This window comes from Cryobacterium sp. 10S3 (genome assembly GCF_034344045.1).
GTDB lineage: Bacteria > Actinomycetota > Actinomycetes > Actinomycetales > Microbacteriaceae > Cryobacterium > Cryobacterium glucosi.
The window spans coordinates 688,043-745,713 of the sequence record NZ_CP133773.1; the positions used below are offsets into that span (position 1 = coordinate 688,043).

Here is a 57,671-nt window from a genome sequence, read left to right on the forward strand (position 1 = left end):
GCAGGGCCTTTCCGACCTGTCGATCTCGCGCTCGAGCTTCGACTGGGGCATCAAGGTGCCGTGGGACGACAGCCACGTCGTCTACGTCTGGTTCGACGCGCTGCTCAACTACATCACCGCCGCCGGTTACGGGCAGGACGACGAGCGGTTCAGCAGGCTCTGGCCGGCCACGCACATCGTCGGCAAGGACATCCTCCGGTTCCACGCCGTGATCTGGCCCGCCATGCTGATGGCCGCCGGGCTCCCGGTGCCGCGCCGGGTCTTCGGCCACGGCTGGTTGCTCGTCGGCGGCGAGAAGATGAGCAAGTCCAAGCTCACCGGCATCGCCCCGAGCCAGATCACCGACACCTTCGGCTCCGACGCGTTCCGCTACTACTTCATGCGCGCCATCAGCTTCGGACAGGACGGCTCGTTCTCCTGGGAGGACCTCTCCGCCCGGTACCAGTCCGAGCTCGCCAACGGCTTCGGCAACCTCGCCTCCCGCGTCATCGCCATGGTCGTGCGCTACTGCGATGGCGAGATCCCGGTCACGACGGCCTTCACCGAGGCGGACGCGGCCATCCGGGCCACCGAGATCCGGGTGACGGATGCCGCGGGCGAGGCCATCTCCCGCCTCGCGATCCACGAGGCGATCGCATCCGTCTGGGAACTCGTCGACGAGCTCAACGGCTACATCACGACCCAGGAACCGTGGGGCCTCGCCAAGGACCCCGCCGACCGCGACCGGCTCGACGCCGTGCTGTTCACCGCCGTGCGCGGCCTCGGCACCCTCGCCGTGCTGCTCTCCCCGGTCGTCCCCGAGGCGTGCGCCAAGCTCTGGTCCGCCCTCGGCGGCGAGGGCCTCGTCACCGACCAGCGCATCGACCGCGCGTGGGAGTGGACCGGAGGCACCCACGTCTCCCCGCTCGAGGCGCTCTTCCCGCGCATCGAGGCGACGGTTGGCTAACGAACCCGTCCGCCAGCGTGAGCAGACCGCCGGCCGCGACCTGAGCTACCCGGCCCCGCCGGAGCCGCTCCCCGTGCCGGTGTACGACAACCACACCCATCTCGAGATCAGCGACGGCGAGCATCCGCTCAGCCTCGCCGAACAGCTCGACCGGGCCGTGAGCGTGGGCGTGCAGGGCGTGATCCAGGTCGGCGGCGACCGGGAGACCTCCCGCTGGTCGGCCGAGGCCGCCGCGAGCGAGCCACGCATGCTCGCGGCCGTCGCGATCCACCCGAACGAGGCACCGGACTACGAGCAGGCCGGCACGCTCGACGACGCCCTCGCCGAGATCAGCGAACTCGCCGGGCGCCCGCGGGTCGTCGCGATCGGCGAGACCGGTCTCGACTTCTTCCGCACCGGGCCGGAGGGGCTCGCCGCCCAGTACCGCAGCTTCGAGGCGCACATCGAGATCGCGAAGCAGAACGGCCTCGCCCTGCAGATCCACGACCGCAACGCGCACGCCGAGGTCATCGCGACCCTGCTGCGGGTCGGCGCCCCCGAGCGCACGGTCTTCCACTGCTTCTCCGGGGACGCCGAGATGGCCGCGATCTGCGCCGAACACGGCTGGTACCTCTCCTTCGCCGGCAACGTCACGTTCAAGAATGCCGGCACGCTCCGCGCGGCCCTCGCCGCTGCTCCCCGCGAGCTGCTGCTCGTCGAGACGGACGCCCCCTTCCTCACCCCCGCACCCTTCCGCGGCCGCCCGAACGCGCCGTACCTGCTGCCGCACACCCTGCGCGCGATGGCCAACCACCTCGAAACGGATGTCGCCATGCTGGCCGCCCAGATCTCCACCACCACCGAACACGTCTACGGGCGCTGGGACGCCGAACCCGTCGTGCCGGCGCCGTCCGCGCCGACCGTCAGCCTCGGGGGTCTCCAGTGAGCGACGCCGAGAACACTCCGGTGACCCCGGCCACGGATGCCGCCCTGCCCGTCGAGCCCGCGGCATCCGCCGCGCCCACACCGCGCTCACTGCTCGGCCCCGCCGAGATCCGCGACCTCGCCGAGATGCTCGGCGTGAACCCGACCAAGAAGCTCGGCCAGAACTTCGTGATCGACGGCAACACCGTCCGCCGCATCGTCAAGGTCGCCGCGATCACCCCAGAGGACACCGTCGTCGAGGTCGGACCCGGCCTCGGCTCGCTCACCCTCGGCCTGCTCGAGACCGGTGCGCGCGTCGTCGCCGTCGAGATCGACGACCGCCTCGCCGAGCAGCTCCCGCTCACCGTCGAGCTGATGCACCCGGACGCGCCGCTCGTCGTGCTCCGCGCCGACGCGCTCAAGATCACTGACCTGCCGGGGGAGCCGACCCGGCTCGTCGCCAACCTGCCGTACAACGTCTCGGTGCCGGTGCTGCTGCACATGCTCGAGCACTTCCCGTCGATCCGCGCCGGCGTCGTGATGGTGCAGGCCGAGGTCGGCGAACGGCTCGCCGCGCCCCCCGGCTCGAAGGTCTACGGCAGCCCGAGCGTCAAGGCCGCCTGGTACGGGGCCTTCCGCACCGCGGGCAAGGTCAGCCGCCAGGTGTTCTGGCCGGTGCCGAACGTCGACTCGATCCTGATCGCGTTCCAGCGCCGCGAGAGCCCGCTCGAGAGCGAGGACCTGCGCCTCGCGACGTTCGCGCTCGTCGACGGCGCCTTCCAGCAGCGCCGCAAGATGCTCCGCCAGTCGCTCTCGACCGTGCTCGGTGACTCGGCAACGGCGACCGCGATCCTCGAAGCTGCCGGCATCGACCCCACCGAGCGCGGCGAACAGCTCACCGTCGACGCCTTCCTCGCCATCGCCAGGTCCTGGACCGCCGCCGACCCGTCCTGACCCCGCGCACGAGGGGGCTGTGCGGCTGAGCTAGGTTAGAACCATGACCAACGCGGCCACATCTCATGTTGTGCACGCGCGGGCGCCGGGCAAGATCAACGTCTTCCTGAAGGTCGGTGCCGTGCTCGAAGACGGCTACCACGAAGTCGCGACCGCCTACCAGGCCGTGTCGCTCAGCGAAGACGTGCGCGCCTATCCCGCCGACGACTTCTCCTGCGAATTCACCGGCTCGATCGACACCTCCGGCCTTGCGACCGACGGCAGCAACCTCGCGATCCGGGCCGCTCGCGCCCTTGCCCGCCGGTCCGGCTATCGTGGCGGCGTTCATCTCAAACTTGAGAAGAACGTGCCGATCGCCGGGGGAATGGGCGGCGGATCGGCCGACGCCGCCGCAACCCTGCTCGCGTGCGACGCCCTCTGGGGCACCGAGGCGACCCGCGAGGAACTGCTCGCCATCGCCGCGACTCTCGGCGCCGACGTCCCCTTCGCGTTCACGGGCGGCACCGCCGTCGGCACCGGCCGCGGCGACCAGTTGAGCCCCGCGCTCGCCAAGGGCCAGTTCCACTGGGTGCTCGCCCTGGCCGACTTCGGCATGTCCACCCCCGGCGTGTACCAGGAACTCGACCGCCACCGTGAGCGCCATGCCCAGGACATCTTCCCGGCGCAGGCGCAGCCGACGGTCGACGCCAACGTGCTCCAGGCCCTGCGCGCCGGCGATGCCCGGATGCTCGCCGAGTCCCTGCACAACGACCTCCAGGCCCCGGCGCTGCACCTCGCCCCCGGCCTCGGCAAGGTCATCGAGCTCGGCGAGGAGAACGGCGCCCTCGCCGGCATCGTCTCCGGGTCCGGCCCAACGGTCGCGTTCCTCGTGGCGGATGCCGACAGCGCGCTCGAGCTCCAGGTCGCGCTGAGCGCCTCCCGCCTGCACGTGGTGCGGGCGACGGGCCCGGTCCACGGCGCCCGTCTCGTCCACGACTGAGCCGCGGCATCCGCCTGCCCCGACCCGCGCGCCGGGCTCCCAGCCGCGCACGGTAAAGTTGTAAGCTATGGCACATTTGCTCGGGGCCGAGTCCCTGCACCTTGAATACCCCACCCGCGTCATCTTCGACTCCGTCACCGTCGGACTCAACGAGGGCGACCGCATCGGAGTCGTGGGGCGCAACGGTGACGGCAAGTCCACCCTGCTGAGCCTCCTCGCCGGACGCATCGAACCCGACTCCGGCCGCGTCACCCGCCGCCGCGGCGTCACGATCGGCGTGCTCGACCAGTCCGACGCCCTCGCCTCAGGCCAGACCGTCGGCCACACCGTCGTCGGCACCATGGACGAGCACCTCTGGGCCGGGGACGCCAAGGTCCGCGACGTCATCGGCGGACTCGTGCGCGACATCCCCTGGGACGCCCTTGTCGACGACCTTTCCGGTGGCCAGCGCCGCCGGGTCGCCCTCGCCGCCGTGCTGATCGGCGACCACGACGTGATCTTCCTCGATGAGCCCACCAACCACCTCGATGTCGAGGGCATCACCTGGCTCGCCGGGCACCTGCGCAACCGCTGGGCGACGAACTCCGGCGGCCTCGTGGTCGTGACCCACGACCGGTGGTTCCTCGACGAGGTCTGCAACCAGACCTGGGAGGTGCACGACCGTCTGATCGAACCCTTCGAGGGCGGCTACGCCGCGTACATCCTGCAGCGCGTCGAGCGCGACCGGATGAGCGCCGCGACAGAGTCGAAGCGCCAGAACCTGATGAAGAAGGAGCTCGCCTGGCTCCGCCGCGGCGCCCCCGCCCGCACCGCCAAGCCCAAGTTCCGCATCGACGCGGCCAACGAGCTCATCGAGAACGAGCCGCCGCCCCGCGACACCGTCACGATGCAGTCGATGGCGATGCAGCGCCTCGGCAAGGACGTCGTCGACCTCATCGACGTCTCGGTGGACTTCGAGGACAAGCACGTGCTGAAGGACATCACCTGGCGGATCGCCCCCGGGGAACGCACCGGCATCATGGGCGTCAACGGCGCGGGCAAGTCCACGCTGCTGAACCTCGTCGCCGGTACCCTCCAGCCGACGAGCGGCCACGTCAAGCGCGGCAAGACCATCAAGGTCGCCGTGCTCACCCAGCAGCTCTTCGAGCTCGAGGGCATCCAGAACGACCGGGTCAGCGAGGTCATCGGCCGCCAGAAGACGAGCTACATCGCCGGAGGCAAGGAGATCACCCCCGGCCAGATGCTCGAGCGGATGGGCTTCATGAGCGCCCAGCTCGTCACCCAGGTCAAGGACCTCTCCGGTGGCCAGAAGCGCCGCCTGCAGCTGCTGCTGATCGTGCTCGACGAGCCGAACGTGCTCATCCTCGACGAGCCCACCAACGACCTGGACACCGACATGCTCGCGGCCATGGAGGACCTGCTCGACTCCTTCCCCGGCACCCTGCTCGTCGTCTCGCACGACCGGTACCTGATCGAACGCGTCACCGACAACCAGTACGCGGTCACCGAGGGCGGCTTCCGCCACCTGCCCGGCGGCGTCGACCAGTACCTCGAGATGCGCAAGCAGCAGATCAACGACTCCGACAAGCCCGCAGAGGCGAACGCCTCGAACACCTCCGGCGGCAAGCCGGCCAGGAACCTGGCCATCGGCGGCGCAGAGCTCCGCAACGCGCAGAAGGAGCTCGCCTCCATCGAGCGCAAGGTCGCCAAGCAGAAGTCCCGGATCGTGGTGTTGAACCAGAACATGGTCAGCCACGACCAGAACGACTACGCAGGCCTCGGCGAGCTCGGCACCGAGCTGCAGGGTCTCGAATCCTCCATCTCGAGCTTCGAAACTCGCTGGCTCGAACTTTCGACGCTGATCGAGGGTTAAAACCGCGGATGCTGTGACCGCGTGTTACGCAGCGGCGTGCGCGGCGCAGCATCCTTTGTTAACCTGAAGGTGTGCCTCGCGATGCAGCGGCACAGACTCCCACCCCTTCGTGCCGTGGCTTTGCTGTGCCGTCGATTGCCGGGGCCCGTCCACGAGACAGCACTCGCGGCTCTCACCCGCAGCACACCCAAGGGGATTCACCACGTGAAAAAGTCAACTCTGTCCAAGCGCTTGCTCGCGGCTCTCGCGACCGTCCCGCTCCTCGCCCTGCTCGCCGGGTGCGCCGGCGGCACGGCGGATGCCGGCAGCGACAAGACCGTCAAGATCGGCGTCGTCGGCGCGAGCGACCCGTACTGGGCCGTCTACACGAAGGCCGCCGCCGATGCGGGAATCAAGGTCGAGATCGTCGACTTCTCCGCATACGACCAGCCGAACCCCGCGCTGACCGCCGGTGAGATCGACCTCAACCAGTTCCAGCACCTCGTCTACCTCGCGCAGTACAACACGGCGAGCAACGCGGACCTCACCCCGATCGGTTCGACGGCGATCTACCCGCTCGGCCTGTACTCGACGAAGTACAAGAAGGTCAGCGAGATCCAGAAGGGCGACACCATCGCGGTGCCGAACGACGCGAGCAACCTGGCCCGCGCGCTCCTCGTGCTGCAGTCGGCCAAGCTCATCACGCTGAAGGACGGCGGCTCGATCTTCTCGACCCTCGACGACATCGACACGTCGGCCTCCAAGGTCACCGTCACCGCGCTCGAGGCCTCCCTCACCGCGACTTCGCTTCCTGACGTCGCCGGCGCGATCATCAACAACGACTTCGTCGAGAAGGCCGGACTGAAGTTCACCGACGCCCTCGCCAAGGATGACCCGGCCGACCCGACCGCCATCCCCTACGTCAACGTGTTCGTCGCCCGCGCCGCGGACAAGGACAACGCGACCTACCAGAAGCTCGTCCAGATCTATCAGGACACCCAGGCCGTGCAGGACGGCGTGCTCGCCGTCTCCGGCGGCTCCGGTGTTCTCGTGAAGACCCCGGTCGCCGACCTGGTCTCCTCGCTCGCCACGGTCGTCGCGGACACCAAGGCCAACAAGAAGTAGTCGCCCCCGGTTGCCCGGATGCCCGCTTCGCACTCGCGAGGCGGGCATCCGGTGTGAAACCAGAGAATTCCAGGAGAGTTGAATGCCGATCGTCGAATTGCGCGGTGTCAGCAAGATCTACCCACCCCACGAAAAGGGCGGCAGCGACGTCGTCGCGATCGACGACGTCAGCCTGGCCGTCGAGGCCGGCGACGTCTACGGGATCATCGGCTACTCGGGAGCCGGCAAGAGCACCCTCGTGCGCCTCGTGAACGCGCTCGAACGGTCAACGTCCGGAGAGATCCTGATCAACGGACGGGACATCGCCGGCCTGGCAGAGCGCGAACTGCGCAGCGTGCGTCTCGGCATCGGCATGATCTTCCAGCAGTTCAACCTGCTCGGCTCGCGCAGCGTCGCGGCCAACGTGTCCTATCCGCTCGAGGTGGCGCACCGGCCCAAGGCCGAACGCGCCAAGCGGGTCGCCGAGATGCTCGACTTCGTCGGCCTCGCCGACAAGGCCCGCGCGTACCCCGACCAGCTCTCCGGCGGCCAGAAGCAGCGCGTCGGCATCGCCCGCGCCCTCGCGAGCCAGCCCGCCATCCTCCTCGCCGACGAGGCCACGAGCGCCCTCGACCCCGAGACGACCCACGAAGTGCTCGACCTGCTGACCCGGGTCAACCGGGAATTCGGTGTGACGATCATCGTGATCACGCACGAGATGGACGTGATCCAGACGATCGCGAGCAAGGTCGCGGTGATGGACCAGGGCCGGGTCATCGAACGCGGTGACGTGTTCGATGTGTTCTCGAACCCGCAGCAGCCGGCATCCGCCCGGTTCGTCTCGACCGTCGTCAAGGGCATCCCGAGCGCCGACGAGCTCGCCGTGCTGCGCAGACGCCACCCCGGGCGGATCGTGTCCCTCGCCTTCCGCGACAACACGGTCGACCAGGCCCGTGTCTTCGGCGAACTGGCTCGCGCCGGCGTCGCATTCGAGGTCGTCTTCGGCGGCATCAACGAAGTGCAGGGCCGCTCCTTCGGGCATCTCACCCTCGCGCTCAGCGACGCCACGGCGGCGGATGCCCGCACAGCGTCTGCCGGCAGCGCGGACGACCGCATCGATGCGGTCCTCGATCGGATCAGAACACTCACGACCGTCACGGAGGTGCGCTGATGGAATCCCTCATCGAACTGCTGCCCCAGCTCTGGAAGGCCGCAGGGGAGACGCTCTACATCGTCGGCCTCACCCTGTTCTTCGGGGGCCTCGGCGGCCTGATCGTCGGCCTCGGCCTGTACCTGACCCGCGGCGGCAGCCTGCTCGCCAACAAACCCGTGTTCGTGGTGCTGAACCTGCTGGTCAACTTCGTGCGGCCCATCCCGTTCATCATCTTCCTCGCCGCCGCGCAGCCGCTCGCCCGGCTCGTGGTCGGAACCGGAATCGGCAATAACGCGATCATCTTCACGATCTCGCTCGCGGCATCCTTCGCGATGGGCCGTATCGTCGAGCAGAACCTGCTCACCGTGACGCCCGGCGTGATCGAGGCCGCCCGCAGCGTGGGCGCCGGAACGGCCCGGATCATCTTCACCGTGCTCCTGCCCGAGGCGCTCGGTCCGCTGATCCTCGGCTACACGTTCATCTTCGTCGCGCTCGTCGACATGTCGGCGGTCGCCGGCTACGTCGGTGGCGGCGGCCTCGGTAACTTCGCCCTGCTCTACGGGTACCGCCAGTTCAACCCGATCGTGACCTGGGCTGCCGTGCTGCTGATCATCGTGCTCGTCCAGTTGGTGCAGTACCTCGGGAACACGCTGGCGCGAAAGGCGTTCCGCCGCTAGGCGTTCTCGAAACTGTTGCCGGGCCGGACAGCTTCCGTTCACCCCCCGGCAAGGTGACACTCCCGGGCCGGACACCTGAGGCCAGCACAGTATTGCCGGGGCTGGCCCACCCGAGCCGGCACACAGTCTCGACTGCACCCGTCGCTGTTTGGTTCAGGCCGTTGGAGTCGCTGTGTCGCCCCGCCCAAGTGTGGTCTTCTCGGCCTTCCGTTCCAACGCGGACCCGCGCCTGCAGGGCTGGGTCGCCTTCCGGAAGAGCGTTCAGTCCGGTGCCCACGGCGGCGACGTCGCCCGCGTCAGCGGACTCGCACGCGCCGGCGAACTCGCCCGCGCGGGAGAACTCGCCCGCACCGGAACGACCGACCGGGTGGCCGAGGGCCGGGATCGCTCCCGTGGCCTCGCCACCGTCGCCGACTCCGGCCACTCCGGCATCTGGCGGCTGCTCGCCTCGAACAGCCGCGAGCTCGGCCGCAGCTCCTCGGTCTACGGCTCCTTCGCCGGCGCGCGGGCGCACGTCCTCGAACTCAAGGACCAGTGCGACGCGATGGTCGCGACCGTCGTCACCGGGCCGTCGGCAGGCACCCATGGCTGGGTGGTCACCATCGGCGAACGCATCGTGATGACAGCGGGACGCTGGTACGGCGCCGCCTCCGCGAGCCGGGAAGCCGCCGCCGGCACGATCGAAGCCTTCCGCGTCGCGCTCGTCGCCGAAGACGCCCGCCACGCGACCGAGGCCGGCCGCCGGGGCAGCCGGGTGCTCAGCGAGGCCGAACGGGCCCAGGCGTGGTGAACGGCACACGGCTCCGCGGCCTGCGCGGCTGGATCGGTGCCGCAGCGACCGCCGGGCTGCTCTGCTGGGTCGTCTTCGGCTGGCTCGTACCCGGCTTCACCGCACCGGAGGGCATCCGGGCGAGCGTGGCGGCCGTGGCCGCCGACGCTGTTCCCTCCGTTCCCACGGCAGCGGATGCCGCAGCGACCGTGACCGTGACGCCGGCGACTCCCGCTCCGGCGGCCGACCAGTCCGCCGCCGGCGCCGGCTCGTCCCTCGCGTCGACAGGCGAAACCGCGCTGCTCACCGGGAACGCTGCGCTCGTGGACGCGGACTGGGCTGCCCGCGTGGCCGCGGCCACCGGCATCCCGCGGCGGGCCATGCTCGGCTATGCGGGTGCCTCGCTCGCCCTCGCCGCCGAACAGCCCGGTTGCCGACTCGGCTGGAGCACCCTCGCCGGCCTCGGCAACATCGAGTCCGGGCACGGCACCCACGCGGGCTCGGCGCTCGGTACCGACGGTACCGCCCGGCCCGGCATCTTCGGTCCGGCCCTCGACGGCTCTGATTTCGCAGCGATGAGCGACACCGACGGCGGCGCCTGGGACGGCAGTGCGGCGTGGGACCGTGCAGTCGGCCCGCTGCAGTTCATCCCCGCGACCTGGCAGCGCTGGGGCGCCGACGGCAACCGGGACGGTGTCGACGACCCGCAGCAGATCGACGACGCCGCCCTCGCAGCCGGGCGCTACCTGTGCAACTACGGCGACCTCGCGCTGCCCGACCGCTGGCGCGCGGCCGTCTTCGCGTACAACCACGTCGACTCCTATGTCACCGCCGTCGCCGGTTACGCGAACACCTACGCCGCCCGGGCGAAGTAGCCCCCTGTGACAGGCGCGATCGATCCCGCCGAGACGACGGATGCCTCCGGTGCACCGGCAGGCCGGCGCACGGTCGGCGCTGGCGAGGGGCTGATCTCGGGCCGCTACCGGCTCGGCGAACTCCTCGGGACGGGCGGGTCGGCATCCGTCTTCTCCGCCGTGGACACGCAGGCAGGGGAGGGCGCAGTCAGAGAGATCGCCCTCAAGATCCTGCACCCGCACCTGTCCCGCTCCGACCGGGCCAGGGAAGCGTTCTTTGCGGAGGCCAGGGCCGCGGCCGTGTTGCGGCACCCGAACATCGTCGCGGTGCTCGGCGTCGGCGTGCACCACACCGGTCACGGCCCGGGGATCGGCGCCGGGACCGAGCCCCGCACCGGCACAGGCACCGGTGCGAACGCCGAGGAGCCGCAGGCCTGGATCGCGCTCGACCGCGCGCCGGGGATCAGCCTCGCCGAATACGTCGAGCATCGCGGGGCGCTGCCCGTCAGGCAGGCGCTCACCGTCGCGTCCGCGGTGCTGCGCGCCCTCGAGGCCGCGCACGACATCGGCCTGGTCCACCGCGACGTCTCCCCGGCCAACATCATGGTCGACCCGGACCCGGCCGGTCACGTCGGTATCGACGGAGTGCGCCTGCTCGACTTCGGCCTCGCGGATGCCGCCGGTCGCCCTGCCCTCGGCACCGACGTCCTCCGCAGCGCACCCGATGCGACAACGCAGGAAATCCCGGTCGTGCAGAGCGTGCTCGGGAGCGTGAACTACATGTCGCCGGAGCAGGCGCGGGGCGACGCCGTCGACGAACGCGGCGACGTGTACCAGCTCGGCGGGGTGTTGTACTTCGCGCTCACCGCACGGGCGCCGTTCGTCCGGGATTCCGTCGCCGCGGTGATGCGCGCCCACGTGCAGTCTCCGCCGCCGGTGCCGTCGGTGCAGCACTCCGGCATCCCGCGGAGTGTCGACCGGCTCGTCGTCAAGGCGCTCCTCAAAGACCCGGACGCCCGGTTCCCCTCCGCCGCGGCGATGGGCGCGGCCGTCGACGCGGCCCTGGACCGCATCGGGGCCGGGGGAGTGCCGGGTCGCGCCGCGGCCCCGCCAGAGGGGGCCCTGCCCGGCGGCGGTCGCGTCTTGCCCGCGGACGACACCACGGGACTGTTCCGGCCGGGCGACCTCGCGGAGCTCGCTGAGCGCACGATGGTGCTCGGTGCGGTACCGGTCCCGGTCCCGGATCCTGTGCCTGTTCCGCACCCGATCCCGACCGCCCATCCCGCCCCGGCCACGATCGTGCACGCGACCGGAAACGCACGCGCGGGAACGGCATCCGCCGCGGTCGTCGTCCCGCCGGACAACCCGGCCTGGGTGCGGAGCGGCCGCAGCCGCCGTCGCGGCGGCGGGCTCTGGGCCGTCTCGATGATCCTCGTGATCGGGGGAGCATTCGCCTGGGTCCTCGCTGCCGGCGGCGCGGCGCCGACGTCGGTGGCCGTCACGAGCAGCACGCCCGCGCCCGCGAGCGCCACCCCCGAGCCGATGATCACCGCCCACGCCACGGCGGCGCCGAAGACCATCCGGGTGCCGGAGGTCTCCGTGATGACCCTCGACGGGGCACGGGCCGCGCTCGCCGCCCTCGGGCTCCGCCTCGGCGCGCTCACCCTCCAGGACTCGGGGCGCCCCCTCGACACGGTGCTCGGCGTCAGCCCGGCGGCCGGTACCTTCCTGGACCCCGGAGACCCGGTCGACCTCACCGTGGCGTCCGGCTCGAACACGGTGCCGGACACCGTCGGTCTCAGCAAGGCGGAGGCGATCGCCGCCCTCGAAAACGCGGGATTCCTGGTCCTCACCGACTCGAGGCCCGACGCCGCCGCGACGCCGGGAACCGTGATCGCGGTCGCCCCGTCCGGTCAGAAGACCCTGCGTCTCGGCACCTCCATCACCCTCACCCTGGCCACGGCGCCCGAGCCGTCTGCCGCCCCCACAGCTACGTCGACGCCCCCGCCGGGCCCGACACAGACCCCCGCTCCGACGCAGGCGCCCACGGGCTGACGGCTCCCGAATCGACCGCCACAACTCTCCACGCGGCGTCCACATCTCGGTTGAGAAATCGACGCCAATCGTTCACCAACCGCCCCGAACATATGTTTCGGACGCGTTACCCCCACCCGTGCGTTCACCCCCTCCCGAGTCTTTTCCAAGGACAGCCATGCCGATTTCGAGCCTCGTCTCGCCGCCCCTGGGCGACTCGCCCCTGGGCGACGCCTTCGGGACAGACCCGGCCGTTTTCGACCCGTCGAACCCCGACTCCCGGCCGCGGCGCTCCCTGGTCTCCCGCCCGTCGATCTCCGACTCGGTGTTCCGCTCGGTCGCGTTCAGCGCGGGCACGATCACCGTGCTGATCATGCTCGCGGTCGGTGTCTTCCTCTCGCTGCGCGCCGGCGACGCCCTCGGGGTCGCTGGGTTCAACTTCCTCTTCGAGCAGGACTGGTCGCCGGAAACGAAGAAGTTCGGCATCGCATCCGTTCTCTTCGGCACCATCACGATCGCCGTCATCGCAATGTGCGTCGCGGTGCCCCTCGCCCTCGGCACGGCGCTCCTCATCTCCGAGGTCGCCCAGGGGCGGCTCAAGTCCACGCTCGTCACCCTCGTCGACCTGATGGCCGCCGTTCCCAGCGTGGTGTTCGGCCTCTGGGGCGTGTTCTTCCTCCAGGCGAACGTCATCCCGGTCGCCACCTGGATCTCCACCTACTTCGGCTGGATCCCGTTCTTCAGCGTGACGGATGCGACGGGCCAGGCCCTCACCGAGGCGAGCGCCTTCACCTCCTCGGCCTTCATCGCCGGAATCGTGGTGGGCCTCATGGTCGTGCCCACCCAGACCTCGGTGATGCGCGAAGCCTTCTCCCAGGCGCCGATCGGTGAACGTGAGGCGGCCTTCGCCCTCGGGTCGACCCGATGGGGAATGATCACGTCCGTGGTGCTCCCGTTCGGCCGCGGCGGCATCATCGGCGGCACCATGCTCGGCCTCGGCCGGGCCCTCGGCGAGACCATCGCCGTCTACATGATCATCTCCCCGATCTTCACGATCAACTGGGAGGTGCTCAAGACCGGCACGAACTCGGTGTCCGCGCTCATCGCGCTCCGGTACGGCGAGTCGAGCTCCTTCGGCCTCTCCGCACTGATGGCCGCCGGCCTCGTGCTCTTCCTGATCACCCTCGTGATCAACTTCACGGCCTCGTCGATCGTGGCGCGGTCCCGCTCCGGGGCGGAGAGCGACTGATGACCAGCGCACACAGCACCCAGGCGACGGATCCCGCGGCATCCGCCGGCCCCTCGACCCTCGTGATGACCGAGACCGCCGTCGAGCTCGAGGCCGAGCTCGAACTCCAGGCCGCAGCAGTCCGGCACACCACGAACATCCCCTCCTCGGTCGGCATCGAGATCGGCCCGCGCCGCCGGATGCGCGCCGCCAGGGTCGACGACCAGTTCAACATCCTCGGCGCGGCAGCGGCCGGCGTGGCCGTCGCCGTTCTGCTGTTCGGCTGGTTCGGCCCGCTCTCCGGCTATGTCGGTTTCGTGATCGTCGCGTTCATCGCTTTCATCGGCTTCTACGCCCTGCTCGTCAGCCTGAAGAGCGACTGGCAGGAGGTCAAGGACCGGGTCATGTCGGTTGTCCTTTCGAGCGCCGGCGTGCTGCTCTTCGGCGCCCTCGTCTTCGTCGTCGCGTACACCCTCGTGCGCGGCCAGGAAGCCCTCCCGCACCTCAACTTCTTCACCGACAGCATGGAGCTCGCCGGCCCGCTCGACGGCCTCGAACTCGGCGGAATCTTCCACGCCATCCTCGGTACCCTGATGCAGATCACGATGGCGCTCATCGTCACCGTTCCGCTCGGCATCCTCACGGCCCTGTTCCTCAACGAAGTCGGCGGAAAGTTCGCCCGCTTCGTGCGCACCATCTCGGACGCGATGACCGCGCTGCCCTCGATCGTCGCCGGCCTCTTCGTGTACTCGGCGATCATCGTGCTGATCACCCACCAGCGCAGCGGGTTCGCCGCCTCGATGGCCATCACGGTGATGATGCTCCCGATCGTGATCCGCGCCTCCGACATCGTCCTCCGTCTCGTCGCGGGAAACCTTCGCGAAGCCGCGTACGCGCTCGGGTCCACGCGCTGGCGCACGGTCTGGCATGTCGTGCTGCCGACCGCCCGCCCCGGGCTCGCGACCGCCGTCATCCTCGGCACCGCCCGCGGAATCGGCGAGACCAGCCCCGTGCTGCTCACGTCCGGCGTCACCGCCGTCGTCAACCTCAACCCCTTCGAGGGACCGATGATCTCGTTGCCGCTGCAGGTCTTCGACTTCGTCAAGTCGCCGGAACCGAACATGATCGCCCGTGGCTTCGGGGCGGCGGCCGTGCTGATCCTCCTCGTGCTCACCCTGTTCGCGATCGCCCGCCTCATCGGCGGCAAGGGGCCGGGCGACCTGTCCCGCGCCCAGCAGCAGCGGGTCGTCGCGGCCTCCGGGCGCGACCTCAAGCGGATCACCATTGCCGCCGACCGCCGCATCCTCCTCGAGGCGAACACGTCGGGGGCCTGGCCGCCGCCGACGGCACCACCGAACCACCACAGCAGCCCAGCGCCGACGATCGACCTCAGCACAAAGGAGCCGTCCTCGTGACGCCGCAGCCCCGTTGGATCCGTGCGATCCGCGCCCTCTTCGCCCTCGCCGTCGTGGTGATTCTCGGTCTGTCCGGAACGCTGTCTGCCCAGGCCGTTTCCTACGACCCCATCACAGGAACCGGCTCGACCTGGTCCCAGAACGCCCTCGACCAGTGGCGCAAGAACGTGGCCTCGAACTACGGCATGACCGTCAACTATTCCGGTGTCGGCTCCTCCGCGGGCCGCCGGGACTTCGTGGCCGGAAACGTCGACTTCGCCGTCAGCGAGATCCCGTTCCAGACCGCTCCCGAAGACGGTTCAGCGCCCGAGGTTCCGAGTCGCGGCTACGCATACATGCCGATCGTCGCCGGTGGCACCTCGTTCATGTACAACCTCAAGATCAACGGTGCCCGCGTCTCCAACCTGCGCCTGAGTGGCGAGGTCGTCACCAAGATCTTCACCGGCGTCATCACCAAGTGGAACGACCCGGCGATCCAGACGGACAACCCCGGACTGAAGATGCCGGACAAGGGCATCGTCCCTGTCGTGCGGTCGGACGGCTCGGGCTCGACCGCCCAGTTCAGCCTCTGGATGTCCAAGCAGTACAACTCCCTCTGGGGGCAGTTCTGCGTCAAGGTCGGCAAACCGGCCTCCTGCGGCCTCACCTCGCAGTACCCGACCTACGGCAACGCGAAGGCCCAGAGCGGTTCGGCGGGCGTCGCCGGGTATGTCGCCCAGGACTATGGCGAAGGCGCCATCACGTACGTCGAGTATTCCTACGCGCTCAAGGCCGGCTTCCCGGTCGCCAAGGTCCTGAACACCGCCGGATACTACGTCGAGCCGACCGCGAACTCCGTCGCCGTTGCCCTGCTGCAGGCAAAGATCAAGACGGATGTCCCGGTCTCGCGCCCCGACTACCTCACCCAGATCCTCGACGGCGTCTACAACAACCCCGACCCGCGCACGTACCCGCTGTCGAGCTACTCCTACATGATCGTGCCGACCGAGGTCGGCGGTGTCTTCACCGCGAAGAAGGGCCTCACCCTCGGCGCGTTCGCGAACTACATGCTCTGCGAGGGCCAGCAGCAAGCGGCGGCCCTGGGCTACTCGCCGCTCCCGATGAACCTTGTGCTCGCCGGGTTCGACCAGATCAAACGAGTGCCGGGAGCGGATGTCTCGGGCGTCGACATCAACAACTGCAACAACCCGACCTTCAAGGCCGGCGACTCCCCATCGAGCAACCTGCTCGCGACCAACGCACTCAAGCCCGCCGACTGTGACAAGGTCGGCACGAGCCAGTGTGTCACCGGAACAGCAGGGGCGCCCGATGACACGGCGACGACCGGAACCGGTACCGGCGGCTCCGCAGCCACGGCCGACACGGCCGCGGCGGCAGCGGCCGCCGCAGGAGCAGGGGCCGGAGCAGCGGCGACGACGGCAAACGCCGGGGCAGCGGGCACGGGCGATGCCGCGGCCGCGGTCTACGACGAGAACGGTGCTCTCGTCTCCGGCGGCACCGGTGGCACGGCCTCGACCGGAGTGGCCGGGTCCGCGGTGGCGTCGCCCTTCACCCTCGCCGACAACGGCTGGGGTGCGCAGCAGTCGATCATGCTGTTCGCCGGCGTGTTGCTCATCGGCTCTGCCGTGCTGCCCCCGGTGCTCTGGCGCCGGCTCAAGCCACGCGGTCCGAAGGTGGGCACCAAGTGAAGCGCCTGATCCTGTCCACGGACTCGATGTGGACCCGCGCCGGCGCAAGCGGCATCGTCGTGGGCGTTGTCGTCGGCATCGGAGTGTCCATGCTGGCCTCCATTACCCCGCCCGCAGCATCCGCGGACACCTCGAGCGCCGTCACGGTGGCCGCCAAGGGCTATGACCTCGACATCTCGACGGCACCGTTCCCCGACCTCAAGGTGACAGTCTCTCAGACGAAGGACCTCGTCTCGCAGGGAATCGTCGTCAACTGGACCGGCTCGGGCGCGAAGTCGGTCCGGCCTGACGCCAGCTCGGGCGGCCAGAACTTCCTGCAGATCGCGCAGTGCTGGGGTGAGGACCCGCTGAACCCCGGGCATCCCGACCGCACCACCTGCCAGTACGGCGGTTTTCCCGGCAAGGCCGCGTCCACGCGCGACACCTCGGTTTCTGACGAATTCGTCAACGCCAAGGACACCCAATACACATCGCCCTCGAACGGCTTCACGATCCCGGCGGTCACGGCGATCCCGTACCGTGCCTCGACGGGCGGAACGATCTCGTCCGTCTTCAAGAATGGCGCCGGCGTCCTCACCCATTACATCCTCGATCCCCTGACAGGGCTTGTTCAGACCGCGAACGGCACGCCGGCTGCCACTGGCGTGACCCTGCCCTCCCCGATCGTGGGCGTCGACCTCGCCACGAACGAGTTCTACACGCAGTACACGACCAACGAGGTGCCGTGGGTGGGGTCGAGTGACACTGGCGCCGGCTCCGTCAAGTTCGAGGTCCAGACCGCGATGCAGTCTCCCGGCCTCGGCTGCGGTATGCCGGTCACGGCCACGGACGGCACGGTCACGGGCAAGTCCTGCTGGCTCGTCGTCATCCCGCGCGGCACCAACGACGTCGGCGAGTCGTACATCACCAAGTCCGGCCTGTTCTGGGACGCCTGGCAGCACAGTGTGGCCGTCAAGCTCGACTTCAAGCCGATCGGTCTGCGCTGCTCCATCGGCTCGGCCGAGAAGCAACTCTCCGGAAGCGAACTCGCCTCGGCGGCCGTCGCGTCCTGGCAGCCCAACCTCTGCACCGGCTCGACCGGATCCTCCTTCGTGCTCAGCACCGGCAACGAGGAAGACTCTCTCCTCTCCGCAAGCCAGAAGACCCCGAGTCCTCTCGCCCTGACATCGCGTGCCCTACAGACGACGAAGGCGGATCCCGTGCAGTACGCGCCGATCGCACTCTCCGGACTCGCCGTGTCCTTCTCGATCGACCGGAGGGTGAAACCCGTCGGCGCCGTGCCTCAGGAATACAAGGACAAGAACACCGAGTCCTTCACCTCGATGAACCTCACCCCGCGCCTGATCGCGAAGCTGTTGACGAACTCATATCTGGACTCCTTGCCGACGGGGGCCCCCGCTACCTCCAAATCGCTCGCGTTCTTCGTCGATAACCCCGAGAAGGTAAACCACAACGCGAGGAACCTGACCGTTGACCCCGACTTCCTCGCCGTGAACGACGCGGAATGGCAGTACCAGGACCTGACGGGTCCGTCCCTCGGCGACATGCTCCTGCCCTCGGGGCGCTCCGACGAGGCCCTACAGCTGTGGCGCTACGTGCTCTCAGATCCGGATGCCGTGGCTTTCCTCAACGGCGAAGCCGACAAGTGGGGCATGAAGGTCAACCCCTGGTACGCAACAAAGGACGCCGTCAACTCCTCCGGCACAAAAATGACCGTGCCCCGCACCAACTTCCCCAAGGCTGACCCAATCGCACGGGTGGCCACGGCCGACGGCCAGACCGAAGTCAACCTCGTCACCTGGCGCCCGTACGCGAGCGACTTCGAGAACGGCGCCTACCTCACCCTGCGCGGTGACGGCCAGGAGCTCGGCGACTGGAGCCCGAACACGGTTCCGCCGAAATGGGGCAAGAGCGTTCGCAACCTCGTCGGCACCCAGCGGGTGCTCGGACTCACGACAACGGCGGCAGCAGCCCGGTACCAGACGGTGACGGCGTCACTGCGAAACTCGGCGGGCACTTTCGTTGCCGCGAACTCCGCATCCCTGCTGGCCGCGGCCGCGGCGATGACCCCGACCACCGAGAACGCGGCCGTGCTCGAATACAACCCCACGAGCGCGAGCGCCAGGGCGGCGGCGTCGGCCTACCCGATGACCATGCCGGTCTACGCGGCGCTCAACCCACTGCAGACGGATGCCTCCGCCCGCGCCATTTACGCCAACATGATCCGCTACGCCGTTGCCGCCGGTCAGGTTCCCGGCAGTGCGATCGGCCAGCTCCCCGAGGGGTACGCGTCGATTCCGGCCAGCTGGGTCGCCCAGGCCCTCGCAGCCGCGACAGCCATCGAAAAGGGCATCAGCCCGATCGTCTCGGCGACTCCGACACCCACTCCCTCACCGACCGTCGCGGCCACTGCCGCCGCCCCTGCGGCGGCCTACGTCAACCCGAACGCAGGCAGTGGAACGGCAGCGGTCGCGGCCGTCGCCGCCGCCGTCGCCGGGACCGCGACCGCGACCGACCCTGCGGCGACCGGCGCGTCGGCCGGACCCCTCGTCGGCAAGCCGACGCCTTCCGATCCGGTCATCGGCCCCATTCCGGCAGCCATCCCTGTCGGATTCCTCTCCGGGCTGCTCGCAGCCGGTGGAGTCCCCCTGATTTCGCGTGTCCGGAGACGATCCTGATGCGCGCACAGCTTGACGTCCAGATTCCGGGTTTCGGCTTGGGACCAGACATCAGGAAAGACGTTCCCGCCCGGGTTCGTCTCATGCAGTACACCCGAAAGGCATCATCACAGTGATTTCGAAGAAGGCAATTGCGCTCTGCGCGACCGTCGGCGTCGCCCTCACCGGTTTCGCCATCGCGACGCCGGCCAACGCCGAGCCCGTTTCCAACAGCTACGTCGCCGTCGGCTCGGACACCCTGGAAGACGTGGTCAGCGCCCTGGCCAACGGATCCTCGCTCTCCGGATCTTCGGTTCGCTCGACGACCGCAGGTGGCGCGACCATCGGATCGTTCGACGCGACCGGCACGGCCTACATCACCACGAAATCCTCAGGCGTGCGCTTTGGACGCCCGAACGGGTCGGGTGACGGTCGCACGGCGCTCCTCCGCTCCATCGATGGCGCGGCATACACGTCTGGTACGGTCGGCGCGCCTGCCGCTGTCGTGATCAGCGGTCAGGTTGACATCGCGCGTTCCTCGGGCTCCGGCACCGTCGACGCCGCCGGAAGCCTGATCCAGGTTCCCTTCGGCCGTGACGCCATCGCCTACGCCTACGACAATGGCTCTACCGCGACCGGCATCGACACGATCGACACCGCGACCATGACGAGCCTCTACACCTGCAGCGTCACCACCCTCGGCGGCGTCACGGTCACCCCGATCATCCCGCAGGCCGGTTCCGGCACCCGCAAGGACTTCATGTCCAAGATCGGCGTCACCGACGCCACTCTCGGTTCCTGTGTCCAGACCGGCCAGGAGCACGACGCGTCCAACCTCGGCATCAACCAGATCATGCCGATGTCGGTCTCACGCTGGGTCGCCATGAACACCGGTGCCAGCTACCCCAAGAAGAAGGACACCACGGTTCTCGGCTCGCTCGTTGCCGGCACCACCCCCGTCACCGGCACCGGCACCTCGATGGTCCCGAACGCCACTTACTATGCTGACTCCGTCTGGGGTCGCGACACCTACCTGGTCGTGCAGTACGCCCGCGTCGACCCGACCAACGCCTCTTACGACGCCACACTGGCCGGCCTGCTTGACCCGACCAAGAGCACCAGCCTGACCAACTCGCAGACCTCCCTCGCCTCCAAGGCCGGTTCGCTGAAGAAGAAGTTCGGCATCCTGGCCCCCTCCACCACCACTGCTGTCCGTATCTCCAAGTAGCCCGACCTACTTCCAGAAAAGGTAATTGAATCTCATGAAGCTCAACAACAAGCTCCGCTTCGCCGCCGTCGGCGTCGTCTCCCTCGCCCTCGTTGCCGGCGCCTCCATGGTCGCCTCGGCCACCACCCAGACCAACGGCTCCGCAGCACCCCTCTACCTCTACGACGGCAACGGCATTCCGCTTGTCGACGGCGCCAGCCTGGGGTGGGGCGATGACATGATCGGTTCCTCGGTCAACAACGACCCCAGCGGAGAGTTCGCCTGCCCCGTCGGCACCACCGGAATCTTCGCGTTCCTCTCGGCCCCCGGCACCGAGACGGTCCCTGGCACCTGGAAGGCATACGCCCCCCTCGGCTTCAACGGTGCCACCCTCAACGTGCTGAACCCGTTCATCACCCCGGTTTCGCTGTACAACGGCGCCCAGGGCGCCGCTAAGGCCGCCGGTGGAAACTACAGCCTCGGCATTGCCTGCACCAACCTGAACGGTGTTGCGGTCACCTCCGCGTTCTTCCGTTCGATCTCGGTCACGCCGGTGACCGGTGCCTTCACGGCCTCCGCCACGACCGACGTCGTCACGACGCCGACCGCCACCCCGACCCCGACCCCGACCGCCCCGGCCGGCACGACCGGTACCGTCGCTCTCGCGCCGACCACCGCGAACGCCACCAACGGTGCGCTCGCCCTCACGGTTCCGGCCGGCGCCGCGGCGACGTTCTCCGCTCCGTCGCTCGTGAACAACAAGTCGACCACGGTCGGTACCCTCGGTGCCGTCACGGTCAACGACGGCCGCGTCGTCTCCCGCAACGGCTGGGACCTGTCCGCGAACGTTGCGAACTTCGTCAACTCCACTGACGCGACCAGCACCATTAGCAAGATCCAGCTCGGCCTTGCCCCGTCGGTCACCGTTGCCGGCACCTCCGCGACCGGCGTCACCGCCGCCGCAGCCCAGGTCGCCGGTTCGGCGTCCTACCCGGCCGCCTTCGCCTCCGGCGCGGCAGCCAACACGGTCGGCGACAGCGTTCTCAACGCCGGCCTGACCTTCGTCGCACCGCAGGAGAAGGCGGCCGGCACCTACACGTCGACGCTGACCCTCACGGTCGTCTCGAAGTAGTAGCGCTACCCGAGTAGAGGGGGAGGGGCGGCGCCCGCGCCGTCCCTCCCTTTCCACCGCGCCACCCCGCATTCCGCTCCACCCCCAAGATTTCGGATCCGCCCGCAGAAAAGAGAACGCCGATCGTGATTCCCCGCCACTCCCTCTCCCGCAGCGTCGCCCTCGGTGCCGCCGGAGTGCTGGTAACCCTCGGACTGACCCTGACCCTCGGAGTCGCGGGTGCCTGGGCCGCGGACGGTTCCGACGGCATCGCCGGGGCCCCGTCGTCCAACGGCGGCGTGGACCAGGACCGATCGCGTTTCACCTACCAGGTCGATCCGGGCCAGGTCATCAACGACGAATACCTCGTCGAGAACACCGGTACGACCACGCAGGCCGTCACCGTCTACGCCACCGACGCGTACAACGCCGAGGACGGCACGTTCGCCCTCCTCGAAGGCAGTGAAGCCCCCAAGGATGCCGGCAGCTGGGTCACCTTCGAGAACGGTACCGGCCGTGTCTCGGTCACCCTGGAACCGGGCGCCCAGCAGGTGCTCCCGTTCACAATGAAGACCCCGGCCGATGCGAAGCCCGGCGACCACGCCGGCGGCATCGTCGTCTCGGCCCTCTCCCCGGCCGGGCAGGTCTCGGTCGACCGGCGCGTCGCCATCCGCCTGTATGTGCGCGTCAAGGGTCTCCTGCAGCCGGCGCTGACGATCAGCAGCATTGAATCCGCCTATGAGGGCAGCATCAACCCCTTCGCCGGCGACACGAAGATCCGCGTGAGCCTCACCAACACCGGCAACGTGTCCCTCGGGGCCAATACGGTCTCCCAGGTCAAGGGCATCTTCGGCATCCCACTGTCCGGGCTGACCGACCAGGAGATCTCGGAGATGCTTCCGGGAAGTTCCCGCACCGTGACGCTGACCGTCTCCGGCGTCGGCGCCTGGGTCTACCTCAACCCGCATGTCTCCCTCGTCGGCACGATCGACCCCGACGCACTCAACCCAGGAGCCCTGCCGACCGCGGAACGCGATTCGAGCCTCGTCGTGGTGCCGTGGGCCTTCCTGATCCTCCTTCTCGTCGCGGCCGTGACCTGGCTCATCGTGAGGCTCAGCCGCAAGCGCGACTCGGCCCGGGCTGCGGCGTGGATCGAATACACCGAGGCGGAAGCGCGCCGCAAGGCTCGCGAAGAGGCCCTCGTGGGCGCCAGCGCGGACGGCGCCGCCGCGCACAACCCGACACCGTAACCACTGCACTTCCGCACGCCTTGCTCCACTGCCCTGCAGTTTCACCCAGGCACCGCAGCTCCACCGCACCAGGATCCATCGGGGAAACACATGTTCCAACTGCCCATCCGTTCGACTCTCATAACCGGCGCACTGGTCGCCCTGCTGGCTCTGGTCGGGACGGTCTCCATCTCGTCCGTGGCGCAGGCCGATGACAGTGGGGTGGTTGCGCTCACGGTGAGTGTGGCCGACAAGCTTCCGAACGGGCCCGTCGAGATCCACTGTGTGCTCCCGGTCGGCTCGCGGGTCGATTCGGCGCCGGTGTTCGTCACCGTCCACGGGCTCAAGCCGTTTTCGCACGTCGAGGTCTGGGTGCACTCCACTCCGTTCCTGCTGATCAGCGGAAACGCCGACGCTGCCGGTGACTTCGCAGGCAGCGGCACCCTTCCCCCCGACCTCGAGGCCGGAGGACACACCATCGAGGTGATCGGCACCACGGCCGCGGACGACCCGTTCAGCCAGGTGGCGGCATCCTTCGCCGTGACGGACGCCGGAACAATCGGATCTGCAACGACGAGCGACACCAACGGCGTGCTCAGCCTCGTCGTGCCCGCCGCTGCCGTCGCCGCGTTCAATGCCCCGGTCCTGGTCTCGAACCGGTCGACGACCACCGGTGTCCTGGGCAGCTTCGCGGTCAGCGACTCTCGGGTGCTCACCCAGGAAGGCTGGATCCTGTCGGCCGATGTCGCCGACTTCGTGAACGCCGCGGACGGCAGCGTGATCGGTGCTTCCCAGCTCGGGCTCGCGCCGCAGCTGGTCAGCACCGACGCCACCGGGGTGAGCCTCGTCACCGCCCAGACCGCGGGTTCGGCGACGTATCCGATGAACCTCGCCGTGGCCGCCCCGGCCCAGACCGTGGGCACGACCGTGCTCAACGCCGGCCTCACTTTCGTCGCGCCGCCCGAGAAGTCAGTCGGCACCTACCGGTCCACCCTCTCCCTCACCCTCGTTTCCCAGTAGCCGGCCGGTCGCCGACTCTATCCTGTCGCGCTCGTACGGCACGGAATGAGCGAGGCTCGGTTTCCTGCTGTGTTTGCCTCTTGTTTGCCCGCCCGTCAGCTCGCCGAAACCTCGAATGGACTAACTTGACTGTGCTCACATCCGCTCACGCGCGCCTGATTCTGGTCGTGGCCCTCATCGCGTTCGCGCCGGTGGCGGGCCTGGCCGGACGCGCCATGAGTGCACAGGCGGCGACGGATGACCCGAACGGTGTGGGCATCAGCGTGGGTGTCGTCGGGCCGTCGAGCCGGGCGACGACAACCCCGGCCGTCACGAACCCGGTGAAACCCGTGGCCGTGCCCGCGGTGACCCAAACGACGATCAAGGACACCGCCGCCGCGGCCTCGGCGCTCGGCGCGAACCCGACCAAGATCGCGGGCGTCTTCTACGTGAGCGGCCTCACGACGCGCATCGATTCTGAGGCCGGGCCGGGCGGCGGCACCATGGTTCTCGACTTCACGATGCGCAACATCACGGATGCCCCGATCACCTCGAGCCTGCGCTTCTGGCTCGACAACGCGGTCGACCTCCCCGTCGCCATCGTCGACAAGGTCAGTATCGACAGCCTCGCCCCCAATGAGACCCGCACCGTCTCGGCCACCATTCGGGACGTCGGCCAGTGGGCCTGGTTCAAGGGTCACGTCACCATGACGCCTCCCGCGGACATCGGCGGCACGGCGCTCTCGCCCGTCACCCGGGACTCGTTCAGCATCATCCCGCCCTACTTCGCCCTGATCGCGCTCGCGATCGCCGGCACGCTGACCCTGATCCTCCGCTTCGTGCTCCTCGTACCGCGGCCCACCCCCAAACTCGCGGAAGAGGTGGCGTCATGACGACAGCCAGGCTGCCCCGTCGTCCCCAACGCCCCACGGTGCCGAAGGTGCCGAGAATGCCGCGAGGCTGGGTCCCGCCGGTTTCGCCCGGCGTTTCCGAGATGCAGGCGGTCCACCCCCTCGCGGGACAGTCCGCGGGACCCCGGGACTGGTCACCGCCCGGCCCGGGCACTCTGGGCGGTGGTGGCGGACTCCCCGGCACACCGCCGGAGCGCGGCCGCCAGGGCAAGCCGCCGAAACCACCGAAGATCCCGACGCCGCCGCGGCGTAGCCCGCCGCCCCCTCGGCCGCCGGTCGTGCTCACCCAGCGCGACCAGGTCATCCGCTCGACCCTGGCGATTCTCGCCATCCTCATCTTCGGGTTCCTCGCCAACCTGACTGTGCTCGGCCAGCTGCAGCACATCGTGTCCCAGCAGCAGCTCACGAACACCTTCCGGTACGAGCTCGCCCAGGGAACGGCCCCGGTCAGCGAGGGCACCGTCGACAAGGTGCTGCTCACCTCCGGCACACCCGTGGCCGTGCTCGACATCCCCTCGATCGACGTGCACGAGATCGTCGTCGAGGGCACAGACTCCGGCACCCTGCGCGCCGGCCCCGGCCATCGCCGCGACACGCCGCTACCCGGCCAGTCCGGCATCAGCGTGCTCATGGGCCGCGCCGCCGCCTACGGTGGTCCGTTCGCCCGGCTGCAGGAACTGCGCCCCGGCCAGCAGTTCACCGTGATCACCGGCCAGGGCGAGCAGACGTTCTCGGTGCTCGGCCTGCGCTACGCCGGCGACCCCGCACCCGCAAGCCTCGGTGCAGGCAAGAGCCGACTGATCCTCGAGAGCGCCCGCGGGCCGGCCTACGTGCCGAGCGGCGTCGTGCGCGTGGATGCCGAACTCGTCTCCGAGACGAAGCCCGCCGGCAAGCGCCAGACCACCTTCGCGACCCTGCCCCTGCAGGACAAGGAACTCGCGACCGACACCACAACGGTGTGGGCCCTCGTCTTCGCCCTGCAGTTCCTGCTGGTCATCGAACTCGCCGCCGTCTGGGCGTTCCGCCGGGTCGGCCTCCGCAAGACCTGGATCGTCTTCCTTCCGGTTGTCACTGTCGGGGGGCTCTTCGTGGCCGACCAACTCGTGCGCCTCCTCCCGAACCTGCTGTAGTCCCGAACCTGCTTCAGTCCCGAAACTGCTGTAGACCAATGAAACGAGTGTCATGACCGACAATGTGCAGAACGACGAGCTCACCCAGGTGCTGCCGCCGGTGAAGGGACCGGTCCGGCGTGACCGCAAGCAGCGCGCGCAGGCGAGGACCGAGGCCCGGCCCGAGGTCGTGGCCGACGCGCCGGTCAAGGCTCCCCGGCTCGGAGGCTTCAGCGCGCCCTGGCTGAAGCGGCCGTCTGCCGCGGATGCCGGGGTCTACGCGAGCTTCAGCCCGCCGGTGCGCGAGATCGCACCACTCGCAACCCTCGAGGGCCGCAACGTCTCGGCCTGGTTCGGCGAACGCCAGGTGCTCGACCGGGTCAACCTCACCATGCCGGCCGGCATCATCACCTCCCTGATCGGCCCGTCCGGCTGCGGCAAGTCCACGTTCCTGCGCATCCTGAACCGGATGCACGAGCTCGTGCCGTCCGCGAGCCTCGCCGGTGAAGTCCTCCTCGACGGTGAGGACATCTACGACCCCGAACGCAAGCTCGTCGACGCCCGCAAGAGCATCGGCATGGTGTTCCAGAAGCCCAACCCGTTCCCGGCCATGTCGATCTACGACAACGTCATCGCCGGGCTCACCCTCACCGGCAAGCGTGCCTCCAACGATGAGAAAGACTTCCTCGTCGAGAGCTGCCTGACCAAGGCCGGGCTCTGGAAGGAGGTGCGCGACCGGTTGCGCGCGCCCGGTTCCGGACTCTCCGGAGGGCAGCAGCAGCGTCTGTGCATCGCGCGGTCGCTCGCGGTGACCCCGCGCATCCTCTTGATGGACGAACCGTGCTCGGCCCTCGACCCGACTTCCACGCGGGTGATCGAGGAGACCATGCTCGAGCTCGCCCACGAGGTCACGATCGTGATCGTGACGCACAACATGCAGCAGGCACAGCGCGTGTCGCAGAACTGCGCGTTCTTCCTCGCCGCCCAGGGCACGCCCGGCGGCATCGTGGAGCACGGGCCGACCGACGCCATGTTCGGCAACCCGATCGACAGCCGCACCGCCGACTACGTCAACGGCCGTTTCGGCTAGCCCCGGCCGGGTAAAGAAACGATGGGGGATTCTCAAAGCATAGACAAACGTCTATACTTTGAGGACATCGAGAGTGAGGAACCCCCGTGTCTGAGAAGCCCACCGTCCTGTTCGTCTGCATCCACAATGCCGGTCGCTCGCAGATGGCCGCCGGCTATATGCGCGCCCTGTCCGGCGGCGCCGTCGAGGTGCGCTCCGGCGGCTCGGAGCCGGGTGACCAGATCAATTCGATGGCGATCCAGGCCATGAGCGAAGAGGGCATCGACATCTCCCAGGCCGTTCCGCAGCTGATGACCACCGAGCAGGTGCGCGAGTCCGACGTCGTCATCACCATGGGCTGCGGCGACGTCTGCCCGATCTTCCCCGGCAAGCGTTACGAGGACTGGGAGCTCGTCGACCCCAAGGGCAAGAGCATCGACGAGGTGCGCCCGATCCGCGACGACATCAAGGCGCGCGTCGAGGCCCTCCTCGCCGAGCTCCTGCCCGCGAGCGTCTAAGCCGACGGCCTCGACGGGTGCCGCTGCTCGGGTGGCCACTTCGGCCTGCGCTCTTGGCGGGATTCGTCGTGGTTGAGCGCTAGCTGCGCGGCGCCGGGAACAGGCGGGGCCGGAGCCAGAGCGCCACGTAGACGAGGGCGACGAGGACGGGGACCTCGATCAACGGGCCAACGATGCCCGCGAGGGCCTGACCGCTGCCGGCACCGAAGGTGCCGATCGCGACCGCGATCGCGAGCTCGAAGTTGTTGCCCGCCGCAGTGAAGGCGAGGGTCGCGGTGCGCTCGTACGGCAGGCCGATGAGCTTCCCGAGCAGGAAGCCGGTGAGGAACGTCACAAGGAAGTAGACGAGGAGCGGCAGGGCGATGCGGGCGACGTCCTGCGGCCGGTCGATGACCTGCCTGCCCTGCAGGGCGAACAGGAGCACGATCGTGAAGAGGAGCCCGTAGAGGGCGAACGGCCCGACCTTCGGCAGGAACCGGGCCTCGTACCAGTCCCGGCCGCGGGTGGCCTCGCCCACCCGGCGGGACAGGTATCCGGCCAGGAGCGGGATGCCGAGGAACACGAGCACGCTCGCCGTGATGGCCCAGATCGAGAAGTCCGCGCTCGTGGTGGACAGGCCGAGCCAGGCCGGAAGGATCTGCAGGTAGAACCAGCCGAGCGCCGCGAAGGCGAAGACCTGGAAGACGGAGTTGATGGCGACGAGGAAGGCGGCGGCCTCGCGGTCCCCGCAGGCTAGTTCGTTCCAGATCAGCACCATCGCGATGCAGCGGGCGAGGCCGACGATGATCAGCCCGGTGCGGTACTCGGGCAGGTCGGGCAGGAAGATCCAGGCGAGCGTGAACATCAGCGCGGGCCCGACGAGCCAGTTCATCACGAGCGACGAGACCAGAAGGCGCTTATCGCCGGCCACGGCGCGGGCATCCGAATACCGCACCTTCGCGAGCACCGGATACATCATCACGAGCAGGCCGATGGCGATCGGCACGCTGACCGAGCCGATCGTGAACGCGCCGAGCAGCGTGCCGATGCCGGGGGCGGCGACCGCGAGCAGGAGGCCGAAACCCATCGCCGCGAGAATCCAGACCGGGAGGAGCCGGTCGGTGAACCCGAGACGGGCCGGAGCGGTGATCGGGGTGGCGACGGATGGAACGGTCGGGGTTTCAGGGAAGGGCATGGGGCTCCGCACCATCAGAAAATGAATAGACGAACGTCGATATGACGCGTTCCCACTCTATCGACGAATGTCGATTCACGGTCACCGTGCCGGTTGGGGGCTGAGTGCGCGGTCAGTGCCGCCAGCTTCTCCTTTCCGATGGGCTCCGCCGGCAGGAGGGCGACGATGGCCATTCGATCCGCGAGGAGACGCACCCGGTCGATCTGTTCGACCTCGCTCGAAGCGCGTGCTCGAAGGAACGGTGACGCCGGGCGGGCCGCGGCCAGGGAGGCGTTGACGACCCAGGCCCACGGGTGGATGCCGGCACGTTCGAGGTCGTCCTGCAGACCTTCGGCCTCGAGCACCGGGGTCGTCTCCGCGAGGGTAACCAGAATGACCTTGGTCAGGGCCGGGTCCTGCAGACGCATCAATGGTGTCGTGAACGGAAGCGAGTCGCCGATCTGCCGCGCCATTTCGCGGTGATAGGAACCGGTCGCATCCAGCAGGAGGAGCGTGTGCCCGGTCGGGGCGGTGTCGACGACGACGAATTTCCGGCGCGACTCATGGACGACCCGGGAGAACTGCTGGAAGACGGCGACTTCCTCGGTGCAGGGGGAGAGGAGGTCCTCGGCCAGTGCCGCGCGACCCTCCGCGTCCAGGGCCGTGCCCTTGGTGGCCATCACGTGGTCGCGATACGTCTGCACGGCCAAGGCCGGGTCGATACGGGACACCGCGAGCCCGGGCACGCTGCCGTGCAGGGTCTCGGTGAGGTGAGCGGCGGGGTCGGTGGTGGTGAGGTGCACGGCGTGGCCGCGTTCGGCGAGTGCGACCGCGATGGCCGCGGCGATCGTGGTCTTGCCCACCCCGCCCTTCCCCATGCAGAGCACCAGGCCGTGGTCGTCCCGTTCGATCGCATCCACGAGGGCCGCGAGCGGGGCGTCGGGGAGGGGTTCCCCGGCCTCAACGATCTCGTCGGATTCGCCCGTCCCGGCGCTCGCCGAGAAGAGAGACTGCAGCGCCGGGATGCCGACCATGTTGGCGGCCTTGAGCTCGAGCACGTCCAGCGGGAGGCGGGAGAGAGCGGCGGGCATGGCGGCCAGCGCGGCTCCCTCGCGGGCGCGGACGGCCCGGGTGAGGTCCTCGTCGCCGGCGGCAGCGGGCAGCAGTCCGTTGACGACGACGAAACCGCCGACGATGCCGATCTGATTCAGCTCGAGGTAGGTGCGTTCGATTTCGGCCAGCGAGGATGCCTGCGCCCGGGCGACGAGGACCAGTCGCGTACGCGCCGGGTCGGTCAGCGCGGCGACAGCGGCGGCGTACATCGAACGGTGCTTGTCGAGCCCCGAGAGCGGGCCGAGGCAGGACGGGTCGCCTTTGCCGGCCTCGAGAAAGTCGGTCCAGGAGCCCGGCAGCTGCAGCAGGCGGATGGTGTGCCCGGTCGGTGCCGTGTCGAAGACGATGTGGTCGTACTGCCCGAAGACGGCTTCGTCGGCGAGCAGGCCGGTGAATTCGTCGAAGGACGCGATCTCGGTCGTGCAGGAACCGGACAGGCCCTCGATGATGCCAGCGAGTTCGTCCTCCGGAAGCAGGCCGCGCACGGGCGCGACGATGCGCTCCCGGTAGGCCGCTGCGGCCTGTTCCGGGTCGATCTCGAGGGCGGAGAGGCCGGGCACACTCGCGAGGGGAGTGACCGTGTTGCCGATCGTCAGGCCGAATACCTGGCCGACGTTGGAGGCGGGGTCGGTGCTGACCAGCAGCACCTTCCTGCCCCGGCCGGCGAGGTCGAGGGCGGTGGCGCAGGCGACCGAGGTCTTTCCGACGCCGCCCTTGCCGGTGAAGAACAGGAAGCGGGGTGGGTCCTCAAGGAATCGCATCGGGGCGGCTTAGCAGCAGCCGGAGGCGCCGCCGCAGCATCCGCCCGATTTTGCGGTGAGGCCCAGCTCGGACCGGGCCGGCTCGACCTGCGACGCGACCGTCGACGCGACCTTCGACGCGACGTTGGACGAGTCACCGAGGCCGGCGAAGCCGAGCAGTTCGTCGCGGCTCGGATAGGTGCCGGTCGCGACGGTGACGCCGTCGACGACGGTCAGGGGGAGGCCCTTCGAGCCCACGGTGTGCATGAAGCCGCGGACCGTCTCGTCGGTGGTGAAGGCGGTCGGGTCGGTGGCGAGGTTGTGGCGTTCGATGTCGGCGCCCAGGTCCTTGAGCCGGCGCACGTCGGCGGTCACGGTGACCAGGGATGCGTCGGTGTCGGTTCCGCAGACCCCGGACTCGCAACACAGGGCCGGCTCGTAGATTCGAATGGCAGCCATCTCGTACTCCTCAATTCACTATATCGACATTCATCGATACCCCCAGTATGACCCTCTATATCGACAAGTGTCAATACGCGACTATGCTGGGCCCATGTCGATCACCTCCCTGCTCCCCATCGCCTCGCGTGGCGCGTGCTGCGCGCCGCTCACGCGCGAGACGCTCGCCGCGGCGGATGCCGTTGACCTCGCGCGCTCGCTCAAGGCCCTCGCGGACCCGACCCGGCTGCGCCTGATCTCGATCGTGGCCGCATCCGAAGGTCAGGAAGCCTGCGCCTGCGACCTGACGGCACCGGTCGGGCTGAGCCAGCCCACTGTGTCCCACCACCTCAAAGTCCTGACCGACGCCGGATTCCTCAGCCGCACCCAGCGCGGCAACTGGGCCCATTTTGCGCTCGTACCCGGCGCGCTCGACTCGGTCGCGCGGCTGCTGACCAGCGCATGACCTCGCAGCGATCATCCGAAGGAAGGAACCACCCATGACTGAAAAGACAGACATCACCGAGCTCGTCCGCGAACGCTACGCCGCCGCGGCGCTGCAGCTCACCGACGTGTCGGCTGCATCCGGCTCGTGCTGCGTTCCCACCGACCTCGGGAACGGCGACGTCTTCGGATCGGTCCTCTATACGGGCGGGGAGGGGTCCGAAGTGCCCGAGGAAGCGCTGCTGGCGAGCCTCGGCTGCGGCAACCCCACGGCGGTCGCCGACCTGCGCGCCGGCGAAACCGTGCTCGACCTCGGCTCCGGAGGCGGCATCGACGTGCTCCTCTCCGCGCGGCGGGTCGGCCCCACCGGTTTTGCATACGGCCTCGACATGACCGACGAGATGCTGTCCCTCGCCCGGGCCAACGCGGACAAGGCCGGCGCCACGAACGTCGAATTCATCAAGGGCCGGATCGAGGAGATCCCGCTGCCCGACGCATCCGTCGACGTCATCATCTCCAATTGTGTGATCAACCTCTCCGCCGACAAGACCGCCGTCATCACGGAGATGTTCCGGGTCCTCAAGCCCAGCGGGCGGCTCGGGATCTCCGACGTCGTCGCGGAGGACCACCTCAGCGAGCAGGACCGCATCGAGCGCGGCAGCTACGCCGGCTGTATCGCCGGCGCGCTCTCCCACCGGGAGTACCTCGACACCCTGGCCGGGGCGGGATTCACCGGGATCAGCGTCGACTACACCCACGAGGTCGCCCCCGACATGCACGGCGCCATCGTCAAGGCGGTCAAGCCCACCGTCTAGCCGCGTGTGGCGCGGGCCGGGAGGCGCCCGGGCGTACACTGTCGGGCATGAATGCCGTGGATTTTTCCGAGGTTGAGCGCAAATACGACGTCGACGCGGCATCCGTTCTCCCGCCGCTGCATGAGCTCCCCGGCGTGACCTGGGTGGATGCCCCTGTCGACCAGTCGCTCGACGCCGTCTACTTCGACACGGCCGACCTCACCCTTGCCGCGCACCGGATCACACTGCGGCGCCGCACCGGCGGGGACGACGCCGGCTGGCACCTCAAGCTCCCGTCCGGCGTCGACGGTCGCGGCCCCGACGAACGCCGCGAGGTGCACGAACCCCTCGGCAGCGACCCCGAGCTCGTGCCGGCCGGCCTCCAGCAGCGGGTTCGCGTCCTCGTGCGCGACCGGGTGCTCGTGCCCGTCGTGCGGCTCCGCAACCACCGGATCGTGCACGTGCTGCGCGGGGACAACGGCGCCGTGCTCGCCGAGGTCTGCGACGACAGTGTCCTGGCCGACCGCCTCGGTGTCGACCCGCTCCGCCAGGAATGGCGGGAATGGGAGATCGAACTCGTCGACGGCGCCCCCGAGCTGCTCGACGCCGTCGCGGAGGCCTTCGCCGCCGGGGGAGTCCGTCGCGCAGGCTACCCCTCGAAGCTCGGCCGTGCCCTCGGCGACCGCATTCCCGCAGCCCCGCCGGCCCCACCGGCGACGCCGACCCGGTCGAGTACGACGGGGGCCCTGCTGCTCGCCTACCTCGACGCCCAGATGCGGGTACTCGTCCACCAGGACCCGCTCGTGAGGCGCGACGACGCCGAAGCCGTGCACCAGATGCGGGTCGCGACCCGGCGGATGCGCTCGGTGCTGGCCACCTATCGCGACCTGCTTCCGAACGGGCTGGCCAACACCCTCGGGGACGAACTCCAGTGGATCGCCCGTGTGCTCGGCGCCGCCCGCGACAACGAGGTCCTGCACCACAACCTCGCCAGGTCGCTCTCGTCCGAGCCGGCGAAGCTCGTGGTCGGGCACGTCAGGAAGCGCCTGGACGCGCACTTCGCGGCCGACCTCGCCACGGCGCAGCAGGCGGCGGATGTCGTGCTCGACAGCCCACGCTACTTCCGGCTGCTCGACGCACTCGACGCCCTCATCGCGGAGCCGCCGTTCACCGCGCTCGCGAAGAAGTCGGCCAAGTCGGTGGTACCTGGTCTCGTCAAGCGTGATGGCGCCCGACTGCGCAAGGCCGTTCGCGACGCTCGCGCCGTGCCGCAGGGCCCCGATCACGACGCAGCCCTGCACGAGGTGCGCAAGATCGCCAAGCGCCTGCGGTATACGACGGAGTCTGCGCTCATCCTGAGTCCGAAACGTGCGGCCAGGCTTGTGGCCGCCGCCCGACTGGTCCAGGACATCCTCGGCGAGCACCACGACAGCGTCGTCGCCCGCGGGGTGCTGCTCACCCTCGGCATGCGCGCCTTCATCGACAATGAGAACTCGTTCACGTACGGCCGCCTCCACGCGACCGAACAGTTCCGGGGTGCGCACCTCGAGAGCCGGTTCCGGTCGGCGTGGAAAAGCTTCCCCAAGTCCGTGCTCTGACGCCGTCGACCCCGGTCAGGGCTCCGCCGCGATTCTTGCGGTGCGCGCGAGCTCAGTCGAAGTCAAGGCTGAGCTTGCGCAGCAGGGAGGCGAGGCGTTCGCGTTCGCTGGCCGTGAGCGTCGCGAGCAGCTCGGCCTCGGCGTCGACGAGGCGGGTGATCGCGGCATCGACCCGGATCAGCCCGTCGGGGTTCATCACGACGAAGATGCCGCGGCCGTCGTTGGGGTCGGTGCGCCGGGTGACGAGGCCGCGCTCGACGAGCCGGTCGATCCGGTTCGTCATGGTTCCGCTCGACACGAGCGTCTGTTGCAGCAGCGCCTTGGGGCTGAGTTCGTACGGTGCGCCCTCGCGGCGGAGCGCCGACAGCACGTCGAACTCCCACGACTCCAGTTCGGAGCGGGAGAACGCGGTGCGCCTGGCCCGGTCAAGGTGCTTGGCGAGGCGACCGACCCGGCTGAGCACCTGCAACGGGGCGAAATCGAGGTCCGGCCGCTCGCGCAGCCAGGCATCCACGATGCGGTCTACTTCGTCATTGCCGGGCATCGTCCTATTATCCGGCCAGCCGGGGCATCCGCCTGCACAGCACGGGTCATCGGTACGCCCGGCTGCGCGCCGCAGCCGATACTTCTGGCAGACTTATCAGCGTTGGTCGGCTCCGGCCGGCGAATTCCGCCGTGGTGTAATGGCAGCACGACAGCCTTTGGAGCTGTTAGGTCCAGGTTCGAGTCCTGGCGGCGGAGCCGTAGATCATTACCAGTGCTGCATTCCAGTGGCGCCCGCACCCGGTCTTCCCGGCCGGCAACACAGAAGCACGAGGACCCCGTGACCGATTCCCGTCTCGCCATCGTCGTCCTGGCCGCAGGCCAGGGCACCCGGATGAAATCCGCGACTCCCAAGCTGTTGCACCCCCTCGCCGGGCTGCCCATCCTCAGCCACGTGCTCGCGACGGCATCCGCGTTGAACGCCGCGCACGTCGTGACCGTCGTGCGCCACGAACGCGACCGGCTCGTCGACATCGTCGAGGCCGACCTGCCCGAGAGCATCGTCGTCGACCAGGACGAGGTCCCGGGAACCGGCCGGGCCGTCGAGCAGGCCATCGAGGCCCTGCCCGCCGACTTCGAGGGCGACGTGCTCGTCGTCAGCGGCGACGTTCCCCTCCTGAACGCGGCGACCCTCGCGAGCTTCATCACCGCGCACCGCGAACGCGCCGTCGCGGCGACCGTGCTGTCCGCCTTCCCCGACGACTCCACCGGCTACGGCCGCATCGTGCGCGACGAAGCCGGAGCCTTCGACCGCATCGTGGAACAGAAGGACGCCAGCCCCGAGGAACGCCTGATCACGGAGACGAACGCCGGCGTCTACGTCTTCGGCATCACCGAACTGCGTGCGCAGCTCGCCCGCATCACGACTGAGAACGTCCAGGGCGAGAAGTACCTCACCGACGTGATCGGCCTGCTCCGCGAGTCCGGCTCCGATGTGCGCGCCGTTCCGGTAGCGGATGCCTGGCTCGTGGCCGGCATCAACGACCGGGCCCAGCTCGCCGAGTCCGCCCGGCAGCTCAATGCGCTCATCGTGCGCGGCTGGCAGCTCGCCGGCGTGACCGTGCAGGACCCTGCGACGACCTGGATCGACCTCGCCGTCACGATCGCGCCCGACGTCACGATCAAGCCGGGCACCCAGATCCTCGGGGCGACGGTCATCGAGACCGGCGCCGTCGTCGGACCGGACACGACCCTCGTGGACTGCGAGATCGGCGCGAACGCCGAGGTGAAGCGCACGGACGCGACCCTCGCGGTGATCGGTGCCGGCGCATCCGTCGGCCCGTTCTCGTACCTGCGGCCCGGCACGATTCTCGGCGCGGACGGCAAGATCGGCACCTTTGTCGAGACCAAGAACGCCGTCATCGGCGAGGGCAGCAAGGTGCCGCACCTGAGCTACGTCGGCGACGCGACGGTCGGTGTGCACTCCAACATCGGGGCGGGGACGATCTTCGCGAACTACAACGGCGTGACGAAATCGCCGAGCGTCGTGGGGTCGCATGTGCGCACCGGGTCGCACAACGTCTTCGTCGCGCCCGTTAGGATTGGGGACGGGGCTTACACCGGTGCCGGTACCATCGTCCGCAAGGACGTGCCGGCCGGAGCTTTGGCTCTCACCGTGGCCCCACAACGCAATATGGACGGCTGGGTTCAGACCAACCGCCCGGGAACCGACGCGGCGGAAGCCGCGGCTAAGAGCGGAGACTAGGTGCCTGGAATCAATGCCAGCGGCGAGAAACGACTTGTATTGGTTTCGGGGCGAGCACACCCGCAACTGGCACTGGACATCGCCAAGGAGCTCGGTACCGAACTCGTGCACACCGACGCACGTACCTTCGCGAACGGCGAGATCTACGCCCGTTTCGACGAGAGCGTGCGCGGCAGTGACACCTTTGTGATCCAGTCGCACACCAACCCGATCAATGAATGGCTGATGGAACAGCTCATCATGGTCGACGCGCTCAAGCGGGCCTCCGCCAAGCGCATCACGGTTGTTGCGCCGTTCTACCCTTACGCCCGCCAGGACAAGAAGGGCCGCGGCCGCGAGCCGGTATCGGCCCGCCTCGTCGCCGACCTGTTCAAGGTCGCCGGCGCCGACCGCATTATGTCGATCGACCTGCACGCCGCCCAGATCCAGGGCTTCTTCGACGGCCCCGTCGACCACCTCTTCGCGATGCCGGTGCTGCTCGAGCACTTCCAGGAGAAGCTCGACCCCGCAACGCTGACCGTGGTGTCGCCCGACATGGGCCGCGTCCGCGTCGCCGACATCTGGAGCGACAAGCTCGGCGCCCCCCTGGCGATCATCCACAAGCGCCGTGACCCGCTGGTGCCGAACCGCGTCTCCGTGCACGAGATCGTCGGTCAGGTCTCCGGTCGCGTCTGCCTGCTTGTCGACGACATGATCGACACCGGACGCACCATCGTCCTCGCCGCCGAGGCACTGCGTGCCGCCGGAGCGATCGGCGTCGTCGTCGCCGCGACCCACGCCGTGTTCAGCCACCCCGCGCTCGAGCTGCTGCAGAACCCGGCGATCACCGAGGTCGTCGTCACCGACACCCTGCCGATCCCCCCGGAGAAGCGCTTCCCGACCCTGACCGTTCTGCCGATCGCCCCGCTTCTGGCCCGCGCGATCCACGAGGTCTTCGACGAGGGATCCGTCACGTCGATGTTCGAGGGCGCCGCGTAACCCACGCTGCCCCGACCGACGGATGCCCCGCTCACCCGAGCGGGGCATCCGTCGTTAACCGCCGCGACACCCTGTGGGGCGCGCACGGGCAGCGGATGCCTAGGCCGGCACGACCGGTGGGCCGAACCCCGGCGCGCGGGGGATCAGGCCGAGCGAGATCACCCAGGTCTCCCGCTCGTGCACGTCGATCGCGTAACACTGCCAGCCGAACCCGCCGGGCCCGGCCAGGTCGAAGCGCGCGGTGGACCCCTCCGCGAGCGGGTAGTAGTGAGCGACCGCAACGGAGCACGCGTTCGTGGCTGTGACGGATGCGATCTGCATCGACGTGAGGATCCCCGGCACGATCAGCGTCACGAGCCCGAGCACGACGGCGAGGCGCATCACCAGCAGCATCCGCCTGCTGCGCAGCGGCCGCGCGCTGTCGTGCGGCTCATACCCGGCGAGCTCGGGGTACTCGTGCTGCTCGCTACCGTCGTCGTCGTTCATCGTGGGGTCCAGTATCGCAAATTGCGCTCCCATTCTCCGCGAGAGCGTAAAAAGTGCCCCTTCCCGCAGCGGGAAGGGGCACTTTTTACGCTCTCGCGGAGAGAGGTGGATGCCGCGACTAGTGAGTGGAGGCCTCCGTGGCGATTTCGGTGCGGTCGCCCGACCACAGGGTGTGGAACACGCCGGGCTTGTCGACGCGCTTGTATGTGTGCGCTCCGAAGAAGTCGCGCTGGCCCTGCACGAGGGCGGCGGGCAGACGTTCCGCGGCGAGCGAGTCGAAGTAGCTCAGGGCCGAGGCGAAGCCGGGAACCGGGATGCCCGAAAGCGCAGCGGTCGAGACGACGCGACGCCAGGCCGACTCGCCGGCGGCGACGGCCGCGGCGAAGAACGGGTCGACGAGCAGCGTCGGGATCGACGGGTCGTTCGCGTAGGCATCCACGATGCGGTTCAGGAACTGGGCGCGGATGATGCAGCCGCCGCGCCAGATCGTGGCGACGGCGCCCTTGTCGATGCTCCAGTTGTACTTGGCGGCACCGGCGATGATCTCGTCGAAGCCCTGCGCGTACGCGACGACCTTCGACGCGTAGAGCGCCTGGCGCACGTCGTCGACGAAGGTGTGGCCGACGACGGCGATCTCGGGGCGGGCGCTGATCGAGGCGCGCACCGGTCCGCGCTGCTCGGGGTGGCTCGACACGGCGCGGGCGAACACGGCCTCCGCGATTCCGGCGACGGGCACGCCGAGGTCGAGCGCGTTCTGCACGGTCCAGACGCCGGTTCCCTTGGAGCCGGCCTCGTCGAGGACGATGTCGATGAACGGCAGTCCGGTCTCGGCGTCGACCTGGCGGAGCACCTCGGCGGTGATCTCGATCAGGTAGCTCTCGAGGTCGCCCTTGTTCCACTCGGTGAACACGTCGGCGATGGCGGCGGGGGAGTGGCCGGTCACATGACGGAGCAGGTCGTACGCCTCGGCGATGAGCTGCATGTCGGCGTATTCGATGCCGTTGTGCACCATCTTGACGAAGTGGCCTGCGCCGTCGGTGCCGATGTGGGTGACGCACGGCACGCCGTCGACGACGGCGGCGATCGACTCGAGGATCGGGCCGAGGGTCTCGTAGGCGAGCGCGGAGCCGCCGGGCATGATGCTCGGGCCCTTGAGCGCGCCCTCTTCGCCGCCGGAGATGCCGGCGCCGACGAAGTTGATGCCGGTCGCGCTGATCGCCTTTTCGCGGCGGATGGTGTCGTGGAAGTCCGCGTTGCCGCCGTCGACGATGATGTCGCCGGGCTCGAACAGCTCGGCGAGCTGGCTGATGACCGCGTCCGTGCCCTTTCCGGCCTGGACCATGATGATGGCGGTGCGCGGGCGGCTCAGCGACGCGACGAAGTCCTCGATGGTCTCCGAGGCGACGAAGCCGGCCTCGGGGTGTTCCGTCATGAGGGTCTGGGTGCGCACGTACGAGCGGTTGTAGACCGCGACGGTGTTCCCCTCCCGGCTGGCGAGGTTGCGGGCGAGATTCGAGCCCATCACCGCCAGTCCGACGACGCCAATATTTGCCTGTGCTGTACCGGTTTCGGTCACGTTCGCTCCTTCAAAATGGTTGGTCTAGAACCATGTTCAAGGTTAGTCGGTCGGGCTGGGCACCTGCCCGACGGGGGCGGGCGGATGCTGGTGCAAGGTTCCCGCACACTCCGCTAGGCTTAGCAGTTGAACTTCGGCGAGGGCTGCCAGGCGTGTCACGCACGCTCGGCATCCGTTATCGACGCGGCGAAATGCTTCACGGCCTTTCCTCACGCGACACGCGTTCGAGTTGAACCAGCACCCATACGCGCGGCCATCGGCTGCGCAACTGATCTGGGCCGTAGAGGCCTGACAAGGAGACACATCATGGCTGAGGCCAAGGACAAAAAGGTCATCGACAACAAGATCGATGCCGACCTGCGCACCAAGTTCGGCAAGGGTGCGGCCCGCAAGCTGCGCGTGCTCGGCAAGATTCCGGCCGTCATCTACGGCCACGGCACCGACCCGGTGCACGTTGCACTTCCGTCCCACCAGATCGGCCTGATCCTGCGTCGCGCCAACGCGGTGCTCGAGCTCGAGGTCAACGGCGAGACCCACCTGACCCTCGTCAAGGACGTCCAGAAGGACCCGGTCCGTCAGATCATCGAACACCTCGACCTCATCGTCATCCGCAAGGGTGAAAAGGTCCAGGTTGACGTCGCCGTGCACCTGACCGGTGAGATCATCGCCGGAAACGTCATCGACCTGGACATCAAGAGCCTGCTGCTCGAGGTCGAAGCGACCAACATCCCGCAGAACATCGTTGTCAACGTCGATGGCCTCGACGAGGGTGCCCAGATCAAGGCCGGCGAGATCGTCCTTCCCGACGGTGCCGTGCTCATCTCCGATGCAGACGCCGTCGTCATCAGCGTGCACCTGCCCGAGGCCGAGGAAGAGGAAGAGGCCGTTGCCGACGCCGAGGCCGTTGTCGAGGAAGCCCCCGCCGAGTAGCATTCGCTTCACGCTTTCTGCCTGATCTCGTCGAACAAGGAGGATTTCCCTGGACGAGAATCTCTGGCTCGTAGTCGGGCTCGGTAACCCCGGGCCCGACTACGCCGGAAACCGCCACAACGTCGGCCACATGGTGACCGCCGTGCTCGCCGACCGACTGTCGGCGAATTTCAAGACCCACAAGACCAACTCGACGGTTGCTTCCGGGCGCAGTTTCCCCGGGGGCCCCGGGCTCGTGCTCGCGACGCCGAACACCTATATGAACGTGTCCGGCGGACCGGTGGCCGCCCTGCTGCGGTTCTACTCGCTCGAACCGGATCGCCTGATCGTCGTGCACGACGAGCTCGACCTGCCATTCGACACGCTCAAGATCAAGGTCGGCGGCGGTCACGGGGGCCACAACGGGCTCCGCGACATCATCGCGGCCATCGGCACGAAGGACTTCGTGCGTATCCGCCTCGGCCTGGGCCGCCCGCCCGGTCGCCAGGCGCCGGCCGACTTCGTGTTGCACGACTTCTCCAAGGTCGAGCGCGAGACCCTGCCGAACCTGCTCGAAGACGCAGCGGATGCGATCCAGCTGATCGCGGCGGAGGGCGTCACCGTCGCCCAGCAGAAGTTCCACGCGCCCTGACCCGCCCGCGACAGTGACCGTCCGCGACAGTGACCGTCCCGACCGCGAGAATCGCCGTTCCGGTCGAGAGTCACCGGTGTGGCGGCGACTGTCGACCGGAAAGGCGACTGTCGGCGGTGCTGCGTAGAATTGCCGGGTGACCCTCCACGGCGTAATTGCCACACTTTCGCGCGCCTCCACGTTCGACCGAGCCCTCGCGTGCGCGGGCCGCGACGCCGACTTCTCGCTCACCGAAGGCCTCAGGGCTCCCGTGCTCGCCGCGCTCCTCGAACAGCGCGCCCGGCTCGGCAAGGCCCCGGCCCTGCTGGTCATCACCGCCACCGGGCGTGAGTCCGAATACCTGCACGACAACCTCGACTGCTTCACCGAAGACGCCGAGATCATCGGTTTCCCGGCCTGGGAGACGCTCCCGCACGAGCGGCTGAGCCCGAGTGCCGAGATCGTCGGCAAGCGGCTCTTCGCACTGCGGCGGATGCGCGAGTGGGAGGAGACCGACCCGGCCCTTCGCCGCCCGCTCATCGTGATCGCATCCGTGCGCGCAGCCCTGCAGCCCGTCGCGGACAACCTCACCGACTTCGCGCCCATCGTGCTCACGGCCGGCGCCCGCGGCAACGACCTGGGCGCGCTCGCCGTGCAGCTCGTCGAACTCGCGTACACCCGCGTCGACATGGTGACCCGCCGCGGCGAGTTCGCCGTGCGCGGCGGCATCCTCGACGTGTTCCCCTCGATCGCCCCGCATCCGTCCCGCGTCGAGTTCTTCGGCGACGAGGTCGAACAGATCCGCGCCTTCTCCGTCGCCGACCAGCGCTCCCTGCCAGAACCGGTCGCCTCGGTGAGTCTGCCGCCGAGCCGCGAGCTGCTGCTGAGCCCCGCCGTGCGGCAGCGCGCCCGCGAGATGCAGCACGAGTTCCCCAGCCTCGCCGGCCTCCTCGCGAAGATCGCGGAGGGTATCCCTGTCGAGGGCATGGAGAGCCTCGCGCCCGCCCTCGTCGACCGGCTCGTGCCGATCACGCACTACCTCCCCGCCGAAGCCGCCGTCGCCGTGGTCTCGCCCGAACGTGTCGCCAGCAGGGCGATCAGCCTCGCCGAGACGAACCGCGAGTTCCTCGGGGCGGCCTGGAGCGCAGCGACCGCGGGTGCAGACGCCCCGATCGACCTCGAGTCCGGCGACTTCCTCACCCTCGGCCGGCTGCGCGACTCGGTCACGCACACCGCTCCCGGCGCGCCGGCCTCCGCGCACGTCTGGTGGACTTTCAGTTCCTTCCAGGCCGCCCCGACGGATGCCCCGGTCCTGCCAGAGCACCGCGAAATCGACGACCTCCTCACCCTCAGGGTCGAGGGCGAGGCGGTCCCCAGTTTCCAGGGCAGCGTCGAGGGCGCCATCGGGCACCTCAGCAGCCGGATGAAGGACGGCTGGACCGTCGGCGTGCTCGCCCAGGGTGCCGGGCTCGTCGAACGAGCCGCCGCGGTGCTCGCCGAGCACGAACTCCCCGCCCGGATCGTGACCGAATGGCCGTCAGAGCCGGAACCCGGCATCGCCTACCTGCTGAAGGCATCCGTCGACCACGGTTTCGAGCTCGCCGAGACGAAGCTCACCCTCGTCAGCGAGTCCGAGTTCTACGGACGCACGGTCGGCTATGACGCCCGCCAGGTGAAGAAGCTCGCGAGCCGGCGCAAGAACGTCGTCGACCCGCTGCAGCTCAAGGCCGGCGACCACGTCGTGCACCAGACCCACGGCATCGGCCGGTTCGTGGAACTGACCCAGCGCGAGGTGTCGAGCGGCGGCCGCAACCCGGTCAAGACCAAGCGCGAGTACCTCGTGCTCGAGTACGCACCGTCCAAGCGCGGGCACCCCGGCGACAAGCTCTTCGTGCCCACCGACCAGCTCGACCTCGTCAGCCGGTACATCGGCGGTGAGGCGCCCGCGCTCAGCAAGATGGGCGGCAGCGACTGGTCGAGCGCGAAGTCGAAGGCCCGGCACGCGGTGCGGGACATCGCCGTCGAGCTCGTCAAGCTCTACTCGGCACGGATGGCGAGCAAGGGCCATGCCTTCGGGCCCGACACGCCCTGGCAGCGCGAGCTCGAGGAGGCGTTCCCGTTCGCGGAGACCCCCGACCAGCTCACGACGATCGACGAGGTCAAGGCCGACATGGAACGGCCCATCCCGATGGACCGGCTCCTCTCCGGCGACGTCGGCTTCGGCAAGACCGAGGTCGCCGTGCGCGCAGCATTCAAGGCGATCCAGGACGGCAAGCAGGTCGCGATCCTGGTGCCGACGACCCTGCTGGTGCGCCAACACATGGAGACCTTCCAGGAGCGATTCGCCGGGTTCCCCGTGCACATCCGCGCCCTGAGCCGGTTCCAGACCGAGAAGGAATCCCGGGAGACCGTCGCCGGCATCCTCGACGGCACGGTCGACCTGGTGATCGGCACCCACCGGCTCCTGACCGGGTCGATCATCTTCAAGGACCTCGGCCTCGTCATCATCGATGAGGAGCAGCGGTTCGGCGTCGAGCACAAGGACGCCCTCAAGAAGCTCAAGACCAACGTCGACATCCTCGCCATGAGCGCGACGCCGATCCCGCGCACCCTCGAGATGGCGGTCACGGGCATCCGCGAGATGTCGACCCTCGCGACCCCGCCGGAGGACCGGCACCCGATCCTCACGTTCGTCGGGCCGTACTCCGACCGGCAGGTCGCCGCGGCCATCCGGCGCGAGCTGCTCCGCGAAGGCCAGATCTTCGTCGTGCACAACCGGGTGTCGAGCATCAACAGGATCGCCGCTCACATCGCCGAACTCGTACCGGAGGCCCGGATCGCCGTCGCACACGGGCAGCTGCCCGAGGCGCAGCTCGAACAGGTCGTCGTCGACTTCTGGGAGCGCAAGTTCGACGTGCTCGTCTCGACGACGATCATCGAGACCGGCCTCGACATCGCCAACGCGAACACCATCATCATCGACAGGGCGGACAAGTTCGGGCTGAGCCAGCTGCACCAGCTGCGCGGCCGGGTCGGCCGCGGCCGGGAGCGCGCGTACGCATACTTCCTCTACGACGAGAACAAGCCGCTCACCGAGATCGCCCACGACCGGCTCTCCACGATCGCCGCGAACAACGAGCTCGGCGCCGGCATGCAGGTCGCCCTGAAAGACCTCGAGATCCGCGGGGCAGGCAACCTGCTCGGCGGCGAACAGGCCGGGCACATCGCCGGGGTCGGTTTCGACCTCTACCTGCGGATGATCGGCGAGGCGGTGAGCGCCTTCCGCGGCGACGTCGCAGAGGGCCAGACCGAGCTCCGGCTCGAGCTGCCCGTCGACGCGCACATCCCCGAGGACTACGTCGACAGCGAGCGCCTCCGCCTCGAGGCCTACCAGAAGCTCTCCGCGGCGAGCTCGCCGACCGCGGCCAGGGACCAGATCGACCTCGTGCTCGAGGAGCTCACCGACCGCTACGGCGAACCCCCGCAACCGGTGCAGAACCTGATCCTGGTCTCCCGGCTGCGCTGGCTCTCCCAGCAGGCCGGCCTGAGCGAGGTCGTCGCGATGGGCTCCAACCTGCGGGTCGCCTCTGCCGACCTCGCCGACTCGATGCAGGTACGCCTGAAGCGGATGTACCCCGGCTCGCGGTACACCGTCGCAACCGGGGCCATCATGGTGCCGATGCCGCGGATCAACGACGAACCGCTCGGCGACGCCGCCCTGATCGCCTGGGCCGGCTCCCTGCTCGCCGCGATCTTCCCCCGTCCCATCGAGGAGCCCGTTGCGCCGGGCGCCGCACCCAAGGCTGCACCGACGACCACGCAGAACCCCAACCCCAGGAGGAAGTCGTGACCGACGCCAACCCGATCGACGCCCCGATCGACCCGCGGACCGATACCCCGATCGACGTCCTCGTCCGGACGGTCGCGCGGCTGCGCGCTCCCGGCGGCTGCCCCTGGGACATGGAGCAGACCCACGCCTCCCTCGTGCCCTACCTGCTCGAGGAAAGCCACGAGCTGGTCGAGGCGATCGAGGCCGGTGGCCGCGAGGAACTCCTCGAGGAACTCGGCGACGTGCTCTACCAGGTCCTCTTCCATGCCGACCTCGCCGCGCACACCGCCGGCGAGGACTTCGACCTGCAGGATGTCGCCGCGAGCCTCACCCGGAAACTCGAGGGCCGGCATCCGCACGTCTTCGGAGACCTCGACCTCGCGACCGCGGACGACGTCGCCGCGGCCTGGGACGGTTTCAAGGCCACCGAGAAGCCCGGCCGCACGAGCGTACTCGACGGCATCCCGCAAGGCATGCCCGCTCTCGCCCTCGCTGACAAGGTGCTCGGGCGCGCCCAGAAGATCGGGCTGCTCGATGCGGACGGCGCCGACTTCCCGCTCCCGCTCGAGAGCGAGGACGAGCTCGGCCCCCTGCTGCTCGCGATCGTCTCCGCGGCGAAGGCTCGCGGCCTCGACTCCGAACGCGCCCTGCGCACCGCCGTGCGCGGGCTCCAGGACGAGATCCGTGCCGCTGAGCTCGACAGCGCGGGGCTCGACGGTGCGGGGTTCGACAGCGCGGGGTTCGACGGTGCAGCGGATGCCGCGACCGACTTCTCGGATGCCGGCATCATCGGCCTCCCCGCCGACAACGACTGACCGCCACTGGGCCGGGCCGCCCGGCCCGACCTGAGACAATGGATTCCATGGCAACACAGGTGACCCCGCCGCGCGGCATGCGCGACTTCCTCCCCGCTGAGAAGGCCGGTCGCGAGCACGCGCTCGGCGTGATCCGGCGCAGTTTCGCCGCGCACGGCTTCGACGAGATCGAGACCCCGGTCATGGAAGACTCCGCCCGGCTGCACTCCGGCCTCGGCGGCGACAACGAGAAGCTCGGCTTCGCGGTGCTCAAGCGCGGCCTCGCCCCTGCCGACGCCCTCGCCGCCGCGGAGTCCGGCGACCTGCTCGGCCTCGCCGACCTCGGCCTCCGCTTCGACCTCACCGTCCCGCTCGCCCGGTTCTACGCGACGCACCGCGCCGCCCTGCCCACGGTGTTCCGGGCGATCCAGATCGCCCCGGTCTGGCGGGCCGAACGCCCGCAGAAGGGCCGGTACCGCCAGTTCGTGCAGTGCGACATCGACATCATCGGCGAGGCGGGCCCGCTCGCCGAGATCGAACTCATCACGGCGACGATGGCCGCCCTCGACGCCCTCGGCCTCACCGGCTGCTCGGTGCGCATCAACGACCGCCGCATCCTCACCGCCCTGCTCGCGTACTGGCAGGTCCCTGCGGATCTGTTCGAGCGGGCCCTGATCACGATCGACAAGCTCGACAAGATCGGCGTCGACGGCGTCGTCACCGAACTCGACGGCCTCGGCATCCCCACCGACGGCATCGCGGAGACCCTCCGCTCGATAGCCTCGGCCGGCTGGGACCTGCTCGGCTCGGCCGGCGAGCCCGATGCGTCCGCAGCACCCGCCTGGCTCGACCCGGTCGCCTACGCCGACCTGCTCGCCCTCCGCGACGCGCTCCCCGGCGCCGACCTCGTCTTCGACCCGACGCTCGTGCGCGGCATGGGCTACTACACCGGAACGATCTTCGAGATCGCGCACCCCGATCTCGGTTACTCGCTCGGCGGCGGCGGCCGGTACGACGGCATGATCGGCCGATTCCTCGGCGTCGACGTTCCCGCCTGCGGCTTCTCGATCGGCTTCGAACGCATCGTCGACCTGCTCGGCGGCACCGGCGCATCCGCCGAGAACGCCGTTGTGCTCATCCACGAGAAGGACGCGGCTCCCGGCCGCCTCGTCGCCCTGAAGACCGCACTCGTCGCCGAGGGCCTGCGGGTGCGGCTCGAACACCGCACCAAGAACCTCAAGGCCCTGCTCGGTCGCGCTGCCGAGGCGGGCTATGGGCGGTACGCCTTCGTCACCGATGAAACAGCGGACGCCGCCGCGCTCGACTTCCGCCCGCTCGCGGGCTGATTCCCGCGCTCGGAGCCTCCGTCGCTAGACTGTTACATGATTGGAACACAGTGTCGTCTTCCTGCACGTTCCCCCCATACCAACACCCCACCCATTAGGAAATAACAGGAAACAGGAGATAGCTGTGGCTCTCATTGAGGCAGTAGTAGCGCGCGAGATTCTCGACTCCAGAGGCAACCCGACCGTCGAGGTCGAGGTATTGCTTGATGACGGCTCCGTAAGCCGTGCCGCCGTTCCGTCGGGCGCATCCACCGGTGCGTTCGAAGCTTATGAACTTCACGACGGCGACAAGTCGCGTTACCTCGGCAAGGGCGTCCTCAAGGCCGTCGACGCCGTTATCGACGAGCTCGGCCCGGCAGTCGAGGACCTCGACGCCACCGACCAGCGCATCGTCGACGCCGTACTTATCGAAACCGACGGCACCGAGAACAAGCACCGCGTCGGCGCCAACGCCATCCTCGGCGTGAGCCTGGCCGTCGCCAAGGCCGCAGCCACCTCGGCCGGCCTGCCCCTGTTCCGCTACCTCGGTGGCCCGAACGCGCACACCCTTCCGGTCCCGATGATGAACATCATCAACGGTGGCTCGCACGCCGACAACGACGTGGACATCCAGGAATTCATGGTTGTCCCGCTCGGTGCCGAGTCCTTCGCCGAGGGCCTCCGCTGGGGCACCGAGACGTACCACGCCCTGAAGGCCCTGCTCAAGTCGAAGGGCCTCTCCACCGGCCTCGGCGACGAGGGTGGATTCGCTCCGAACCTCCCGAGCAACCGTGCGGCACTCGACCTCATCGTCGAAGCCATCACCAACGCCGGCTACACGCCCGGCAAGGACATCGGCCTGGCACTCGACTGCGCCGCGTCCGAGTTCTACAAGGACGGCGTCTACCACTTCGAGGGCAAGGAACTTTCTGCCCAGGAGCTGTCCGCGTACTACGTCGACCTCGTCAAGTCCTACCCGCTCGTGTCGATCGAAGACCCGCTCGAGGAAGACGACTGGGATGGCTACGTGCACCTCACCGCCGAAATCGGCGGCCTCGTGCAGATCGTCGGAGACGACCTGTTCGTGACCAACCCGGAGCGTCTTGCCAAGGGCCTGGCCCTCGGCACGGCCAACTCGATCCTCGTCAAGGTCAACCAGATCGGTACCCTCACCGAGACGCTCGACGCCGTTGCCCTCGCGCAGCGCGCCGGCTACACGACCGTCATCTCGCACCGCTCCGGTGAGACCGAAGACACCTTCATCGCCGACCTCGCGGTCGCGACGGATGCCGGCCAGATCAAGACCGGAGCGCCTGCCCGCTCCGAGCGCGTTGCCAAGTACAATCAGCTGCTGAGGATCGAAGAAGAGCTGGGCGAGGCCGCCGTGTACGCGGGCCGCTCTGCCTTCCCCCGTTTCAAGGCCTAGTTTCGACTGGAGCTCTCGAAGCGCGGGGTGAATCCCGCGCTTCGAGAGCTCTGTTTTTTATCCGGTGAGAACCGGCGAGGATCCGGCGAAAGGAGTTGCCATGGCCGCGAAACGCACTGAACGGCAGCCCGTCGCGCTCGGCCTCGACGAGACCCCGATGAGTGGCTGGCTTCGCGGCCTGCGCCTGTCCGGGTTCTCGCTCATGATGATGGGCATCCTCATCCTCGCGGTCGTCGTGCTCGCCCCCGGCCTCCGCACCTACGGTGAGCAGCAGCAGGAAATCAGCCGGCTCACCGCCGACGTGTCTGCCCAGCAGACCACCGTCGACCAGCTCAAGACCGAGCGGGAGCGCTGGAACGACCGCACCTACGTCACGACCCAGGCCCGCGCCCGGCTGTCCTATGTGCTGCCGGGCGACGTGAGCTTCCTCGTTATCAACGACCTGCCGCTGCCGGCCGCCGCTGCCGCCGCGCCCGCCGCGACCACGGCCATCCAGAACACCGACATCGATTGGGTATCGTCCATGTTCGCTTCCGTCATGACCGCCGGCCTCGCCCCCCAGGCCACCCAGTGACCCGGCCGCCGTTCGCGCCCGTCACCGCCGACGACCTGAAGATCGTCAGCGCACAGCTCGGCCGCCCGGCCCGCGACGCCGTCGGCATCGCGGCGCGCTGCGTGTGCGGTGCTCCCACCGTCGTCGCCACCGCACCCCGGCTGAGCGACGGCACGCCGTTCCCCACTCTCTACTACCTGACCCACCCGGCCGCGACCGCTGCGCTCTCCTTCCTCGAGGCGACCCAGGTGATGAACGAGTTCAACCAGCTGCTCGCCGACGATGAGGCCGTCCACGACCAGTACCGCCGCGCCCACGCGGGATTCCTCGCCGATCGCGCCATGCTCGGCGACGTACCCGAGATCGCCGGCATCTCCTCGGGCGGCATGCCCGACCGGGTCAAGTGTCTGCACGCCCTCGCCGCACACTCGCTCGCCGCAGGCCCGGGCGTCAACCCGATCGGTGACCTCGCGCTCGCGCGGGCAGCCTGGACCCCGGCCGTCTGCGAGTGCCTCGACTATTCCGCGGCGGACGCGTGACCCGTTCCCTGCTGCAGCGGCGCCTCGGCGCCGCGCTCGCGGTGGCGCTGACCATTGTTCTGGGAGGCGCCTCCGTCGTCGGCGACGCGGCACCCGCGCACGCCGACCAGGTGCGCGACCTCGAGTACTGGCTCAACGATTACGGTTTCACGCAGGCCTGGGCGACGACCAAGGGCGCCGGCGTGACGGTCGCCGTGATCGACACCGGGGTGAGCACGAGCGTCCCCGAACTCGCCGGCGCCGTCGTCGGTGGCACGGATGTCTCGGGCCTGGGCTCGAGTAACGGCCAGACCCCCGTGGGGGACGGCAGCGAGCACGGCACCCTGGTCGCCTCCCTGATGGCTGGCCGCGGTTCCGCGGACGGGACAGGAGTCATCGGCGTGGCACCCGAGGCGTCCATTCTCGCGGTGTCGGTCGCGTTCGGGAGCAGCGGCGCAAAGCTCAGCAACGACGACCAGATCGCGGCAGGCATCCGCTGGGCCGTCGACCACGGCGCCGACGTGATCAACATGTCGCTGACCCGGAACACCCTGGACTGGCCGTCGAGCTGGGACGACGCCTTCCTGTACGCGTTCCAGCATGACGTCGTCGTCGTGGCCGCGGCCGGAAACCGGGGGAGCGGCACCACGGAGGTCGGCGCCCCGGCGACGATCCCCGGCGTGCTCACCGTCGGGGGCGTCGATCGCAACAAGACCGCGAGCTTCGACGCCTCCTCACAGGGCATCACGATCGCCGTCGCCGCCCCGAGCGAACAACTCGTCGGCGTGGTGCCGAACGGCGGGTACGTGCAGTGGAGCGGCACGAGCGCCTCCGCCCCGATCGTCTCCGGCCTCGTCGCCCTCGTGCGCGCCGCCTACCCGAAGCTCAACGCCGCCGAGGTGATGAACCGGGTGATCGCGACCGCCAACCCGAACGGCCACGTCGTCCCCAGCCCCGTCTACGGCAACGGCCTGATCGACGCGGCCGCCGCGGTCACCGCGTCCGTGGCGCCCTCGACGTCTCCGACGCCGACGGCCCTGCTCCAGGACTGGATTCACCTGCATCGGCGCATCGACACCGTCCCGACAGCCGCGCCGACGGCCGCACCCGTTGCCCGCGCCGTGCCGAGCAGCGACCCGCCGCTGCCGACCGACACCGCCGCGAGTCCCTGGCTGCCGACCGAGCTGACCCTGACCTATATCACCGTTCCGCTTCTCGTTCTGTTGGGGTTTGCTATCCTAGTAACGCTGTTCGGCATAGGTGCTCTTCGGCGGCTCAAGCGAAATCGATCGAATCGGTAAGTTTTCGCATATTCCATCATGTAGGAGGACCCTTATCGTGCCAAAAATTCTCATTGTCGGTGGCGGCTACGCGGGCTTCTACACCGCCTGGAAGCTTGAGAAGTGGCTGCGAAAAGGCGAGGCCGAGGTCACCATGGTCGACCCCCTCCCGTACATGACCTACCAGCCCTTCCTCCCCGAGGTTGCCGCCGGCTCGATCGAAGCCCGCCACGCCGTGGTCGCGCACCGTCGCCACCTCTCGAAGACGAACGTCGTCACCGCGAAGGTCACCCACATCGACCACGCGTCGAAGACCGCGACGATCACCCCGCCGGTCGGCGAGCCGTATGAGTTCAACTACGACATCGTCGTCGTCACCGCAGGAGCCGTCTCGCGCACCTTCCCGATCCCCGGGGTCGCCGACCAGGCGCTCGGACTCAAGACCATCGAGGAAGCCGTCGCCATCCGCGACACCGTGCTCACCAACTTCGACAAGGCCTCCCTGCTCCCCGCCGGACCCGAGCGCGACCGCCTGCTCACCTTCGTCGTCATCGGCGGCGGCTTCGCCGGCATCGAGGTCTTCGCCGAACTGCGCTCGTTCGCGACCTCGCTGCTCAAGTCCTACCCGCAGATCGGGTTCGACGACATCCAGTTCCACCTCGTCGAGGCGATGGGCCGGATCATGCCAGAGGTGTCCGTGCCGACGAGCCTCTGGGTCATCGACAACCTCGACAAGCGCGGTGCGAAGATCCACCTCAACACCCAGCTGACGAGCGCCGTCGACGGTGTCGTCGAGCTCTCCACCGGCGAGAAGTTCGAGACCGACCTGATCGTCTGGACTGCTGGCGTGATGGCGAACCCCGGCATCGTGCGTCACACCGACCTCCCCATCGAGGAGCGCGGCCGCCTGCAGGTGCGCCCCGACCTCCGCGTCGGCACCGCAGACGAGATCATCGAAGACGCCTGGGGCGCCGGCGACATCACCGCCGTCCCCGACCTCAGTGGCGGGGGAGTGGGCGGCTTCTGCGTTCCCAACGCCCAGCACGCCGTGCGTCAGGGCAAGCTCATGGCCAAGAACATCGTCGCCATCCTCCGCGGCGAGGGCCCCAAGGACTACATCCACAAGAACCTGGGCGCCGTCGCCGGTCTCGGTGTCGGACAGGGTGTCTTCCAGTCCGGCAAACTGGCCATCAAGGGCCCGCTGGCCTGGATCGCGCACCGCGGCTACCACGGCCTCGCCATGCCGAGCTGGGAGCGCAAGCTGCGCGTCGTCTGGGGCTGGGCGAACAACTTCTTCCTCGGTCGCGACATCGTGTCCCTCGCCGCCGTCGAGACCCCGCGCGCCGTGTTCGTCGAGTTCGCCTCCCGCCCGAAGCCCGCCGCGGGTGCCGCGGCGCCGGCGAAGGCCGCATCCGCTGCGGTCACGCCCCCGGCACCGGTCACCGTGCCGGCAGCGGCTGCCGCGGCAGCCCCCGCCGCCAAGGTCACGGCGCCCCGCGCGCCGCGCAAGACGCCGGTCAAGGCTCCCGCCGCCGCACCGGCGATCGTGGCAGCGGATGCCGCGACCGAGGCGACCACGCCCGTCAAGTAAGCGGCTGCTCCGGCAGCACCTACGCTTGAAGCGTCGGAGTCTGTTCGGACTGAGTTCGCTCAGCCCGGATGTACTCGGACGCGCCCCCGTAGCCCAATGGCAGAGGCAGACGACTTAAAATCGTCACAGTCTGGGTTCGAGTCCCAGCGGGGGCACCATCATCCGGCACCGAACTTCCGACTGAGGCCGGACTCGGCGGACTCTCCCAGGCCGACACGCTTCTCTCCACCGACGATGACGTCGAAGGCGATCGGCGGGTCAGGCGCCGACGGCACGCTCGGAGACGGAGCTGAGCAGGAGACTGGTCTCGCTGTTGAGGACACCGGGGATGGAACGGATTCGTCCAAGGAGCCGGTCGAACTCGCCCAGGTCAGCGGTGCGCAACTCGGCGACGAGGTCCCAGGCCCCGTTGGTCGTGTGCAGCGAACTGACCTCCGGATAGCCGCGCAGGGCCCGGATGACGTCACTCGTCGCCCGACCCTCTACCTCGATGAACGAGATGGCCTGCACCACGCCCGGATCCTGGTCCTCACGCACCCGGATGGAGAACCCCACGACAGTGCCCGACTGCACAAGACGGGCCAATCGATTGTCGACGGTGGAGCGGGTCACGCCGAGCTCACGAGCGAGTGCAGCGACTGGTTCTCGCCCGTTCACCCGGAGCAGACTGATCAGCCTGTGGTCGAGGTCATCCAGGGGCATACGCATAGAGTACGGCTCGGGTATGCAAAGTGTGCGATTCCTCATCGTAATTAGTGGGAAAATCCACTATCGATGAGGTATTCGCGCACCGTAGCGTTGGAATCCTGATCGAAGGAGGCGCCGAGTGGTGCAGTGCGCAGAAATGACCAACAGCTCCCGGAGCCGCGTGTCCGGGAGTCTACCCATTCCAGCCCACGTCTTCACCAGGGTCTGACCGTCGTGTCGGTTCAGTCACCGGGCACGGTCGTCCTCATCCGTCCGCACCGGTTCACGCCCAACTCTCAAACCGCCGATGACAACACGTTCCAGCCGCTCGTCGACCTGTCGAACCTGAACGAACATCACCACACGGCCCACGGCGAAGTGACCGTCGTGGCCGAGACCCTGCGCGCCAATGGAATCACCGTGCACCTCTTCGAGGACGAGCACGAGGGCCGTCCCGACAGCGTCTTCCCCAACAACTGGTTTTCCACCCACGCCGGCGGCCATATCGCCGTCTATCCGATGCGCACGCCCAACCGCCGCACGGAACGTCGCCAGGACATCCTGGAACTGCTCAAACAGAACTATCGCGTGCAGGACGTGATCGACTACTCCGGCCTCGAATTCGACGGGATCTACCTCGAAGGCACCGGTGCGATGGTACTCGACCACGTCAGCAGAGTCGCCTATGTGGCCAGGTCACAGCGTGCGGATCCTGTCGCCCTCGAACGCTTCTGCACCAACTTCGGCTACGAACCGTTGGTTTTCGACGCCGTCGATGATTCGGGTATCCCGATTTACCACACCAACGTGATGATGTGTGTGGGGACCCGGTTCGCATTGATCGGGCTTGAGCTCATGACTTCGCGCGATCGTCGTGACGAGGTCGTTGAGCGTCTGACGTCTTCGGGCCGCACCGTCATCGAATTGTCGTCCGCCCAGATCAAGGAATTCTGCGGTAACGCCATCGAACTCGAGGGAGACCGGGGCAGGATCCTCGCGCTGTCCCGTCGGGCGTTCACGGCGTTGACGGAACGCCAGCGGGAAACACTCGAGGAGTCCTGCCGTCTTGTGCCCGTGGACGTGCCGACGATAGAACTGGCCGGCGGTTCCATCCGGTGTATGCTCGCCGGAATCCACCTGGATCGACGACGTCACCAGGACAGGTGGCCAACGTCTGCCCCAGCTCCGTTCAGTGCGCTGGGCGCGCGGCAGTAGGGGTGCTTGTCCTGCTCCGGAACGACCGCGGATGCCCGGTTCCGACGACTGCTTCGGGCTGGCCCTGGCCAGTCTTGGGTCCCGGCCACGCCCGCCTGGTAAGCGGCTGCTCCGGCGGTACCTGCGCTTGAAGCGTCGGAGTCTGTTCGGACTGAGTTCGCTCAGCGCGGATGCACTCGGACGCGCCCCGTAGCCCAATCGCAGAGGCAGACGACTTGAAATCGTCACAGTGTGGGTTCGAGTCCCAGCGGCGGGACTCATCCTCGTCGGCGGGATCTCGGCCGCACAAGCTGGTTCGCGCTGCGCAGCACCGTCGGTGCCGTCAGGGTCGCACGGTCCAGCTCGACAGTGGAGCGGATGCTGAACACCGCACTTTCGCCCGGGAGCAGCGTGATCAGCATGTCGTCGACTCGGGCGGACTGGTCTACCCTGTCCACCAGGACGGAAAGATCGCGGGTGAGCGTTGCGGCCGTCACCGTGAGCAGGTAGCCGTTCGCGACCCGTTCGAGTGACGAGGACAGGGACGGGGCACCGAGCCGGGTGTCGCGGGGCTCGGCGAAGAACCAATGGCCACGCACCCTGCTGAGCTCGGCCCGGAGGAGTTCCGCTGCCGCATCCGTTGTCGCGGAGACGGATGCGGGCAGCGGCACGGTCACCGTGGACCGCGCGGGCAGGGTGACCTGTTCCGCGTGTTCGGCCAACACGATTCCCGCGTCTGTGAGGCGTCGGACGATGAGCTCGCCCGACCACGGTGAAGCCTCGTCGTTGACGACGACCGCCGCCAGGGTTCCTCCGGCGCGCGGTTGAATGGTCACGAGTCTGTCGGCGTACGCGTGGCGGATCGCGTAGAGCAGCGGTTTGGGTCGCCCATAGCCGTCGACGGCCGCCCAGGACGTGACCGGCCAGCAGTCGTTGAGTTGCCAGACGATGCTGCCCATGCAGTGCGGTTGCAGGGAACGGAAGTGTTCGATGGCGGTGCCGATGGCGTTGGCCTGGTTGAGCGACATCGCCCAGTGCCAGTCGTCGATGTCGTCGGGCAACGGGTAGTGGGCGAGCAGGCCGTCGGTGAGCTTCACGTTGCCCTCCATCGCCTTCTGGTGCACCAGCATGCCGGGGGACTCGGGAGTGAGCGGGGAGTCGCTGATCGATGCGCGCATGGTCGACCAGGTCGGTGGGCCCTGCCAGCCGAATTCCGCTACGAAGCGGGGCGTGTACTCACGGTAGGCGGGGTAGTCGCGCTGGTTCCACAGGTCCCAGATGTGCATCGTGCCGTTGTTCGAATCGTTCGGCGTGAGTGTTCCGTCACGGCCGAGACCGTCGGTGCCGCCCGGGGTGAACGGGCTTCCCGGCGTGTATCCGATGTGCGGCGCCAGTTCGGCCACGATGCGCGGGAAGAGCTCGTAGTAGTAGCCCGCGCCCCAGGTCTTGCCATCCAGTCTCGTCTTCCAGTTCCACTCCTCGTGGCCCCAGAGGTTCTCGTTGTTGCCGTTGAGCACGATCAGCGATGGGTGCGACGCCAGCCTGGCCACGTTGTCGCGGGCCTCCGCTTCGATCTCGCCGAACAGGGGCGCCTCTTCGGAGTAGGCGGCGCAGGCGAGAAGGAAGTCCTGCCACGTGAGCATGCCGCGTTCGTCGCAGAGCTCGAAGAAGTCGTCGGCCTCGAAGATGCCGCCGCCCCAGACCCGGAGCAGGTTGATGTTGGCGAATTCGGCCTGCTCGATGCGGTCCCGGTACCGGTCCCGGTCGACCCGGTGCGGAAAGGAGTCGTCGGGGATCCAGTTGGCCCCGCGAACGAAGACCGGCTGCCCGTTGACGGCGATCGTGAACGGTGTCCCTGTGGCATCCGGCTCGGTGTCGAACGACACGGTCCGGAAGCCCACGCGCCGGTGTGCCGAATCGAGTTCGAGTGCTTCGGCGTCGTCCGCGCCCGAACCGTGCAACGTCACGTCGACGTCATAGAGCGGCTGCTCGCCGTAGCCCCGCGGCCACCACCGCGACACCTCGGCAACATGCAGCGTCACGACCGCGCTCGTCTGGCCCGCGTTCAGAGTGGCCGAGCCGGTCACGCCTCCGACGGATGCCGTCACGATGAGATCTGCGTCGCTCGCCCGGGCGACCTCGACGTGCACGGCGACCGTGCCCGAGTGCCGGGCCGTCCCGTCTGCCCGGACAAGGGTGTCCACGGTGGCGATCGGGCGCACGGACTCGATCCGCGCCGTCGCCCAGCATTCGAGGGCGACCGGGCGCCAGATGCCCGATGTGCTCGTGTCGATGCCCCAGTCCCAGCCGAAGCTGCAGGCCATCTTGCGGATCGCGTTGTACGGGTGGTGGTTCACGTGCGGGCGATAGCCGAGTTCGAGGCTGGCGGCATCCGCGGCCCGGATCGGAGAGGAGAACGTGACGGCGAGCTCGTTCAGGCCGGCGCGCAGATGGGTGCGCAGGTCGAATCGGTAACGGCGGTGCATATTCCTGGTCACGCCGATCCGGTGGCCGTTGAGTTCAACCGTCGCGATCGTGTCGAGACCGTCGAAGACGATCTCGCTCTGGGTGCTGCTGTTCGGCTGCCAGACAAAGGTCGTCGTGTATCGCCAGTCGGTGAGTCCGATCCAGCCGAGCAACTGCTCATTGCCGTCGAGGTACGGGTCGGGGATGAGGCCCGCGGCGAGGAGGTCGGTGTGCACCGACCCGGGAACGCTTGCCGGAATTGTGTGCTGGCGCACGGCCCGGGGGACAGGGCCGTCGAGCGCGGTGACGGTCCAGTCGGCGAGGAGGCGTCGGATCGGGTGACTCGTGGGCACGACGGCCTGGATGGTGGTGTCAGTCATGATGTGGCGGCAGCGACTCGACGACGCCCGGATGGGTGAAATCAGGAATCTGAAATCCGGGCGAGATCGTCATATCGCCTACGTTACGACACGACGCCGCCACCCCGGTAGACCGGGGTGCGCTGGGGCGGGCTGAGCGCTCGCGTCCGGAAGGGCACGACAGAGGTCTTGACAGCACACTTGTTTTTTGCAAGTATGACGTCAGTCCACATGGGAACCTCTACAAGGAGACACGATGACCGCGATGTTCGTCAACCTGCCGGTGACCGACCTGGAGCGCGCAAAGGCGTTCTACACGGCGCTCGGATTCACCATCAACCCGGCCTTCTCGGACCACAACGCGGCCTGCGTCGTCGTCGAAGAAGACCACAGCTACTTTATGATCCTTGTCCGCGAGTACTTTCAGACCTTCACCGACCTTCCGATCGGAGATCCGGCCGTGAACCCCTCCGTGTCGACCGCGATCTTCCTGGACAGTCGCGAGGCGGTCGACAAGGCCGTCACCGACGGCGTCGCCGCTGGAGGCTCTGAGCCCAAACCGGCCTCGGACTACGGCTTCATGTACCAGCGCCAGCTGAACGACCCCGACGGCAACTTCCTCGAGTTCGGCTGGATGGACCCGGTAGCAGCCGCTCAGGGCCCCGAAGCCTTCGCGAATCAGCAGGACTGAGGTCGATGGCCGCACGCGACTATGGTCAATACGGTGGCGTCACGCGAGGCCTGGAGCTTGTGGGAGAGCGCTGGGCCCTGCTCATCGTCCGCGACCTGCTCGTCGGGCCGCGGCGCTACGGCGAACTCGCCGGGGGACTCGCTCGGATCCCGAGCAACATCCTGGCCGCACGGCTGAAGGAGCTGCAGGCGGCGGGCATCATCCGACGGGTGCCTCATTCGCGCGTCATCGTCTACGAGCTGACGCCGTACGGCCGCGAGCTCGAGCCCGTGGTGCTCGCACTCGGGGCGTGGGGATTCAAATCCCTGGGCGATCCGCGGGAGGAGCAGGTCATCACCCCTGACGCCATGACGATGGACCTCCGGACCGCGTTTCGGCCGCAGGTCGCGGAGCAGCTCCCGGCGACCGCGTACGCGGCGCGGTTCGGTCATGCCGAGCTTCTGATCCGGGTGGACGGCTCCACCCTCGATGTGACGCGCGGGGA

The 57,671-nt window shown here is 68.6% G+C and carries 49 protein-coding genes and 3 tRNA genes (2 of these 52 running past the window's edge); 44 read left to right on the plus strand and 8 right to left on the minus strand.

Going from position 1 to position 57,671, the window contains the following annotated elements; genetic code table 11:
* From metG to RHM57_RS03300, 23 genes are all read left to right on the plus strand, one after another.
* Nucleotides 1-946, plus strand: partial view of a methionine--tRNA ligase gene (metG, locus tag RHM57_RS03190; RefSeq protein WP_134448207.1) — the 3' portion only. 617 nt of this gene lie to the left of the window's left edge; 946 of the gene's 1,563 nt are visible here — the last part of the coding sequence; its start codon lies off the left edge, out of view; it ends in the stop codon at nt 944-946.
* A complete protein-coding gene (locus tag RHM57_RS03195; RefSeq protein WP_322136249.1) occupies nt 939-1,871 on the plus strand; it encodes a TatD family hydrolase in 933 nt (310 codons plus the stop codon). Before metG ends, RHM57_RS03195 begins: the two co-directional genes overlap by 8 nt.
* Nucleotides 1,872-1,996: 125 nt before the next feature.
* On the plus strand, nt 1,997-2,803 hold the full coding sequence (gene rsmA, locus RHM57_RS03200) for a 16S rRNA (adenine(1518)-N(6)/adenine(1519)-N(6))-dimethyltransferase RsmA (RefSeq protein WP_241975210.1): 807 nt from the start codon (nt 1,997-1,999) through the stop codon (nt 2,801-2,803).
* Between the two features lie 43 nt (nt 2,804-2,846).
* Nucleotides 2,847-3,782, plus strand: coding sequence for a 4-(cytidine 5'-diphospho)-2-C-methyl-D-erythritol kinase (locus RHM57_RS03205; RefSeq protein WP_134448211.1), 936 nt, complete (start codon nt 2,847-2,849; stop codon nt 3,780-3,782).
* A gap of 67 nt (nt 3,783-3,849) precedes the next feature.
* Nucleotides 3,850-5,655: an ABC-F family ATP-binding cassette domain-containing protein gene (locus tag RHM57_RS03210; protein WP_134448213.1), complete on the plus strand. Its 1,806-nt coding sequence runs from the start codon at nt 3,850-3,852 to the stop codon at nt 5,653-5,655.
* A gap of 219 nt (nt 5,656-5,874) precedes the next feature.
* On the plus strand, nt 5,875-6,759 hold the full coding sequence (locus RHM57_RS03215; protein ID WP_134448331.1) for a MetQ/NlpA family ABC transporter substrate-binding protein: 885 nt from the start codon (nt 5,875-5,877) through the stop codon (nt 6,757-6,759).
* An 82-nt stretch (nt 6,760-6,841) separates the two neighbouring features.
* On the plus strand, nt 6,842-7,909 hold the full coding sequence (locus RHM57_RS03220; RefSeq protein ID WP_134558184.1) for a methionine ABC transporter ATP-binding protein: 1,068 nt from the start codon (nt 6,842-6,844) through the stop codon (nt 7,907-7,909).
* On the plus strand, nt 7,909-8,568 hold the full coding sequence (locus RHM57_RS03225) for a methionine ABC transporter permease (protein ID WP_134448217.1): 660 nt from the start codon (nt 7,909-7,911) through the stop codon (nt 8,566-8,568). Before RHM57_RS03220 ends, RHM57_RS03225 begins: the two co-directional genes overlap by 1 nt.
* 172 nt (nt 8,569-8,740) lie before the next feature.
* Complete coding sequence (locus RHM57_RS03230; protein ID WP_322189586.1) at nt 8,741-9,358, plus strand: hypothetical protein; 618 nt, start codon at nt 8,741-8,743, stop codon at nt 9,356-9,358.
* On the plus strand, nt 9,352-10,212 hold the full coding sequence (locus RHM57_RS03235) for a lytic transglycosylase domain-containing protein (RefSeq protein ID WP_322136247.1): 861 nt from the start codon (nt 9,352-9,354) through the stop codon (nt 10,210-10,212). Before RHM57_RS03230 ends, RHM57_RS03235 begins: the two co-directional genes overlap by 7 nt.
* A gap of 6 nt (nt 10,213-10,218) precedes the next feature.
* On the plus strand, nt 10,219-12,246 hold the full coding sequence (locus RHM57_RS03240; RefSeq protein WP_322140696.1) for a protein kinase domain-containing protein: 2,028 nt from the start codon (nt 10,219-10,221) through the stop codon (nt 12,244-12,246).
* 157 nt (nt 12,247-12,403) lie between these two features.
* Entirely contained in the window at nt 12,404-13,474 is a 1,071-nt protein-coding gene (gene pstC, locus RHM57_RS03245) for a phosphate ABC transporter permease subunit PstC (RefSeq protein WP_134448225.1), read from the plus strand.
* Nucleotides 13,474-14,868, plus strand: a complete 1,395-nt coding sequence (pstA, locus tag RHM57_RS03250) for a phosphate ABC transporter permease PstA (protein ID WP_322136246.1) — start codon at nt 13,474-13,476, stop codon at nt 14,866-14,868. The genes pstC and pstA overlap by 1 nt, the downstream gene beginning before the upstream one ends.
* Complete coding sequence (gene pstS / locus RHM57_RS03255) at nt 14,865-16,556, plus strand: phosphate ABC transporter substrate-binding protein PstS (protein ID WP_322189587.1); 1,692 nt, start codon at nt 14,865-14,867, stop codon at nt 16,554-16,556. Before pstA ends, pstS begins: the two co-directional genes overlap by 4 nt.
* On the plus strand, nt 16,553-19,234 hold the full coding sequence (locus tag RHM57_RS03260; protein WP_134448227.1) for a hypothetical protein: 2,682 nt from the start codon (nt 16,553-16,555) through the stop codon (nt 19,232-19,234). The genes pstS and RHM57_RS03260 overlap by 4 nt, the downstream gene beginning before the upstream one ends.
* A 112-nt stretch (nt 19,235-19,346) precedes the next feature.
* A complete protein-coding gene (locus RHM57_RS03265; RefSeq protein WP_134448229.1) occupies nt 19,347-20,441 on the plus strand; it encodes a hypothetical protein in 1,095 nt (364 codons plus the stop codon).
* A gap of 34 nt (nt 20,442-20,475) precedes the next feature.
* Nucleotides 20,476-21,552, plus strand: a complete 1,077-nt coding sequence (locus RHM57_RS03270) for a hypothetical protein (protein WP_322189588.1) — start codon at nt 20,476-20,478, stop codon at nt 21,550-21,552.
* Nucleotides 21,553-21,677: 125 nt separating this feature from the next.
* The gene (locus RHM57_RS03275; RefSeq protein ID WP_166788267.1) at nt 21,678-22,781 is read left to right on the plus strand and encodes a WxL protein peptidoglycan domain-containing protein; all 1,104 of its coding nucleotides are present in this window, start codon (nt 21,678-21,680) and stop codon (nt 22,779-22,781) included.
* 90 nt (nt 22,782-22,871) lie between these two features.
* A complete protein-coding gene (locus tag RHM57_RS03280; protein ID WP_134563950.1) occupies nt 22,872-23,780 on the plus strand; it encodes a hypothetical protein in 909 nt (302 codons plus the stop codon).
* 125 nt (nt 23,781-23,905) lie between these two features.
* On the plus strand, nt 23,906-24,652 hold the full coding sequence (locus RHM57_RS03285; RefSeq protein WP_322136239.1) for a hypothetical protein: 747 nt from the start codon (nt 23,906-23,908) through the stop codon (nt 24,650-24,652).
* A complete protein-coding gene (locus RHM57_RS03290; protein WP_241975207.1) occupies nt 24,649-25,800 on the plus strand; it encodes a sortase in 1,152 nt (383 codons plus the stop codon). Before RHM57_RS03285 ends, RHM57_RS03290 begins: the two co-directional genes overlap by 4 nt.
* Nucleotides 25,801-26,086: 286 nt before the next feature.
* Nucleotides 26,087-26,869: a phosphate ABC transporter ATP-binding protein gene (locus RHM57_RS03295; RefSeq protein ID WP_198413438.1), complete on the plus strand. Its 783-nt coding sequence runs from the start codon at nt 26,087-26,089 to the stop codon at nt 26,867-26,869.
* Between the two features lie 86 nt (nt 26,870-26,955).
* On the plus strand, nt 26,956-27,366 hold the full coding sequence (locus RHM57_RS03300) for an arsenate reductase ArsC (RefSeq protein ID WP_322136237.1): 411 nt from the start codon (nt 26,956-26,958) through the stop codon (nt 27,364-27,366).
* Between the two features lie 79 nt (nt 27,367-27,445).
* Here the strand turns inward: RHM57_RS03300 and arsB are convergent, their stop codons facing one another.
* The 3 genes from arsB to arsD are packed head-to-tail and all read right to left on the minus strand — an operon-like array spanning nt 27,446 to nt 30,831.
* On the minus strand, nt 27,446-28,540 hold the full coding sequence (gene arsB, locus RHM57_RS03305) for an ACR3 family arsenite efflux transporter (RefSeq protein ID WP_134558193.1): 1,095 nt from the start codon (nt 28,538-28,540) through the stop codon (nt 27,446-27,448).
* A gap of 14 nt (nt 28,541-28,554) precedes the next feature.
* Nucleotides 28,555-30,393: an arsenical pump-driving ATPase gene (gene arsA, locus RHM57_RS03310; protein WP_322189589.1), complete on the minus strand. Its 1,839-nt coding sequence runs from the start codon at nt 30,391-30,393 to the stop codon at nt 28,555-28,557.
* 9 nt (nt 30,394-30,402) lie between these two features.
* Nucleotides 30,403-30,831, minus strand: a complete 429-nt coding sequence (gene arsD / locus RHM57_RS03315; RefSeq protein WP_134448243.1) for an arsenite efflux transporter metallochaperone ArsD — start codon at nt 30,829-30,831, stop codon at nt 30,403-30,405.
* Nucleotides 30,832-30,925: 94 nt separating this feature from the next.
* On the opposite strand from arsD, the gene RHM57_RS03320 reads away from it, so the two are divergent.
* The 3 genes from RHM57_RS03320 to RHM57_RS03330 are packed head-to-tail and all read left to right on the plus strand — an operon-like array spanning nt 30,926 to nt 33,646.
* Nucleotides 30,926-31,276, plus strand: a complete 351-nt coding sequence (locus tag RHM57_RS03320; protein WP_134448245.1) for an ArsR/SmtB family transcription factor — start codon at nt 30,926-30,928, stop codon at nt 31,274-31,276.
* A 34-nt stretch (nt 31,277-31,310) separates the two neighbouring features.
* The gene (gene arsM, locus RHM57_RS03325; protein WP_134563956.1) at nt 31,311-32,069 is read left to right on the plus strand and encodes an arsenite methyltransferase; all 759 of its coding nucleotides are present in this window, start codon (nt 31,311-31,313) and stop codon (nt 32,067-32,069) included.
* A gap of 47 nt (nt 32,070-32,116) precedes the next feature.
* A complete protein-coding gene (locus tag RHM57_RS03330) occupies nt 32,117-33,646 on the plus strand; it encodes a CYTH and CHAD domain-containing protein (protein ID WP_134558197.1) in 1,530 nt (509 codons plus the stop codon).
* Nucleotides 33,647-33,698: 52 nt separating this feature from the next.
* On the opposite strand, the gene RHM57_RS03335 is transcribed toward RHM57_RS03330, so the two are convergent.
* Entirely contained in the window at nt 33,699-34,190 is a 492-nt protein-coding gene (locus tag RHM57_RS03335; RefSeq protein ID WP_134448251.1) for a MarR family winged helix-turn-helix transcriptional regulator, read from the minus strand.
* A gap of 125 nt (nt 34,191-34,315) precedes the next feature.
* Here RHM57_RS03335 and RHM57_RS03340 point away from each other — a divergent pair.
* From RHM57_RS03340 to RHM57_RS03350, 3 genes are all read left to right on the plus strand, one after another.
* Nucleotides 34,316-34,387, plus strand: a tRNA-Gln gene (locus tag RHM57_RS03340).
* An 82-nt stretch (nt 34,388-34,469) separates the two neighbouring features.
* Entirely contained in the window at nt 34,470-35,894 is a 1,425-nt protein-coding gene (gene glmU / locus RHM57_RS03345) for a bifunctional UDP-N-acetylglucosamine diphosphorylase/glucosamine-1-phosphate N-acetyltransferase GlmU (protein ID WP_134448253.1), read from the plus strand.
* Nucleotides 35,895-36,872, plus strand: a complete 978-nt coding sequence (locus tag RHM57_RS03350) for a ribose-phosphate diphosphokinase (RefSeq protein ID WP_134448255.1) — start codon at nt 35,895-35,897, stop codon at nt 36,870-36,872.
* Between the two features lie 99 nt (nt 36,873-36,971).
* On the opposite strand, the gene RHM57_RS03355 is transcribed toward RHM57_RS03350, so the two are convergent.
* Together RHM57_RS03355 and gndA are read right to left on the minus strand one after the other, a co-directional pair.
* Complete coding sequence (locus RHM57_RS03355) at nt 36,972-37,358, minus strand: hypothetical protein (protein ID WP_322136232.1); 387 nt, start codon at nt 37,356-37,358, stop codon at nt 36,972-36,974.
* Between the two features lie 118 nt (nt 37,359-37,476).
* On the minus strand, nt 37,477-38,880 hold the full coding sequence (gene gndA / locus RHM57_RS03360; protein ID WP_241975212.1) for an NADP-dependent phosphogluconate dehydrogenase: 1,404 nt from the start codon (nt 38,878-38,880) through the stop codon (nt 37,477-37,479).
* Nucleotides 38,881-39,240: 360 nt separating this feature from the next.
* On the opposite strand from gndA, the gene RHM57_RS03365 reads away from it, so the two are divergent.
* The 11 genes from RHM57_RS03365 (at nt 39,241) to RHM57_RS03415 (ending at nt 51,948) form a co-directional block, all read left to right on the plus strand.
* Nucleotides 39,241-39,864 (plus strand): 50S ribosomal protein L25/general stress protein Ctc, encoded by a 624-nt coding sequence (locus RHM57_RS03365; RefSeq protein WP_322189590.1) that lies wholly within the window; start codon nt 39,241-39,243, stop codon nt 39,862-39,864.
* A 49-nt stretch (nt 39,865-39,913) separates the two neighbouring features.
* A complete protein-coding gene (pth, locus tag RHM57_RS03370; protein ID WP_134448262.1) occupies nt 39,914-40,495 on the plus strand; it encodes an aminoacyl-tRNA hydrolase in 582 nt (193 codons plus the stop codon).
* 136 nt (nt 40,496-40,631) lie between these two features.
* Nucleotides 40,632-44,324: a transcription-repair coupling factor gene (mfd, locus tag RHM57_RS03375; protein ID WP_322140701.1), complete on the plus strand. Its 3,693-nt coding sequence runs from the start codon at nt 40,632-40,634 to the stop codon at nt 44,322-44,324.
* The gene (locus RHM57_RS03380; RefSeq protein ID WP_322140702.1) at nt 44,321-45,118 is read left to right on the plus strand and encodes a MazG family protein; all 798 of its coding nucleotides are present in this window, start codon (nt 44,321-44,323) and stop codon (nt 45,116-45,118) included. The genes mfd and RHM57_RS03380 overlap by 4 nt, the downstream gene beginning before the upstream one ends.
* A gap of 47 nt (nt 45,119-45,165) precedes the next feature.
* A complete protein-coding gene (gene hisS / locus RHM57_RS03385; protein ID WP_322136231.1) occupies nt 45,166-46,443 on the plus strand; it encodes a histidine--tRNA ligase in 1,278 nt (425 codons plus the stop codon).
* 124 nt (nt 46,444-46,567) lie between these two features.
* On the plus strand, nt 46,568-47,848 hold the full coding sequence (gene eno, locus RHM57_RS03390) for a phosphopyruvate hydratase (RefSeq protein ID WP_134448268.1): 1,281 nt from the start codon (nt 46,568-46,570) through the stop codon (nt 47,846-47,848).
* Between the two features lie 100 nt (nt 47,849-47,948).
* Entirely contained in the window at nt 47,949-48,422 is a 474-nt protein-coding gene (locus RHM57_RS03395) for an FtsB family cell division protein (RefSeq protein WP_134448270.1), read from the plus strand.
* Nucleotides 48,419-48,940 carry a DUF501 domain-containing protein gene (locus tag RHM57_RS03400; RefSeq protein WP_134448272.1) on the plus strand — a complete coding sequence of 174 codons (522 nt, stop codon included), beginning with the start codon at nt 48,419-48,421 and terminating at the stop codon, nt 48,938-48,940. The genes RHM57_RS03395 and RHM57_RS03400 overlap by 4 nt, the downstream gene beginning before the upstream one ends.
* Nucleotides 48,937-50,220 (plus strand): S8 family peptidase, encoded by a 1,284-nt coding sequence (locus RHM57_RS03405; RefSeq protein WP_241975209.1) that lies wholly within the window; start codon nt 48,937-48,939, stop codon nt 50,218-50,220. The genes RHM57_RS03400 and RHM57_RS03405 overlap by 4 nt, the downstream gene beginning before the upstream one ends.
* 37 nt (nt 50,221-50,257) lie before the next feature.
* Complete coding sequence (locus tag RHM57_RS03410; protein WP_322140703.1) at nt 50,258-51,790, plus strand: NAD(P)/FAD-dependent oxidoreductase; 1,533 nt, start codon at nt 50,258-50,260, stop codon at nt 51,788-51,790.
* 82 nt (nt 51,791-51,872) lie between these two features.
* A tRNA-Leu gene (locus RHM57_RS03415) sits at nt 51,873-51,948 on the plus strand.
* 100 nt (nt 51,949-52,048) lie between these two features.
* On the opposite strand, the gene RHM57_RS03420 is transcribed toward RHM57_RS03415, so the two are convergent.
* Nucleotides 52,049-52,492, minus strand: coding sequence for an Lrp/AsnC family transcriptional regulator (locus RHM57_RS03420; protein ID WP_134558260.1), 444 nt, complete (start codon nt 52,490-52,492; stop codon nt 52,049-52,051).
* A gap of 219 nt (nt 52,493-52,711) precedes the next feature.
* Here RHM57_RS03420 and ctlX point away from each other — a divergent pair, with 219 nt between their 5' ends.
* Together ctlX and RHM57_RS03430 are read left to right on the plus strand one after the other, a co-directional pair.
* Entirely contained in the window at nt 52,712-53,692 is a 981-nt protein-coding gene (gene ctlX, locus RHM57_RS03425) for a citrulline utilization hydrolase CtlX (RefSeq protein ID WP_198413729.1), read from the plus strand.
* 181 nt (nt 53,693-53,873) lie between these two features.
* Nucleotides 53,874-53,948: transfer RNA gene (locus RHM57_RS03430), tRNA-Ser, on the plus strand.
* Between the two features lies 1 nt (nt 53,949).
* Here RHM57_RS03430 and RHM57_RS03435 read toward each other — a convergent pair.
* Nucleotides 53,950-56,517, minus strand: a complete 2,568-nt coding sequence (locus RHM57_RS03435; RefSeq protein WP_322136226.1) for a glycoside hydrolase family 2 protein — start codon at nt 56,515-56,517, stop codon at nt 53,950-53,952.
* A gap of 235 nt (nt 56,518-56,752) precedes the next feature.
* Between RHM57_RS03435 and RHM57_RS03440 the strand changes: the two genes are divergently transcribed.
* Both RHM57_RS03440 and RHM57_RS03445 read left to right on the plus strand, forming a co-directional pair.
* Entirely contained in the window at nt 56,753-57,187 is a 435-nt protein-coding gene (locus RHM57_RS03440) for a VOC family protein (protein ID WP_134448278.1), read from the plus strand.
* A 5-nt stretch (nt 57,188-57,192) separates the two neighbouring features.
* A protein-coding gene (locus RHM57_RS03445) for a winged helix-turn-helix transcriptional regulator (protein ID WP_134448280.1) crosses the window boundary here: on the plus strand, nt 57,193-57,671 show its 5' portion. 163 nt of this gene lie beyond the right edge of the window; only the first 479 of its 642 coding nucleotides appear in the window; it begins with the start codon at nt 57,193-57,195; its stop codon lies off the right edge, out of view.

Coding starts and splice junctions, on each gene's coding strand:
- rsmA (WP_241975210.1), top strand. CDS start 1,997: ATGCTCGGCGTGAACCCGACCAAGAAGCTCGGCCAGAACTTCGTGATC.
- RHM57_RS03205 (WP_134448211.1), top strand. CDS start 2,847: ATGACCAACGCGGCCACATCTCATGTTGTGCACGCGCGGGCGCCGGGC.
- RHM57_RS03210 (WP_134448213.1), top strand. CDS start 3,850: ATGGCACATTTGCTCGGGGCCGAGTCCCTGCACCTTGAATACCCCACC.
- RHM57_RS03220 (WP_134558184.1), top strand. CDS start 6,842: ATGCCGATCGTCGAATTGCGCGGTGTCAGCAAGATCTACCCACCCCAC.
- RHM57_RS03225 (WP_134448217.1), top strand. CDS start 7,909: ATGGAATCCCTCATCGAACTGCTGCCCCAGCTCTGGAAGGCCGCAGGG.
- pstC (WP_134448225.1), top strand. CDS start 12,404: ATGCCGATTTCGAGCCTCGTCTCGCCGCCCCTGGGCGACTCGCCCCTG.
- pstA (WP_322136246.1), top strand. CDS start 13,474: ATGACCAGCGCACACAGCACCCAGGCGACGGATCCCGCGGCATCCGCC.
- RHM57_RS03270 (WP_322189588.1), top strand. CDS start 20,476: ATGAAGCTCAACAACAAGCTCCGCTTCGCCGCCGTCGGCGTCGTCTCC.
- RHM57_RS03280 (WP_134563950.1), top strand. CDS start 22,872: ATGTTCCAACTGCCCATCCGTTCGACTCTCATAACCGGCGCACTGGTC.
- RHM57_RS03290 (WP_241975207.1), top strand. CDS start 24,649: ATGACGACAGCCAGGCTGCCCCGTCGTCCCCAACGCCCCACGGTGCCG.
- arsB (WP_134558193.1), bottom strand. CDS start 28,540: ATGCCCTTCCCTGAAACCCCGACCGTTCCATCCGTCGCCACCCCGATC.
- arsA (WP_322189589.1), bottom strand. CDS start 30,393: ATGCGATTCCTTGAGGACCCACCCCGCTTCCTGTTCTTCACCGGCAAG.
- arsD (WP_134448243.1), bottom strand. CDS start 30,831: ATGGCTGCCATTCGAATCTACGAGCCGGCCCTGTGTTGCGAGTCCGGG.
- RHM57_RS03320 (WP_134448245.1), top strand. CDS start 30,926: ATGTCGATCACCTCCCTGCTCCCCATCGCCTCGCGTGGCGCGTGCTGC.
- arsM (WP_134563956.1), top strand. CDS start 31,311: ATGACTGAAAAGACAGACATCACCGAGCTCGTCCGCGAACGCTACGCC.
- RHM57_RS03330 (WP_134558197.1), top strand. CDS start 32,117: ATGAATGCCGTGGATTTTTCCGAGGTTGAGCGCAAATACGACGTCGAC.
- RHM57_RS03335 (WP_134448251.1), bottom strand. CDS start 34,190: ATGCCCGGCAATGACGAAGTAGACCGCATCGTGGATGCCTGGCTGCGC.
- RHM57_RS03355 (WP_322136232.1), bottom strand. CDS start 37,358: ATGAACGACGACGACGGTAGCGAGCAGCACGAGTACCCCGAGCTCGCC.
- gndA (WP_241975212.1), bottom strand. CDS start 38,880: ATGGGCTCGAATCTCGCCCGCAACCTCGCCAGCCGGGAGGGGAACACC.
- RHM57_RS03365 (WP_322189590.1), top strand. CDS start 39,241: ATGGCTGAGGCCAAGGACAAAAAGGTCATCGACAACAAGATCGATGCC.
- hisS (WP_322136231.1), top strand. CDS start 45,166: ATGGCAACACAGGTGACCCCGCCGCGCGGCATGCGCGACTTCCTCCCC.
- RHM57_RS03395 (WP_134448270.1), top strand. CDS start 47,949: ATGGCCGCGAAACGCACTGAACGGCAGCCCGTCGCGCTCGGCCTCGAC.
- RHM57_RS03420 (WP_134558260.1), bottom strand. CDS start 52,492: ATGCCCCTGGATGACCTCGACCACAGGCTGATCAGTCTGCTCCGGGTG.
- RHM57_RS03435 (WP_322136226.1), bottom strand. CDS start 56,517: ATGACTGACACCACCATCCAGGCCGTCGTGCCCACGAGTCACCCGATC.
- RHM57_RS03440 (WP_134448278.1), top strand. CDS start 56,753: ATGACCGCGATGTTCGTCAACCTGCCGGTGACCGACCTGGAGCGCGCA.